This is a genomic window from Streptomyces sp. NPDC047841, assembly GCF_040704085.1.
In the GTDB taxonomy this organism is placed as follows: domain Bacteria; phylum Actinomycetota; class Actinomycetes; order Streptomycetales; family Streptomycetaceae; genus Streptomyces; species Streptomyces argyrophylli.
In genome coordinates this window covers 1-57,671 of the sequence record NZ_JBEYRP010000034.1, presented here as the reverse complement: position 1 = coordinate 57,671, position 57,671 = coordinate 1, and the positions used below count along the sequence as shown (strand labels likewise).

The window sequence follows — 57,671 nt, the reverse complement described above, 5'->3', positions numbered from 1 at the left end:
CCACCGCACCCGGCGGACGAGCACGATCACCCCGGCGGCGAGCGTTCCCGCGTACAGCCAGCCCGCCTGGGTGGCGAGCCCGGTGACCAGCCCCATCAGGCTGCCGAGCAGCCCCCCGCCGCCCTCGGCGACCGGCACCAGCCCGACGGCGAACGCGATCGGTACGACGACGGGCGCCGTCAGCACGTCCCCGCCGCGCACCCACAGCGCGGTCAGCACGCACACCGGCAGGAACAGCACGCCGTAGACCGTCGGGGAGGCGCCGAACAGCAGCTGGTCCAGCCAGCCGAGCAGGAACATGGCCGCGAGGCAGAACAGCCCGCTGCCGAGCCCGGTCAGCCGTGGGCTGGGCAGCCGGCCGCCCGCCGCGGCGGGCCGCGCCTCCCGCACCGGGCGCGCGGCCGGCCCGCCGCCCGGCGCGGCCCGGCGCACACCGTCCCGGGCGGGCCGGCGCAGACCGCCGGGCCCGCGCTCGCCGCCCACAGGGCGCCGTCCCTGTGCCGGCAGCGGGGCCGACGGGGGCGTGCCGCGTCGCGGTCCGTCGTTCGGGGGTCGCGATCCGTATTGCTCCACAGGGACCAACCTAGGTCTGTTTATGTGCCGAATCGGCCGTGAGACACGCCGATGGCCAGAGCTTGGCCGGACGATCACCGCCGTCGTGAGGCGGGCGGGCCGGACGCCGTAAACTGGTGGATCGGCCAGTGTCGGTCTCTGGCCCCTGGCAGCCCCTGGCCCACTCAACTACGGGAAGTCGCAACGTGTCGCTCACGATCGGAATCGTCGGCCTGCCCAATGTCGGCAAGTCGACCCTGTTCAACGCCCTGACCAAGAACGACGTGCTGGCGGCCAACTACCCGTTCGCCACGATCGAGCCGAACGTCGGCGTCGTCGGCGTGCCCGACGGCCGCCTCGCCAAGCTCGCCTCGATCTTCAAGTCCGAGCGCATCCTTCCGGCCACGGTCGACTTCGTCGACATCGCCGGCATCGTGCGCGGTGCCTCGGAGGGCGAGGGCCTGGGCAACAAGTTCCTCGCGAACATCCGCGAGTCCGACGCGATCTGCCAGGTCATCCGCGCCTTCAAGGACGAGAACGTCGTCCACGTCGACGGCAAGGTCTCGCCGAAGGACGACATCGAGACGATCAACACCGAGCTGATCCTCGCCGACCTCCAGACCATCGAGAAGGTCCTGCCCCGGCTCCAGAAGGAGTCCCGGATCAAGAAGGACATCGCGCCCAAGGTCAAGGCCGTCGAGGAGGCCAAGGAGATCCTGGAGAAGGGCGACACGCTCTTCGCGCACGGCATCGTCCAGGGCAGTGAGCGCGCCGAGCTCCTGCACGACCTGCACCTGCTCACCACCAAGCCCTTCCTCTACGTCTTCAACGTGGACGAGGACGAGCTGGTGGACGAGGAGTTCAAGAACGAGCAGCGCGCCCTGGTCGCCCCCGCCGAGGCGATCTTCCTCAACGCCAAGCTGGAGGCCGACCTCGCCGAGCTGGACGAGGAGGAGGCCCTGGAGCTCCTCCAGTCCGTCGGCCAGGACGAGCCCGGCCTCGCCACCCTCGCCCGCGTCGGCTTCGACACCCTCGGCCTGCAGACGTACCTGACCGCGGGCCCCAAGGAGTCCCGCGCCTGGACGATCAAGAAGGGTGCGACGGCCCCCGAGGCGGCCGGTGTCATCCACACCGACTTCCAGAAGGGCTTCATCAAGGCCGAGGTCATCTCCTTCGGCGACCTGGTCGAGGCCGGCTCGGTCGCCGAGGCCCGCGCCAAGGGCAAGGCGCGCATGGAGGGCAAGGACTATGTGATGCAGGACGGGGACGTGGTGGAGTTCCGGTTCAACGTGTGATCGCGCAGCGTGCAGGCCGGAAGGGGCCGGACTCGTCAGAGCCAGGCCCCTTCCGAGTTCCCGTGCTGACTCTTAGTCGCTCCGCCGCGGGATGAGCTTGTCGAGATCCAGGGTGATCTCGAACGGCACGGGGCGCTTCAGGCTGCCCCGGAAGATGCCGGCGGGCGCGTAGGCGCCGGTCGGTTCGTCGAGTTCGTAGACGTGGACGACGGGAGCGCCGCCTTCGTCCTCGATGCACCAGTAGTGCGGGATGCCGGCCTCCGCATACTTACGGAGCTTGACCGTGCGGTCCCGGTGCGCGGACTCAGGTGAGACGACCTCGATGACGAGTCGTACCTCGGCTGGTGCGAACCAGGTGCGGTCGCCGTCGTAATCGGCTGTCGTCAACAGCAGATCCGGTTCCGGCCGGTTTCGCTCGTCGAGCTTTACGGTCATCTCGCGGCCGACCCTGACATCGCCGGGCGCCTGCTCCATGAGGGCGACGGTGAGCATGGTGACGAGGTGGCCGTGCCACCACCTCTGCGGCGACATCATGAAGACGAGGGCTCCGTCGATCAGCTCGGTGTGGCGGGGCGCCTCGGGGAGGCGGTCCAGGTCCTCCGCGAACCAGCCTTCCTCGCGCGGCGGGCGCATCCAGTCGGGCAGTGCGGTCATGGCTCAACCGTAGCGACTCGACGAGGCCCGAGCCACGAGATCGTCAACGGGGCGCAGCGGAGAGGGAGCCGTCCGAATACCGCCCTCGTTCCGAACGTCTGTGCGAGGATCCGTTCGCGCTCGTCACCCGAACCGCCGGCACACGGCTGTGCCGACCACGAAAGGCACCGCGAACCATGACAGTCGACCAGAGCACCAGGGCCAAGGCGCGGCGGCTGCGCGCGCTCGGCTCCGAGTCCGTCCTCGTGCTGCCCAACGCCTGGGACGCGGGCAGCGCCGCCGTGATGGCCGCCGCCGGCGCCCAGGCGATCGCCACCACCAGCGGCGGTGTCGCCTGGTCCCTCGGCAAGGGCGACGGCGAGCGGGCCCACCGCGACGAGATGCTCGCGGCCGCCGCGCGGATCGCCGCCGCGGTCGAGGTCCCGGTGACCGTGGACATCGAGGGCGGCTACGGCGCGGCCCCGGACGAGGTGGCGAAGACGGTCACCGCGGTGGTCGCCGCCGGAGCGGTGGGCGTCAACCTGGAGGACTCCAGGGCCCCCGGCGGCCCGCTGTTCGCCCCCGAGGAGCAGGCCGAGCGGATCGCGGCGGTGCGCGCCGCCGCGACCTCGGCGGGACTGCCCGAGCTGGTGATCAACGCCCGCACGGACGTGTACCTGTTCGGCATCGGGGAGGAGTCCGGCCGGCTGGAGGACGTGCTGGCCCGCGCCGCCGCCTACGAGCGGGCGGGTGCGGACGGCATCTTCGTGCCCGGCCTGCTGGACCTGGCCGTCCTCGGCGAGCTGACCGCCCGCTCCCCGCTGCCGGTGAACGCCATGGCCGGCCCCGGCGGCCCCGGCGTGGCCGAGCTGGCCGAGGCCGGGGTGCGCCGCGTCAGCGTCGGCACCGCGGTCGCCCAGGCCGCGTACACGGCGGCCCGCCGCGCCACCCTGGAACTCCTCGGCTCCGGCACCTACGACGAACTCACCGACGCGCTGGACTTCTCCCGGATGAACGGCCTCTTCGGCGCCTGAGCCCGGCCGGGCGGGGGGCAGGTGCCGGCCACACCGGCCCCCGCGCGCCCGCTCGGCACGTCGAGCGGCAGCGGACCTACCCCGTGCCCAGCCCGAGCGCCACTGCCCCAGCCCGGCCCGTGCGCCGTCGCGCCCCCCGGACGGCCCGGCCTTCCGCAGGCACGTGTCCCGGCGGGAATCCCCGGACCCGGCCCCGTTCACCCCCGCGCCCCCGTGCCGTCCCCGTCCGGGCCCCGCCGGCTTCCCGCTGCCGCCAGGCCGCCAGGACGCCGGAGCCCTGTCAGCCGACGGGGGACGGCACCGGGTACGGTGCCGGTTCCGTCACCCAGCCCGCCGCCAGTACCAGGCGGGACTCGCGGTCGGTGGCCAGGAAGGCGAAGGGGCGGTCGAAGGTCACGCGGACGACCGTCGTCTCGTACCGGTACTGCGGGACCCCGCCGGCCGGCACCGGCATGACCGCCGTCACCGCCGCCGCCCGGAAGCCGAGCGCGCCGAACTGGGCCACGGCCGACTGGCGGGCCTCGCCGACGGCCAGCGGGTGAGGGCTCACCCCCGGGAAGTGAGCGGTCGCGGTGTCCGTCGCCGTGCCGAGGCCGAACAGGCCGGGCAGGGCGAGCAGATCGTGGTCGGCCCGTACCTCGTACGCCACCGTCGTGACGTCCAGCGTCGTCGGCTGCGGCGCGGTCGCCGGCTGCTGCTCCACGTGCAGACCGGGACCCACGTGCCCGTGCGGGAGCGCGCCGCCCCCGGTCAGCGGCAGACCGCGCTCCACGATCCCCACCCCGGCCGCCAGCACCTGACCCGGCGTCATCCGCTCCTCGCCCAGCACCAGATGCACGTCGACGCCGTTGTCCCCGGGCACCGTCAGCGCGGTGACGAAGCCGTCCGGCGTGGCAGCCACCCCCACCCGGTCCGGCCGCACACTGCGCCGGTGCAGTCCGCGCAGGGCGCGGCCCCGCCAGGGGCCGGAGCCGGGCCGCAGCGGCCGCTCCTCGAACGGCTGCCGCCACCGGGTGCGCAGCGCGAGGGCGCCGGCCAGCACCATCCGCGCCTCCCGGGTCAGCGTCACCGGCATGCGCTCGACCAGCCCGCCGGTCCGCTCGGCCGCCCAGGCGTCCAGCCGCTCCTGCGCGGTGACTAGGTCGTCGCCGAAGACCCCGTGGGTCCCGGCGGGCAGCCCGGTCCGCCACTCCTCCCGCAGGGCCAGCCCGTGGTGCGTCCACAGGCCGAGCGCCGCGTCCAGACCGGCGACCCCCGCCAGCCCGGCCAGCAACTCCCGCGCGGCACCGGCCGCCTGCTCGGCGGGCACGCCCAGCGCGCCGGCCAGTTCCGCGCGCGCCGGGCCCGCCGCGCCGTCGGCCAGGAAGGCCAGCAGCGGCCACACACCCGGCGCGGAGAACACCGTGCCCTCGCCGTCCAGGGCCTGCGCCCACCGGGCCGTCAGCCCGTTCACCCGCCCGACGGCCTCCCCGGCCACCGTGCTCGTCCCCACCCGCATTCCGCCCCCGTTCCGGTCACGCTTACCATGCGGCCAGTCGTACGTCAGTCCAGCCGCCGGCCGGCCGCCGGTCCCCTGTGCCGCCGCCGCCCGATCCAGGAGCACGGTACCGGTGTCCCTCCCCCCGCCTCCCGGCCCCCACCAGCCACGGGAGCCGTTCCAGCCACCCCGGCCGCAGCCGCCGGAGCCGTACGGCCCGCCGCCGTACCCCCAACCGCCGCTCGGCTCACCGGGGTTGCCCGCCTACCAGCCGTGGTCGCAGGGCTACCACCCCTACAACCACCCCGCGCCGGTCAACGGCCTCGCCATCGCCTCCCTGGTGTTCGGGGTGCTGTGCTGCCTGCCCGGGGTGGGGCTGGTGCTCGGGCTGGCCGGGCTGCGCCAGATCCGCCGCCGCGGCGAGCGCGGCACGGGGCTGGCCGTGGGCGGCGCGGCGCTGTCCGGGGTGGGGCTCGTGCTGTGGGCGCTGCTGCTCGCGACGGGCGGCGCCTCGGCGCTGTGGCACGGGTTCGAGGACGGCGCACACGGCGGCAGGACCCTCGCGCCGGCCAAGGGCGAGTGCTTCGACACGCCGGGGGGCACGCTCAGCGGTGACACCTACGACGTGGACAGGGTTCCTTGCGCCGGCGCGCACGACGGCGAGGTGTTCGCCACCGTCACGCTCCCCGGCGGCTCCTACCCGGGCGACGACGCGGTCGCCGACACCGCCGACGAGCGCTGCTGGAGCCTGCGGGACGGCTACGCGATGGACGGCTGGGCGGTCCCGCGGGACGTCGACGTGTACTACCTGACGCCGACCGAGGACAGCTGGGCCGCCGGGGACCGCGAGATCACCTGCGTGTTCGGCAACACCGCCGAGGGCGAGGACCTGACCGGGTCGCTGCGCAACGACGAGACCGTCCTCGACGCCGACCAGGTCGCCTATCTGAGGGCCGCTCACGTCCTCAACGCCGCCCTGGACACCGCTCCTGACGAGGAGTACGTCGAGGACGACCTGCCGGGGCACAAGGCCTGGGCGGGCCGGGTGTCGGCCGCGCTGGGCGAACAGGCCCGGATGCTGCGCGCGCACGACTGGCCCGCCGGCGCCCGCGGGCCCGTGACCGCGCTCGCCGCCGGCCTGGACAAGGCGCGCGCGCAGTGGGCCGAGGCCGCGCGGGCCGGGGACGCGGACGCCTTCTACGAGCACTACGACGCCGGCGTCGGCCTCATCGACCCGTCCCGGGGGGTCGCCGCGCGCAGGGCCCTGGGGCTCGCCACCACCGTGCCGGCCGGCGACGACGGATCCGACGCGAGCGTCCAGGTGTGAGGGCGGGCCCGTCCTGGGCAGACAGGGCCTGGGTGAAGCCCTCCCCGGACTTTTGTCATCACATCGAGTGATTCTCTGGCCTTTGCTTGCACGGCTCAACCCACGGTTGCCAGGCTGTTGCTGTCTGTACAACCTGATGGGAGCGGCCAGTGACTTTCGGTGAGCAGCCGGCGTACCTGCGTGTCGCGGGTGATCTCCGCAAGAAGATCGTCGACGGTTCACTGCCGCCCCACACCCGCCTGCCTTCGCAGGCCCGCATCCGCGAGGAGTACGGCGTCTCGGACACGGTCGCGCTGGAGGCCCGCAAGGTGCTGATGGCCGAGGGGCTGGTCGAGGGCCGCTCCGGCTCGGGGACGTACGTGCGCGAGCGGCCCGTGCCCCGGCGGGTCGCCCGCTCCGGATACCGTCCGGCCGGCGGCGCCACCCCGTTCCGCCAGGAGCAGTCCGAAGCCTCGGCGCGCGGTACCTGGGAGTCCAGCAGCGAGCAGACCGAGGCCGGCGTGGCCATCGCCGAGCGGCTCGCGATCCAGGCCGGCGACCGGGTCATGCGCACCAAGTACCTGTTCCGGGAGGGCGGCGAGCCCATGATGCTCTCCACCTCCTGGGAACCCCTCGCCGTCACCGGCCGCACCCCGGTGATGCTCCCCGAGGAGGGGCCGCTCGGCGGGATGGGCGTGGTCGAGCGCATGCGGGCCATCGACGTCATCGTGGACAACGTCACCGAGGAGGTCGGCGCCCGCCCCGGCCTCGCCGAGGAACTGCACCTGCTCGGCGGCGTCCCCGGGCACGTGGTCCTCGTCGTCCAGCGCACCTACTTCGCCTCCGGGCGCCCGGTGGAGACCGCCGACGTGGTCATCCCGGCCGACCGCTACCGGGTCGCCTACCACCTGCCCGTCCGGTGAACGCCCCCGCCCTGACCGTCGTCCGCGCACCCCTCCGCGTGAGGTAGCGCACATTCCGATGCGCCGCCCGGGCCGCCGGCGGTGCCGTACCGCTCCCGACGCCGCCGCGCGAGCCGCAGTGATCCGGCCGTTCTCGCAGGTGGTCCGGGGCGCCTTCGGCATGCCCACGCCCCGGGACAGCCGTGCTGCCGACGGCGCGTTCGGCCTCGTGCGCCCCCGGCGTTCTGGCTCGATGCGTACCTCTTTGTGAAAAGCCGTATTCGCAGCGTGAAGGTTGGGCGTACGCTCGGGCATATGCGGATTGCGGTTTCCTTAGACGGGGCGCGGCGGGGGGCCGGGCCCGGGGGAGGGCGGGGCGGTGCGAGAAGGAGCGCGGGCGGTGGGGGCCATGGGTGAGGGCACGGTGTCCCTGCCCTGGATCGTGATACGGCAGGACGACAACGGCAATCGCTACCGCGTCGGCCGGTACGCGACCCGCGCCGAGGCGCAGCAGATCGCCGACAGCCTCGACGACCGGGGGCACAAGCAGCTCTACTGGGTCGAGCGCATCGGCCATAACGGGGACGGCGCGCAGAACTGACCGGTCGCGCGCTCCCGTAGGCTCCGCCCCATGACGCGTACGACTTCCGGGGCGCAACGGACCGTGGTGGTGGGGGCCGCCCTGCTCGACGGCGGCAGACTGCTGGCCGCGCGCCGCAGCGCACCCGCCGACCTGGCCGGACGCTGGGAGCTGCCCGGTGGCAAGGTCGAGGCGGGGGAGCGGCCCGAGGACGCGCTGGTGCGCGAACTGCGCGAGGAACTGGGCGTCGACGCCGAGCCGGTCGACCGCGTGCCCGGCGAGTGGCCGCTGCGGACGCCGTACGTCCTCCAGGTGTGGACCGTCCGCCTGCTCCCCGGCTCCCCCCTGCCCCGGCCCCTCCAGGACCACGACGAACTGCGCTGGCTGACGCCGGACCGGATCTGGGAGGTCGACTGGCTCGACCAGGACGTCCCCGCGGTCCGCGAGGCGATGGCCGTGATCGGGCACGGGGTGTAGGCGCACGGCCCCCCGGCGGGACGCGCCCGTTCGTGCCACAGTGCGCCCTCTCACGCGGTACTGCCGCCGGGATATCGGGTATGGGCCCATTAACCCCATGAAATCGGACATGGGTGGGCTCGCTGGCCTGGGAAGTGATCGGCGTGATCGACACCGATGGCGACTGCGCCGAGTGGACGTTTCCCGCGGAACCGGGCGCCGTGCGCAGCGCCCGCGCGGCGGTCCGCTCCCAGCTGCACGGCTGGCAGCTGGACTGCGTCGCCGACCTCGCCGCGTTGCTGGTCAGCGAGCTGGTCACCAACTCGCTGCGGCACGCCACCGGTCCCATCGGCGTACGGCTCGTCCGCCCCGCCGGGCTCGACGGCATCCTGCGCGTAGAGGTCTCCGACCCGCTCCCCGACCTGCCGCGCGAGCGCGTCGCCCACCCCGAGGACGAGAGCGGACGCGGCCTTCAGCTGGTCGCCGGCTCCTCCCTCAGCTGGGGCACCCGGCCCGCCGCGAACGGAAAGACCGTCTGGTTCGAACTGGCGGTGCCCGGGTGACGGCTCGGCACGGCACGCGCAGGGGCACGGGGGTGTACAGCCGACGGCGTGCCGTCCATCGTGCGCGCCGGGGGCGCACGTGGTCCCGCGGTGTGTGGTTCGGTGGTGTGTTCCCTGGTTAGAAGAGTGGGAGTGTTGTCACGGACCGGTCCTAAAAGCACCTGGACCGTGCTGTGATCGTGAACACCGTGTTGTGCGGCGCCGTAGTGCTGGATACTGCGGGCAGCCGCCCCCGGTGACCGGTGCCGGACGCGGTGAGCTGGAGGGGACGGTTCGCGTGAGCGAGATACCAGCGAAGGCCACGGAGTCCGAGGACCCGTCGGACGGCGCGAGGAGGCAGGCCGCGGAGGCCGCCGCGGCACCCGGTGACGCCATGTGGCAGAGCAGTCCGCCCGGTTCCATCTACGACTACATCAAGGTCGCGTCCTTCTCCATCAGTCCCGGCGGGCTGGTCGACCAGTGGAGCCTGCGCGCCGAGCAGCTCTTCGGCATCCCCGCCGCACGCGCCGTCGGCATGGACCCCATAGAGGCCTTCATCGACCCCGATCTGCGCGAGCGCGGCCAGCGGAAGATGGCCGAGATCCTCGACGGCCGGGAGTGGACCGGAGTAGTGCCGTTCCGGATGCCCGACCGGCCGGACGGCACGCGCGGTGAAGAGGGCCTGGCCGAGGTGTACGTCATGCCGACGCGCACCGCCGAGGGCGACAAGGCGGCCGTGTGCATCGTCGTGGACGTCCGCACGCTGCGCAGCATCGAGACCGACCTCGCCGCCTCGCAGGCCATCTTCGGTCAATCCCCTTTCGGCTTCCTCCTGATCGACACCGATCTGCGGGTGCGCCGCGCCAACAAGCGGTTCGCCTCCATCTTCGGCGGCACCCCGGACGACCACCGGGGCAAGGGCGTCCACGACTACCTGCCGCGCGGCGAGGCCGAGCGGGTCTCGGCCACGCTGCGACGGGTGCTGGAGAGCGGCGAGTCCATCACCGACATGCACGTCACCGGCTTCGTCCCGGGTTCCGAGGAACGCCGGCACTGGTCGGTCAACCTCTACCGCGTGCAGAGCGGCAGCGGCCGGCCCATCGGCATCGCCTGGCTCGGCACCGACATCACCTCCCGTCGCGCCGCCGCCCGTGAGGCCGCCGCCGCCCGGCGCAACCTCGCCCTGCTCAACGAGGCCGGCGCCCGCATAGGCAACTCCCTCGACCTGGAGACCACGGCCCGCGAACTCCTCGACGTCGTCGTCCCCGGCTTCTGCGACCTCGCCACCGTCGACCTCTACCAGGGCCTGCTGACCGGCGACGAGACCCCGCCCGGCCTCGCCGACGGCAGCGCCGAACTGCGCCGCGTCGCCTACGCCAGCGCCGTCTCCGGTGCGCCCTTCGGCAGTTCCGGCAAGCGCGTCGAGGTCGGCGCGGTCCACCACTTCCCGTTCACCTCGCCCTGCGCGGACGCCCTGCGCACCGCCCGCCCGCAGCACGTGCCCGCCGAGGAGGGCGGTCTCGTGCAGTCCACGCTGGCGGTGCCGATGGTCGCCCACGACACGGTCGTGGGCCTCGCGCAGTTCGCCCGGACGAAGGGCAGCGAGCCGTTCGGCGACCGCGACCGGGACCTCGCGGTCGAACTGGCCGCACGGGCCGCCGTCTGCATCGACAACGCGCGCCTGTACCGCCGGGAGCACGAACGGGCGTTGATACTGCAACGCTCCCTGCTCCCGCCCGGCGACCCCGAGGCGTCCGGCCTGGACATCGCCTGCCGCTACCTTCCCGGCAACGCGGCGACGGAGGTGGGCGGAGACTGGTTCGACGTCATCGAACTCCCCGGTCACCGCACGGCCCTGGTGGTCGGGGACGTCATGGGCCGGGGCCTCAGGGCGGCGGTGGCGATGGGCGAACTCCGCACCGCCGTGCGCACGCTGGCCCTGCTGGACCTGGAACCGGCGGAAGTGCTCTCGGCGTTGGACGAGATCGCGCGGGGCCTCGGCACGCCCGGCGGCATCCAGCAGGCGACCCGGACGGCCCGTCAGCCCCGGGACGCGGACCTCTCCGAGGTGTACCTCGCGACCTGCGTGTACGCCGTGTACGACTCCGTCACCCGACGCTGCACGTTCGCCAACGCCGGGCATCTGCCGCCGGTGCTGGTCGAGCCCGGTGAGGCGGCGCTGATGCTCGACGTGCCGCCCGGCATGCCGCTGGGCGTGGGCGGGGAGCCGTTCGAGGAGGTCGAGGTCGAACTCCCCGAGGGCGCACTCCTCGCGCTCTACACGGACGGCCTGGTCGAATCCCGCGACCACCCGCTGGACGAGGGGCTCCAGGCCTTCGTCGGCGCGCTCACCGACCCCTCCCAGCCCCTGGAGGACGTCTGCGACCACGTCCTCAACACCCTCGACACCCACCACGGCGAGGACGACATCGCCCTGCTGATGGCCCGGGTGCAGGGGCTGCCCGCCGAGTCCGTCGGCGACTGGACGCTGCCGCGCGAGCCGCGCAGTGTGGGCCGGGCCCGGGAGTACGCCCGCGGGCAGCTGCTCTCCTGGGACCTGGAGCCGCTGGTCGACACGACGGAACTGCTGGTCAGCGAGCTGGTGACGAACGCGCTGCGGTACGGCGAGGGGGACATCAGGCTACGGCTGCTGCTGGACCGCACCCTGGTCTGCGAGGTCTGGGACTCCGGCCTGGTCCAGCCCCGGCGCCGCCGCGCCCGGGACACCGACGAGGGCGGACGCGGGCTCCAGCTGGTCGGGCTGCTCAGCGCGGCCTGGGGCTCCCGGCGGACGCCTCGCGGCAAGACGGTGTGGTTCGAGTTGCCGCTGCCCGGCGCGGACGGCGGCCTCACCGACCCGGCGGAGGCCCTGCTGAGCCTGTTCTGACCCCGGACGCCCCCGCGGCCCGCCGGGCTCCGAGGTGCCCCCCAGGCCGCCGCTGACGGTTCGGGGGGCCCGGCCGGACCTACCTGTGCAGCCGGGAGCGGGTGCGGGGGCCGCCGAACGCGGGCGGGGGACCGCCGTCCGGGTCCTCCGCGAGGAGGATCCCGCCCAGGACCGCACCGGCGAGACCGGCCGCGTCCCCCGCCGTTCCGTGGGCCCGGACGTCCCGGCCGGCCAGCCTCCGCGCCTCACCGGCCACGACGTCGGCCCGCCCCGCGTCGCCCGCGCCCTGCTCGCGCGCCGCCTCCGCCAGCCGCGCCCGGGCCTCCGTACCCACCGCCCCCCGGTGCACCCCGACGAACTCCTCCGCCGCGGCGACCGAACTCCGCGCCACGAGCAGCGCCGCCGTGTCCAGCACCCCCGACCGCCCCCCCGTCAGCCGCTCGACGGCCCGGGTGATCCGGCGCAGCGCGTCCAGCGGGTCGTACGGCCCACCGGTCAGCTCCTCGCGGACCGCCGCCAGCACCCCGTCGGCGTACGCCGATCGGGCAGGCGGTTCGTCCGGGGGCGGCGAGGTCTCCCCGGTCTCCCCTCCGACCGCTGCCGGTGCCCCGTCGGCGGGTGCGGGCCGGGCGTCGGGTCCGCCCGGCGCGGGCGACGTGCGTCGGACCGCCGCCACCTGTGCCTCCGCGCCGGTCAGCGCGGCCGGCAGCAGCCCGGCCGCCTCCCGTACCTGGTCCGCGAGCCGCTCCACCCCGCCCACCAGCACCCCCGTCTGGGCCACCGCGCCCTCGGCCGCGCGCAACTGCCACGCGGCCCGCCGTGTCTCGCCCACGTCGGCGGCCTGCCGGGCCTCGTTCAGCCGTGCGCCGGCGAACACCAGCCGGTCCTTGGCCTGTTCGACGTACCCGGTGACGGACCCGGTGGCCGAGGGCGCGTACCGTTCCCGCAGCGCCGCCAGGGTCCGCTGCGCGGCCGTCGTCCGCGCCGCCAGTTCCCGGAACCGCTCCTCGGCCACCCCCAGCGCCGCGCGCATCGCTTCCTCGTCCGCCGTGAGACCGCGCAACCGGTCCAGCGCCTCCGCCTGCGCGTCCAGCCGCCGCCCTGCCTCCGCGCAGCGCCCGATCACCCCGGCCAGCGCCTGACGCCGGGCGCCCGCCTGTCCGGGGACACCCTCCTCGTACCGCCGCCAGAGCGCGAACGCCGCCGACAGCTCCGTCTCGGCGGCGCGCACCGCGTGCGTGAACGGCTCGGTCCGCTGCTCGCCGAAACGTTCCCGCACGAAGGACAGTTCCTCCCGGCTGGTCCGTACGCAGTCGTCGGCCAGCCGCAGTGCCGCCCGGGCCTGGCGCTCGGAGTCGGCCGGGGCGGCCACGGGCGGACGCTTCGGGACGATGCCCGGGGTCGTCCGGGTCCGCGCCCGGCGGGTGCGCCGCACCCAGCCGTATCCGGCCAGGGCCACGGCCGCGACCCCGGCGACGAGCGGCAGCACGAGATCGGCGGTCGACGCGCCGGCCGGCCGCGGCGCGGCGGCGCTCGCCACCGCGCCGGCGGGAGCCACGGGAACCGGATCAGGGGCATCGGCCGTCATCACCGGCAACACCAGCCACCCCGCTCCCACCAGGGCGCCCAGCACGGCATGCGCCACCCGCACCCGTAGGTGCGCGGTGGCCCGCCGGGTCCGGCCCCGGAACTGGGAGGAGGTCACGTTCCGGAGCGTATGGGCAGGTAGACGACTCCGCGAGCGGGATGGACACGGGTGGGGGAGCAGGCGGACAGGGGGACGGAATGGACGAGAACCGGACGCACGGCATCCCGGCGGACGGGCACCGGACCGACCGGCACCCCCCGGCGCCGGACCCCGTCCGGCAGGAGCAGTCCCGGCCGGACGGCCACGACGACCCGGACGGCCTCGACGACCCCGCCGCCCCCGGAACCCAGCCCCCGCCCCCCGTCCGATCCCGCCCCCGCTCCCGCACGCGCCGGCTCCTCCGGGTCGCCGCCGGACTCCTCGCCCTCCTCCTGCTCCCCCTGCTCGCCGCCGAGACGGCCCTCCGGCTCGAGTACACCGGCGATCCGGCCCCCGGCACCCGCACCCGGCACCGGGACGCCCTCTGGCTCGGGCACGCCTGGGTGGACGGGCGGAAGACCGACCGGGACGTCGAGGTCCTCGCCCGCCGCCTGCGGAGCACCGGGATCAGCGATCTGTACGTCCACGCGGGACCCCTGGAACACGACGGGACCCTGCCGGCGTCGGCGTACCCGAAGGCCCGCCGGCTGATCGCGGCCGTCCACCGGGAACTGCCCGGCGTCCGCGTCCAGGCCTGGCTCGGCGACAAGCTGGCCACGGAGAGCCCGGACGGCCTGCGCCTGGAGCGCGCCGCGACCCGGGCGGCGGTCGTCGCCTCGGCCCGGCAGATCCTCGCCGCCGGCTTCCAGGGCACCCACGTCGACCTGGAGCCGCTCCACTCCGGCGACCGCGACTTCCTGTCCCTCCTGGACGACCTGCGCGGCCTCACCCACGCCCGGGGCGCCGTCCTGTCCGTCGCCGCCCACCAGATCGACCCGCTGCCCGCCTTCCACTCCTTCTGGGGAACGGCCACCGGCCACCCCAAGTGGTGGTCGCAGGCGTACTTCGGGCAGGTGGCCCGCCGGGTGGACCAGATCGCCGTCATGTCGTACGACACCATGCAGCCGCTGCCGAGCCTGTACGGCGGCTATGTGGCCCAGCAGACCAGCCTGGCCCTGGAGGTCACCCCCGAGAGCACCGACCTGCTGATGGGCCTGCCCTTCTACCACGAGAACCGGTTCGGTCACCTGGCGCGCGCCGAGACCGTCCCGGCCGCCGTGCGCGGGGTCCGCCTCGGACTGAGCCGCACGGACTCCGGCCGCGCCCGCTTCGGTGTCGCCCTCTACGTGGACTTCGCGGCCACCGAGGCGGACTGGCGGGCGTACCGGGAGGACTGGGCGGCTACGCCCCCGACCGCCTCCTGATCTTCGAACCCAGCCAGACCAGCGGGTCGTACTTGCGGTCCACCGCGCGTTCCTTCAGCGGGATCAGGGCGTTGTCGGTGATCTTGATGTCCTCGGGGCAGACCTCGGTGCAGCACTTGGTGATGTTGCAGTAGCCGAGGCCGTGGTCGTCCTGGGCGGTGCGGCTGCGGTCCAGGCCGGCCCCGGCGGCCGCGTCCAGCGGGTGCATGTCGAGTTCGGCGACGCGCATCAGGTAGCGCGGGCCGGCGAACGCCTCCTTGTTCTCCTCGTGGTCGCGCACCACGTGGCAGGTGTTCTGGCACAGGAAGCACTCGATGCACTTGCGGAACTCCTGCGGGCGGTCCACGTCCTCCTGGAACATGCGGTACTCGCCGGGGCCGAGACCGGGGGGCGGGACGAAGGCGGGGACCTCGCGCGCCTTCCGGTAGTTGAAGCCGACGTCGGTCACCAGGTCCCGGATCACCGGGAAGGCGCGCAGTGGGGTGATCGTGATCGTCTCCGCGCGGTCGAAGACCGACATGCGGGTCATGCACAGCAGCCGGGGGCGGCCGTTGACCTCCGCCGAGCACGAGCCGCACTTGCCGGCCTTGCAGTTCCAGCGCACGGCGAGGTCGGGTGCCTGGGTCGCCTGGAGGCGGTGGACGATGTCCAGGACGACCTCGCCGTCGTTCACCTCGACCGTGAAGTCCTCAAGGCCCCCGCCCCGTTCGTCGCCCCGCCACACCTGGAAGCGGGCTTCGTAGCTGCTCACTCGTACAGCTCCTCTTCGGCGAGGTACTTGACCAGCTCCTCCTTCTCGAAGAGGGCGAGCAGGTCCGGGCGGATGGGGTCGGTGGTCTCGCGGGTCAGGCGGATCTGGCCGCGGGCCGGGTCGGTCGCCGCGAGGCCGCCGGCGGGGTCGGCGAGGGCGCACAGCAGGTTCACGTTGCGCCAGGCCCGGTCCATCCGGGGGTGGTCCTCGCGGGTGTGCCCGCCGCGCGACTCGGTGCGCTCCAGCGCGGCCCGCGCCACGCACTCGCTGACCAGCAGCATGTTCCTGAGGTCCAGGGCGAGGTGCCAGCCGGGGTTGAACTGGCGGTGGCCCTCGACGCCGGCCCGCCGGGCCCGGGTCCGCAGCTCGGCCAGCCTGTGCAGGGCCTGCTCCATCTCGCCCTCGCGGCGGATGATGCCGACCAGGTCGTTCATCGTCTGCTGGAGTTCCTGGTGCAGGGTGTACGGGTTCTCCGGCGGCCCCGCCTCGCCCTCCGCCCCGGCGGAGAACGGCCGCAGCGCCTCCGCCGACGCCGTGCCGACCTGGGCGTCGTCCACGGGCGGGCGCCGGTCCGCCAGCGCCCGCGCGTACTCGGCCGCGTGCCAGCCGGCCCGGCGCCCGAACACCAGCAGGTCGGAGAGGGAGTTGCCGCCGAGCCGGTTGGAGCCGTGCATGCCGCCGGCCACCTCGCCGGCCGCGTACAGTCCGGGCACCCCGCGCGCCGCCGCCGTGTCGGAGTCGACCGCGACGCCGCCCATCACGTAGTGGCAGGTCGGCCCGACCTCCATCGCCTCAGCGGTGATGTCGACGTCCGCCAGCTCCTTGAACTGGTGGTACATGGACGGCAGCCGGCGCCGGATCACCTCGGCGGGCATCCGGGTCGACACGTCCAGGAAGACCCCGCCGTGCGGGGAGCCCCGGCCCGCCTTCACCTCGGCGTTGATCGCGCGGGCCACCTCGTCGCGGGGGAGGAGTTCGGGCGGCCGGCGGTTGTCGTCCGGGTCCTCGTACCACCGGTCGGCCTCCTCCTCCGACTCGGCGTACTTCTCCTTGAAGACGTCCGGGACGTAGTCGAACATGAACCGCTTGCCCTCGGAGTTCCGCAGCACCCCGCCGTCTCCGCGCACCGACTCGGTGACGAGGATGCCCTTCACCGACGGCGGCCAGACCATGCCGGTCGGATGGAACTGCACGAACTCCATGTTCAGCAGCGGGGCGCCGGCCAGCAGCGCCAGCGCGTGCCCGTCGCCCGTGTACTCCCACGAGTTGGACGTGACCTTGAAGGACTTGCCGATGCCGCCGGTCGCGAGGACCACGGCCGGCGCCTGGAGGACGAAGAAGCGCCCGGTCTCACGGTCGTAGGCGAACACGCCCGAGACGCGGTCGCCGTCCTTGAGGATTCTCGTGACCGTGCACTCCTGGAAGACCTTCAGCCGGGACTCGTAGTCCCCGGTCCGGCGGAAGTCCTCCTGCTGGAGCGCGACGGTCTTCTGCTGGAGCGTGCGGATCAGCTCCAGGCCCGTACGGTCGCCCACGTGGGCGAGGCGCGGGTACTCGTGCCCGCCGAAGTTCCGCTGCGAGATGCGGCCGTCCTTCGTGCGGTCGAACAGCGCGCCCCAGGTCTCCAGCTCCCAGACCCGGTCCGGGGCCTCCTGCGCGTGCAGTTCGGCCATCCGCCACTGGTTCAGGAACTTGCCGCCGCGCATGGTGTCGCGGAAGTGGACCTGCCAGGTGTCGTGCTCGTTGGCGTTGGCCATCGCCGCCGCGATGCCGCCCTCGGCCATCACGGTGTGCGCCTTGCCGAACAGCGACTTGCAGATCACGGCCGTGCGGGCGCCCCGCTCGCGCGCCTCGACGGCCGCGCGCAGGCCCGCGCCCCCGGCGCCGATCACGACGACGTCCCACTCCTGCCGGTCGACCACGGACATCGGTTCAGTCCCTCACTGGATCTCTAGAAGAAGCGTGGATCGTCGAAAGCCCCGGACGCGACCAGGTAGACGTAGAAGTCGGCGAGCGCCACGCTCAGCAGCGAGGCCCAGGCCAGCTGCATGTGACGGGCGTTGAGCCGGCCGACGAACCGCCAGGCGCGGTAGCGCACGGGGTGCCGGGAGAAGTGCTTGAGCTTGCCGCCGACGATGTGCCGGCAGGAGTGGCACGAGAGGGTGTACGCCCAGATCAGCGCGATGTTGGCGAGGAAGACCAGGGTGCCGAGGCCCATGTGCCCCCACCGGTAGTGCTGGTCCCGGAAGGACAGCGCGGTGTCGTACGTCAGCACGCCGGCCACCAGCAGGGCGGCGTAGAAGAAGTAGCGGTGGACGTTCTGCAGGACCAGCGGGAAGCGGGTCTCGCCGGTGTACGTCCGGTGCGGCTCGGCCACCGCGCAGGCGGGCGGGGACGCCCAGAAGGCGCGGTAGTACGCCTTGCGGTAGTAGTAGCAGGTCAGCCGGAAGCCGAGCGGGAAGATCAGGATGATGACGGCGGGGGAGATCCCCCACCAGCTCCCGAAGAGGTGGGCGTTGGGCCCGGCGCGCATGGTCCGGCAGTTCTCCGCCAGGCACGGCGAGTAGAACGGCGAGACGTACGGGGCCGCGTAGTAGTGGGCGTTCGCGAAGGCCCGCCACGTCGAGTACACGACGAAGGCCAGCAGGCCGGCCGCGGTGGCGGCGGGCGCCAGCCACCAGCGGTCGGTCCGCAGGTGCGGGGCGGCGATCGCGGCGCGCGTACGGGTGCGTACGCCACCGCCGTTCTGCTGGGGTTCCGTACCAGTGGCCAAGGGGGACTCCGGTCGGTTCGGGGGAGTGTCAGGGGGCGCGGCGGTCGCGGGCGCCCAGGCCCTCGTCGTCCGAGTCCGTCCACAGGCTGATGTCGTAGGGCGCGTCGGAGATGGTGACGAGGTCGGGCCGGCGTGGCGTGGCCGGGGCCGCGGCGGCCTCCCGCAGCAGTGCCACGCTCTCGCGCAGGTGGTCGGCGTCCAGGCGGACGCGGCGTATCTCCAGAGCGCCGCCGAGCTGGTTCTCCAGGCGGCTCACGGACCGGTTGAGGTCGTCGAGACAGCGCTGGACGGCGTTGATGTCGTCGTGCACGGACATGACTTGCCCTCGCTTCCGCGGGTCCGGCGGTCATGGGCGGCAACGTTCATGCGCCTTGGAGTCTCGCGCCTCCCGACCGCCGGTGTGAAGGGATGTGCAGCGATTGGCCGGGGCGTACGGACGCACCGCCCGGTGTGTTGCGCCGCACGGGTGGGCTTACGGGCCGTCGCCGTCGTGTCGCCCACCGTGTCCGGATCCTTTCCTCTTCAGTGGCCGCATAGATCTGATCAGCTCCATATACCGCCAAACGTGATCAGCTCCATATACCGACAAATGTGAGCATAAGGCCCGTGGCTTCCTGGAGGTAGCAGAGATGTCCTACGACGGCGTTGGACAGCGCCCCGAAGCGGCGCGAGGCTCCACCGACGGGCGGCTCCGCCGCGGGGCGCGACCGGCCACGACGCCCCTGCGCACGGCCGGCGGCCGGTCCCGGCACGTGCGGCGCGTCCTGGTCTTCCTCGGCGCGGGCGCCCTCGCCGTCCCGCTGCTCGCCGGCTGCGGCGAGGACGACGAGGCCGGCACCCCCCTCGCACCGCAGGACATCGCTCTGGTCACCCGCGACAAGGTCGCCGACGGCGGCACCCTGAAGTGGGCCGTGGACGCCGTACCGGAGACCCTGAACACCTTCCAGGCCGACGCCGACGCCGGCACCAGCCGGGTCGCCCAGGCCGTGCTGCCGTCCATGTTCCGGCTGGACGCCGCCGGGCGGCCGGTGGCCAACCCGGCCTACCTGGAGTCGGCCGAGGTCATCGAGACCGAGCCGCGCCAGGTCGTGCTGTACAAGCTGAACCAGCAGGCCGTGTGGACCGACGGCCGGGAGATCGGCGCCGCCGACTTCGTCGCCCAGTGGCGCGCCCTGTCCGGCAGGAACAGCGCCTTCTGGACCGCCCGCAACGCCGGCTACGACCGCATCGCCAAGATCGAGCGCGGCGCCAGCGACCTCCAGGTGCGGGTCACCTTCTCCCGCCCCTACGCCGACTGGAAGTCGCTGTTCTCCCCGCTGTACCCGAAGGACGTCATGGGCACCCCGGACGCCTTCAACGACGGCGCCCGGCGCAAGCTGAAGGTCACCGCCGGGCCGTTCAAGGTCGCGAAGGTCGACACCGCCAAGAAGGACGTGGTCCTCACCCGCAATCCGCGCTGGTGGGGCAAGCCCGCCAAGCTCAACGAGATCGTGCTGCACGCCGTGACGCGCGACAAGCGGGCCGCCGCCCTCGCCGACGGCAGCGCGGACCTCGCCGAGGTCGACTCCGCCGACGCCCAGCGCATCGGCCTCGCCCACCGCGAGAAGGGCACCGGCACCCCGCTCCAGGGCGCCGGGGGCAGGACCTCGGCGAAGAAGCTGCGCGACTGGGCGCTCGCGCACGGCTTCGACTCCGACCAGGTGCACGCCGGCAAGGAGAAGCTGCGCAAGGCCGTCACCCGGTACCTGGAGCAGCAGCAGGCGCTGCGGGACGTCGAGGTCCGCAAGTCCCTGGAGCCCGCCTACACCCAGCTCGCCCTCAACGGCTCCACCGGCCCCCTCGCCGACGAACGGGTCCGCCGGGCCGTCGCCCGCGCCCTGGACCGCGGGGAGCTGGCCCGGCTGGTGCTCACCCCGCTGGGGCTGCCCGCCCTACCCGTCGGCAGCCACCTCGCCCTGTCCGGGCAGGCCGCCTACGCCGACGGCAGCGGCGCGATCGGCGGCCAGGACGCCAAGGAGGCGCAGGCGCTGCTCGCCGACGCCGGCTGGGTGCGTGGCGGCCCGCTCAAGGAGCCGAAGAAGCCCGAGAAGGCGGCCGGCCCCCAGCGTCCCACCGAGGACGTGTCGAACGGCGGCAAGGACGGCGAGTACATCGTCGGGGAGGACGACGACGAGAAGGGCCGCGACGACGGGCCCGGCGGCGGGAGCCACGGCGGCACGGACGGCGACGGCAAGAACGAGCGCAAGGAGTCCGCCGGCGACCAGCACGAGCACCCCGACCAGCGTGTCCCGGGAGAGGGCAAACACGGCGGCGCGCCCGGCGCGTACGCCCCGAAGGGCACGGCCGCCCCGGCCGCCGCGCCCGCCGGACCGCTCGCCAAGGACGGCAAGCCGCTCGCGCTGCGCTTCGTCCTGCCCTCCGGGTCCGGCTCGCAGACGCTGAACTCGGTCGGCGAGCGGATCTCCGCGATGCTGGAGCAGGTCGGCATCCGCACGACGATCACCAAGGTCTCGGACGAGAGCTACTTCAAGGACCACATCGCCGCCGGCGACTACGACCTCGCCCTGTACTCCTGGCCGTCCTCCGCGTTCCCGGCGACGGACGCCCGGCCCATCTACGCCAAGCCCGTCGCGGCGGCGGACGGCTCGGTGAACGTCGAGCAGAACTACACTCGGGTCGGCACGGACCAGGTCGACCAGCTCTTCGACCAGGCCGCGACCACGCTGGACGAGGACGAGGCGCGCTCCCTGATCCGCAAGGCCGACGCCCGCATCTGGGCCGCCGCCGGCTCGATCCCGCTCTACCAGCGGCCCCAGCTGGTGGGCGTCCGCAAGAACGTGGTCAACGCGGGGGCCTTCGGCTTCGCGACGCCGGTCTACGAGGACATGGGCTTCTTGAAGAAGGGCGCGAAGGTCTCGCCGAGCCCGGCCAAATAGCCGGCGCCGGGTGCGCCGGAGGCGGCCTGAGCTGCACCGACGTATCCCGGCGAGCTCTGGCGGCGGCGGCCACGTACCATGGGGTGAGGCCGTGGCGTGTCCAGCCCGGCAGGCCCGCGCGGCACGGACGTACGCGCAGGGCAGTCCGCACACTCCGGGAGTACGCCACAATATGGCCACGCGCCACGACATCCGCAACGTCGCCATCGTCGCCCACGTCGACCACGGCAAGACCACCATCGTCGACGGCATGCTGAAGCAGGCCGGTGCCTTCGCCGCCCACCAGCTCGAGCAGGTCGACGACCGCGTCATGGACTCGAACGACCTGGAGCGTGAGAAGGGCATCACGATCCTCGCCAAGAACACGGCGGTGAAGTACCACCCCAAGGACGGCGGGGAGCCCATCACCATCAACATCATCGACACCCCCGGCCACGCCGACTTCGGCGGCGAGGTCGAGCGCGGTCTGTCGATGGTCGACGGTGTCGTGCTGCTGGTGGACGCCTCCGAGGGCCCGCTGCCGCAGACCCGCTTCGTGCTGCGCAAGGCGCTCCAGGCCCGGCTCCCCGTCATCCTGTGCATCAACAAGACGGACCGCCCCGACGCCCGCATCGACGAGGTCGTCAACGAGACCTACGACCTCTTCCTCGACCTGGACGCGGACGAGGAGCAGATCGAGTTCCCGATCGTCTACGCCTGCGGCCGTGACGGCATCGCCTCGCTGACCAAGCCGGACAACGGCACGGTCCCGGCCGACAGCGACAGCCTGGAGCCGTTCTTCTCCACCATCCTGGAGCACATCCCCGCCCCGACCTACGACGAGGACGCCCCGCTCCAGGCGCACGTCACCAACCTGGACGCCGACAACTTCCTCGGCCGTATCGCGCTGCTCCGCGTCGAGCAGGGCGAACTGCGCAAGGGCCAGACGGTCGCCTGGATCAAGCGGGACGGCTCCGTCAGCAACGTCCGCATCTCCGAGCTGATGATGACGGAGGCGCTCACCCGCAAGCCGGCCGAGAAGGCGGGCCCGGGTGACATCTGCGCGGTCGCCGGCATCCCGGACATCATGATCGGCGAGACGCTGGCCGACACCGAGAACCCGGTTGCGCTGCCGCTGATCACGGTGGACGAGCCGGCGATCTCCATGGTGATCGGTACGAACACCTCGCCGCTGGTCGGCCGGGGCGGCACCGGCAAGGGCGCGGACGCCAAGGCGGCCGTGAAGGACCGCAAGGTCACCGCCCGCCAGGTCAAGGACCGCCTGGACCGCGAGCTGATCGGCAACGTCTCGCTGCGCGTGCTGGAGACCGAGCGCCCGGACGCCTGGGAGGTGCAGGGCCGCGGTGAGCTGGCGCTCGCCATCCTGGTCGAGACCATGCGCCGGGAGGGCTACGAACTGACCGTCGGCAAGCCCCGGGTGGTCACCAAGGACGTCGAGGGCAAGGTCTACGAGCCGGTCGAGCGGATGACGATCGACGTGCCCGAGGAGCACATGGGCGCGGTCACGCAGCTCATGGGCGTCCGCAAGGGCCGCATGGACAACATGTCCAACCACGGCTCCGGCTGGGTCCGCATGGAGTTCGTCGTGCCGTCCCGTGGCCTGATCGGTTTCCGTACCGAGTTCCTGACCCAGACCCGCGGCACGGGCATCGCCCACTCCATCCACGAGGGTCACGAGCCCTGGTTCGGTCCGCTGCAGACCCGCAACAACGGCTCCCTGGTCGCCGACCGCGCCGGTGCCGTCACCGCGTTCGCGATGACGAACCTCCAGGAGCGCGGCGTGCTCTTCGTGGAGCCGGGCACCGAGGTGTACGAGGGCATGATCGTGGGCGAGAACTCGCGCGCCGACGACATGGACGTCAACATCACCAAGGAGAAGAAGCTCACCAACATGCGGTCCTCGACGGCCGATGTGACCGAGTCGATCGTGCCCCCGCGCAAGCTGTCGCTGGAGCAGTCGCTGGAGTTCTGCCGTGACGACGAGTGCGTCGAGGTGACCCCGGAGGCCGTTCGCATCCGCAAGGTCGTGCTCGACCAGAGGGAGCGGGCGCGCGCCGCGAGCCGCGCCAAGCACAGCTGATTCCCGGCCACCTTCCCGGCTGTCCGAGCCCGGGTTCCCCCATCGTGGGGGAACCCGGGCTTTTTGCAACCGGTTTTCGGGCGGCCCATGTCCGACATGCGGAGATCGCTGCCCGATAGCCATGTAACAAGTCCGTTTCGCGCCTTCTTCTGACGAACAGTTTGTCCAGATTTTGGAAGGTGTAGGCGTGAGCTGTGACTGAATTGAGATCTACGGGCAGTGGTCGGTGGTCGACCCATGGCAGATAGTTAGCCGCGTAGCGCTCGGGTCAATGGGTCTCGCGCTGTGGGGACAGCGCCGACTCACGAGCACCACTGGGTTTCTGACCCTCCGTCAGGGGTGTCGGAGGGAAGACGGAAACCCTTGCCGGTTGGTGAACACGTGAAGTCATGAGGAGGGAACCCCGGTAACTACGCGCGTCCGACTGCGGTCACGCGCGTTCTCGGAGTACGCGGACACCTCTCACGCTCATACCTGTGAAACGGACGAACCGTGACAAGTCCTATCGATATAGAGGGCGGCGGGGCTTCGATCGTCGTCGACGGCGCACCAGGGCCGGAGACGAAGAGCGAACCCGTGCAGCTCGCGGGCCGGTCCCCCGGCCAGCTGATGTGGCTGCGCTTCAAGCGCGACCGCACGGGCGTCATCTGCGCCGTGGTGGTGATCGGCTACTTCGTCGTCGCCCTGCTGGCACCGCTGCTGGCGAAGCTGCCGGGCACTGATCCGTACACCCTGTACGGACAGGACCCCACCTACGCCGACAAGCCCGTCCTCGACGAATTCGGGCTTCCGCTGGGGTACTTGGGGGGCGTCTCCGGCGACCACTGGTTCGGCGTCGAACCGCAGTACGGCCGCGACCTCTACGCCATGCTGCTGTACGGCATGCGCACCTCGCTGTACATGGCGCTGGGCATCACCGTCCTCATCATGGTCACCGGCATCCTGATCGGCCTGATCGGCGGCTACTTCGGCGGCCGCACGGACTACTGGATCGGCCGGGGCACCGACTTCTTCCTCTCCTTCCCGCAACAGCTGTTCTTCATCGCCTTTATGCCCGTCGTCACGTCGTTCTTCGTGAATCCCCGCGAGGAGACGCCGACCTACTTCCGCGCCCTGGCCATGCTGATCGTGCTGTGGCTGCTGGGCTGGATGGGCATGGCCCGACTGGTCCGCTCGACCGTACTGTCCCTGCGCGAACGGGAGTTCGTGGAGGCGGCCAAGGTGTCGGGCGCCTCGCCGTGGCGGATCGTGCGCAAGGAGATCCTGCCCAACGTCGTCACCCCGATCCTGGTGCAGTTCACGTACCAACTGCCCAGCACCATCCTCAGCATCGCCTTCCTGTCCTTCGCGGGCGTCGGGTTCGTCGAGCCGACGCCCGACTGGGGACGCCTCTTCGCCGCCGGCGCCCGGTACGCCGAGCAGGACCCGGCGTTCATGTTCTTCCCCGGGGTGGCGCTGGTGATCTTCGTCCTGTGCTTCAACCTCCTCGGGGACTCCGTACGGGACGCGTTCGACCCCAAGTCCGGGCGGTAGGTCGTCCGTTGGGTGGGGGGTGGCTGCCGCCCCCGCCGGCCCGCACCCGGCCGGCGCCCGGCAGATCTCACGGATAACAACCGACAGGTAGGTGGATTCGCCACATGATGTCTCATCGCGCCCGCGGAGCGCGTGCCGTAGTGATCGCCATCGCGGCCGGCTCCCTGGCTCTCACGGGCTGCTCCAAGAACGAGGGCGGCAAATCCGGCAGGGACTCCAAGAAGGACCAGAAGGAAGCGGCGGTCCAGTCCAAGGCGGTCACCTACGTCGACGCCGCGGGCTCGACCGGACCCGCGAAGGACGTGCCCGGCGCCAAACCCGGCGGCACGATCACGGTGTACCAGGAGGCGGGCCTGTCCCACCTGGACCCCGCCCAGATCTACGTCTCCGACGCCGGCCAGGTCGCCAACCTGCTCTTCCGCCGCCTGACCCAGTTCCAGGAGGACGACAAGGGCAACGTGTCCGTCGTCGGTGACCTCGCCACCGACTCCGGCAAGTCCTCCGACGGCGGCAAGACCTGGACCTTCACGCTGAAGGACGGCATCAAGGACGAGAACGGCAACCCGATCACGTCGGCCGACGTCCGGCACACCGTCGAGCGCCAGTACGCGAAGTTCATCTTCGACGGCCCGACCTACCTCCAGACCTGGCTGAGCGGTGCGGACTACCGCAAGGCCCTGCCCGGCGGCGGCTTCGACGGCAAGCACCTGCCGGCCTCGGTGCTCGACACCCCGGACGACAAGACGGTGGTCTTCCACTTCGACCAGTCGCGCCCGGACCTGCCGCAGACGCTCGCCATGACCGGCTACGCCGTCGTCCCGGCGAAGGGCGACACCAAGGAGGGCTACGAGAAGAAGCCGGTCTCCACCGGCCCGTACAAGATCGCCGAGAACAAGCCCGGCAAGACCCTGAAGATGGTCAGGAACACCAACTGGGACCCGAAGACCGACTCCGTGCGCCACCAGTACGTGGACGGCTTCACCATCCAGTTCGGCGTCACCGAGTCCACCCAGACCAAGCGTCTGATCGCGGACAAGGGCGAGAACAGGAACGCCATCCAGCTCACCAACGGCGTCGAGGCCACGCAGATCCAGGACGTCATCAACAACCCGGAGGCCAGCAAGCGCACGGTCAAGGGTTATCAGCCCTACGTGATGACGCTGGCCTTCAACCTCGACCGGGTCAAGGACAAGAAGGTCCGCGAGGCCATCACCTACGCGGTCAACTCCAAGTCCCTCATCGCCGGAGAGGGCGGTGCCTACGGCGGTGACGTCGCGCCGAACTACTTCGCGCCGACGCTGCCCGGCTACGAGGCGAGCTACGACCCCTACGGCCGTCTGAAGACCCCGCAGGGCAACATCGCCAAGGCCAAGGAGATCCTCAGCGGCGTCCCGGCCGGCGAGAAGAAGATCGTGTTCGCCTACCCCAACAGCGAGGCCGGCCAGAAGCGCAAGGTCGCCATCGAGGACGCCCTGACCAAGGTCGGGATCGACGTCGTCGCCAAGGAGGTCGACTCGGCGAGCTACTACGAGCAGATCGGCAAGCTCGACAACCCGTACGACGCCTACATCACCGGCTGGGGCCAGGACTGGCCGTCCCCGGGCACCGTCGTCACCCCGATCTACGACGGCACGCAGGTCTTCGACGGCTCCGCGAACTACTCGCACGTCAAGGACCCGAAGGTCGACGCCCTCATCAAGAAGGCCGTGACGCAGAACCCGACCGACGCCGCCAAGACCTGGAAGGAAGCGCACCACTACCTGCTGGAGAACGTCATCCCGGCGGCCCCGCTGTGGTACACGAAGCAGTTCCAGATCTCCGGCTCCAACGTGGGCGGTGCCCGCTACGGCTCGGTGTCCAGCCTCATCGACATCACCCGGCTGTACCTGAAGTCGTGACCCGCGGCTGACCCAGGGGGCGCGCTCGGCAGCGAGCGCGCCCCCTGTCCGAGGGCCCCCTACCCACCGTCTCCGCAGAGAGCCAGCCCGCCATGCTTCAGTTCATCATCCGGCGCACGGTCGGCGCCTTCGTCACGCTCTTCCTCATCGGGGCGGCGACGTTCTTCCTCTTCGTGGCCGCACCCTCCGACTACGCCTCCCTGGCCTGCGGCAAGGACTGTTCGCCCCAGCGGCTGGCGGACATCCGGGAGGCCCTCGGGCTCAACCTGCCCCTGGCCCAGCAGTTCTGGGACTTCATGTCCGGCATCGTGACGGGCCGCGACTTCCCGACCGGGCACTGCTCGGCCCCCTGCCTGGGCGTGTCGTTCTACTCGGGGGACATGGTCTGGAGCACCATCATGGACCGGTTCCCGCTGACCCTCACCCTGACCGCCGGCGGCGCGATCGTCTTCCTCGTCATCGGCATCGGCGCGGGCATGATCGCCGCCTACCGGCGCGGGACCCTGGTCGACAAGGTCGCCACCGGCGCGTCCATGGTGCTCAGCTCGTTCCAGATCTACTTCCTCGGCCCGATCGTGCTGACGGTCCTCGTCTACAGCACCGGCTGGATGGAGGACCCCAGGTACGTGCCCCTCACCCAGGACCCGGTCGGCTGGTTCGTCGGGATGTCGATCCCGGTCTGCGTGATGGCCACGATCTTCACCGCGCAGTACACCCGTATGGCGCGCTCCTCGATGATCGAACAGCTCGCCGAGGACCATGTGCGCACCGCCCGGGCCAAGGGCATGTCACGCAAGTACGTCTTCCTGCGCTACGCCTGGCGCGGCTCGCTCATCCCGATCGTCACGGTGCTCGGCATCGATGTCAGCTCCATGCTGGGCGGTGCCGTCGTCACCGAACTGACCTTCTCCCTCCAGGGGATCGGCCGGCTGGCCGTGGACGGCGCGGTCAACAAGGACCTGCCGCTGACGATGGGGGTCATGCTGTTCGGCGCCTTCTTCATCCTGGTCATCAACATCCTGACCGACATCACCTACGCGTGGATCGACCCCCGCATCCGGCTCTCCTAGGAAGAACCAGCCATCGTGACCACAGTGACCAAGGCCGAGGGGGCGCCGGCCCCGGCCGGGCCGGACGGATTCCTCTCGGTACGCGATCTCCAGGTGACGTTCTCCACCGAGGACGGCCCGGTCAAGGCCGTCGACGGCCTCTCCTTCGACCTGCACCGCGGCAGGACCCTCGGCATCGTGGGCGAGTCGGGCTCGGGGAAGTCGGTCACCAACCTGACGGTCCTCGGGCTGCACGACCCGATGTACACGACGATCGACGGGGAGATCCTCCTCGAAGGCAAGGAACTGATCACCGCCACCGAGAAGGAGATGGAGAAGCTCCGCGGCAACCGGATGGCGATGATCTTCCAGGACCCGCTCACCGCGCTGTCGCCCTTCTACACCATCGGCCGGCAGATCGCCGAGCCGTACATGAAGCACACGGGCGCCTCCAAGCGGGCCGCCTGGGAGCGGGCCGTGGAGATGCTCGCCAAGGTCGGCATCCCCAACCCCAAGGAGCGCGCGCGGGACTACCCGCACCAGTTCTCCGGCGGCATGCGCCAGCGCGCGATGATCGCCATGGCGCTGGTCTGCGACCCGGACCTGCTGATCGCCGACGAGCCGACCACGGCGCTGGACGTGACCGTGCAGGCCCAGATCCTGGACCTGCTCAAGGATCTCCAGCGGGAGTTCGGCACGGCGATCGTCTTCATCACCCACGACCTCGGGGTCATCGCCGACACGGCCGACGACATCATGGTCATGTACGCCGGGCGCGCGGTGGAGCGCGGCACCGTCGACGAGGTGCTCAGCGCGCCGCTGCACCCGTACACCTGGGGTCTGCTGAACTCCATGCCCCGGCTGGACTCCGACCTCGGCACCCCGCTCTCGCCGATCCCCGGCACCCCGCCGAGCCTGCTCAACCCGCCGACCGGCTGCCGCTTCCACCCCCGGTGCACCTTCCGGGACCGGGTCGAGGGTGACCGGTGTGTCACCGAGCGCCCGCTGCTGGGACCGGACCGTTCCTCGGCGTGCCATCTGAGCGCGGAGCGGAAGCGCACCATCTTCAACGAAGAGATCAGGCCCCGTCTGGGCTAGGAGGACAACCGTCATGACAGAGGACCTGGTCCTCCCCACCCCCCGCGAGGCCGGTGACGACACGGCGTCGCAGCCGCTGCTGAAGGTCTCCGGGCTGGTCAAGCACTTCCCCGTCAAGGGCGGCTTCCCGATCCGGCGGACGGTCGGCGCGGTGCAGGCCGTCGACGGCCTGGACTTCCAGGTCGGCGAGGGCGAGAGCTTCGGCCTGGTCGGCGAGTCGGGCTGCGGCAAGTCGACCACCGGCCGGCTCATCACGCGCCTGCTGGAGCCGACCCGCGGCACGATCACCTACCGCGGCCGGGACATCAGCCACGCCAACCGCAGGCAGCTGGCGCCGATCCGCTCCGAGATCCAGATGATCTTCCAGGACCCGTACTCGTCGCTGAACCCGCGGCAGACGGTCGGCAAGATCATCTCGGGGCCGATGGAGATCAACGGCATCCATCCTGAGGGCGGCCGGGAGAGGCGGGTCCGTGAGCTCCTGGAGATCGTCGGTCTCAACCCCGAGCACTACAACCGGTTCCCGCACGAGTTCTCCGGCGGCCAGCGCCAGCGCATCGGCGTCGCCCGCGCGCTTGCCCTGGAACCCAAGCTGATCGTCGCGGACGAGCCGGTGTCCGCGCTGGACGTGTCGATCCAGGCCCAGGTCGTCAACCTGCTCCAGAAGGTGCAGCGGGAACTGGGCATCGCGTTCGTGTTCATCGCCCACGACCTGGCCGTCGTGCGCCACTTCTCCCAGCGTGTCGCGGTGATGTACCTCGGCAAGATCATCGAGGTGGGCGACCGGGACTCCATCTACACCCGGCCGCGGCACCCCTACACCCACGCCCTGCTGTCCGCCGTCCCCGAGGTGACCCTGACGGAAGGGGAGGGGCGGCACCGTGAGCGCATCCGCCTCGCCGGTGACGTGCCGTCCCCCATCTCCCCGCCGTCGGGCTGCCGCTTCCGCACCCGCTGCTGGAAGGCACAGGACAAGTGCGCGGCCGAGGAGCCTCCGCTGCTCCGGCTCTCCGGCAACCGCGACGGCCACCTGACGGCCTGCCACTTCCCGGAGGAGCCGACCATCGGGGCCCGTGAGGAGGACATCGTCCTGGACCCGGCACTGGCGGCACTGGAGGAGGACCAGACGGGCTGAGGGCCCTTCGTCTGGATCCGGCCCGATCCAGACGGAAGACCCTAGGCTCCCGTGCCGGCCCGGCGGGCCACCGTGATGATCTCCGGGGAGGCGTCCGTCAGCGGGCCCCGGTTCCAGTCGCCGTACTGTTCGGTGACGGCCAGGCCCGCCTCGGCGAGGAACGTCTCCAGCGTGCCGGCGTCCAGGAAGCGCAGGACGCTGTGGTTGACCCGGGGAGCGGGCCAGCCGGGGCCGGCGTAGGTCTCGGTGAAGCGGATGCGGCCCCGGTCGGGGCCGTCGCCCCGCACCTCGTGCCAGACCCGCACCGCGGTGCCGTCGGCGGCGCTGATCTCGTGCACCCGGTCCGGCGTCCACCGCTCCCAGGCGCGGGCACCCGGATTGCGGGTCTCGAAGACGAACCGTCCCCCGTCCCGCAGGGCCGCGCGGGCAGCGCGCAGGCAGACCCGGATCTCCTCGTCCGTCACGAGCTCCTGGAAGGCGTGCCCGGTCATGACGACGAGGTCGAACTCCTCCTGCCACCGCCGCACTCGCACGTCGCCGAGCACCCACTCGACGTCCGGCCGCGCCCGCCGGGCCTGCACGAGCATGGCGGCGGCCGGGTCGAGGCCCATCAGCCGTCCTCGGTGCCCCTCGGCCCGGGCCCGCCGCAGCAGCCGGCCGGTGCCGCACCCGATGTCCAGCACGCGGCCGGCGTCCCGCAGCAGACCGAGGTAGAAGTCGTCACCCGGTCCCCAGGGATTGAGGCTGTCGTACAGCGCGGCGAGCGAGAGATCGGCAAAGACGTGATCCACCACCGCGGCAGTCTGACACACCGTCTTGAACGGTGGGTCAGGAAACCGGCGGTTCACGAACACCTCATACCTACGCGGGGGTTGAGGCCGGCCGCACGGAAGGCGGGCCGGCCCAAGGCGTGGGGGCCCGGAACGCGGAGGAGGGCCCGTGCCTGGGGAGGCGCGGGCCCTCGTCCCCTGGAGCGGACGATCAAGGGCTCGGGTCAATGGGCCGTGACAGTCCGATCCGCAAGGTGGCGGCTGACGGAAAGGGGTGTGTCAGGCCGCCGCCTCGGGGTCCTTGGAGAGACGGGGGGCCGGGATCGTGGGCTCCGTCTCCGGGTAGTGGCACGCCGTCAGGTGGCCCGGCTTGTTGCCCTCCACCTGCACCAGCGGCGGAGCCTCCGTGGCGCACTTCTCGGTCGCCTTCCAGCAGCGGGTGCGGAAGCGGCAGCCGGAGGGCGGGTTGATCGGGGACGGCACGTCACCGGCCAGGCGGATGCGCTCGCGCGGCTCCTCGTCCACCGTGGCCTCGGGCACGGCGGAGAGCAGGGCCCGGGTGTAGGGGTGGCGCGGGTTGTCGTACAGGTCCTCGCGGTCGCCGATCTCGACGATCTTGCCGAGGTACATGACCGCCACGCGCTGGGAGAAGTGCCGCACGATCGCGAGGTCGTGGGCGATGAACACGAACGCGATGCCGAGTTCGCGCTGCACCTTCTGGAGCAGGTTGACGACCTGGGCCTGGATGGAGACGTCCAGGGCGGAGACCGGTTCGTCCGCGACGATCAGCTTGGGTTCCAGGGCGAGCGCGCGGGCGACGCCGATGCGCTGGCGCTGGCCGCCGGAGAACTCGTGCGGGAACCGGTTGTAGTGCTCGGGGTTCAGGCCGACGATCTCCAGGAGCTCACGGACCCGCTTCTCCCGGCCGCCGGGCGGGTCGACCTCGTTGATCTCCATCGGACCGGAGATGATCTTGCCGACCGTCTGCCGCGGGTTCAGCGAGGCGTACGGGTCCTGGAAGATCATCTGGATCTCGGAGCGGATCGGCGCCAGCTGCCTGCGGTTGGCGTGCGTGATGTCCTGACCGCGGTAGGTGATCTTGCCACTGGTGGGCTCCAGCAGGCGCGTGATGAGCCGGCCGGTGGTCGACTTGCCGCAGCCCGACTCGCCGACCAGGCCCAGGCTCTCGCCCTCGCCGACCTGGAAGTCCAGGCCGTCGACGGCCTGCACCGCGCCGACCGTCCGCCGGATCGGGAAGCCGCCCTTGATCGGGAAGTGCTTCGTCAGCCCGGAGACGTCCAGGAGGGGGTTCGTGTTGCTCATGATCGTGAAATCCGCTCTCGTGTCCGTCAGTTGTGCCGGGTTCCGGCGAAGTCAGCGAAGAGTTCCCGCTTCTGCTCCGGGGTGAGGTGGCAGGCGGCGCCGCGGCCGTCGACGACCTCGAGCAGCGGGCTCTCCTTGGAGCACAGCCCGCCCGCCACCTTCTCGGCGAAGGCGCACCGGGGGTGGAAACGGCAGCCCGACGGCGGGTTGAGCAGCGAGGGCGGCGAACCGGGGATCGGCGTCAGCGGCACGTCCACCGACCCCTGCAGGCTCGGCATCGAGCCCAGCAGACCCAGGGTGTAGGGGTGCTGCGGGTCGCGCAGCACCTCCTGCTTGGTGCCGCGCTCCACGCACCGGCCGCCGTACATCACCAGCACGTCGTCGGCGATGTCGGCGATGACGCCGAGGTCGTGGGTGATGAAGATGATCGCGGTGCCGAACTCCTGCTGGAGGTCCTTGAGCAGGTCCATGATCTGCGCCTGGACCGTCACGTCCAGGGCGGTCGTCGGCTCGTCCGCGATCAGCAGCTCGGGGTCGCACACCAGCGCCATGGCGATCATCGCGCGCTGGCGCATACCGCCCGAGAACTGGTGCGGGTAGTCGTCCACCCGCATGTCCGGCTGCGGGATGCCGACCCGGCGCAGCATCTCGATCGCGCGCTTGCGCGCCTCGGACTTGGAGCAGCCCGTGTGCTTGCGGTAGGTCTCGCCGATCTGCGTGCCGATCGTGTGGTACGGCGACAGCGACGCCAGCGCGTCCTGGAAGATCATCGACATCTTGTTGCCGCGCAGCCGCTCCAGCTCCTTCTCGGAGGCGGTGAGCAGCTCCTTGCCGTCCAGCACGATCTCGCCCTCGATCGCCGTGCGGTCGCGGTCGTGCAGGCCCAGGATCGTCAGGTTGGTGACGGACTTGCCGGAGCCCGACTCGCCGACGATCCCGAGAGTCTGGCCCTTGACGAGGTCGAAGCTGAGTCCGTCGACGGCCTTGACGATGCCGTCCTCGGTGGAGAAGTGGACCCTGAGGTCCTTGACGGAGAGGAACGGCTGCTGATCGGTGCTCGTCACGGGGACGCTCCTGGGGGGTGATGCGAGGTGTCGCCGGGTGGGGCGGGTGGGAAGGGACGGCGAGGCGGAGGTCAGGCGAGCCGGATCCGCGGGTCGATGAGGGCGTAGACGGCGTCGACGACGATGTTGAAGATCACGATGGCGCCGGCGGACAGGAGGGTGACGCCGAGCACCATGGGCAGGTCGCTCTTGTTCACGGCGTCGAGCGCGAGCCGGCCCACGCCCTGGAGGCTGAAGACGGACTCGGTGATGATCGCGCCGCCGATCAGGGTGCCCAGGTCGACACCGAAGATCGTGACGATCGGGCCCATCGCACCGCGCCAGGCGAAGCGGAGGAAGACGTTGCGGCGGGAGAGTCCCTTGGCCCGGGCCGTGCGGACGTAGTCCTCGCTGAGCTGCTCCACGAGCTGCGAGCGGGCCATGCGCGTGTAGTTGGCGGTGAAGATGATGGCGAGCACCAGCCACGGCAGCAGCAGGCCGGAGACCCACTTGACCGGGTTCTCGGTGATCGGCGTGTACGACGGGTTGTCCAGGACGCCCAGCTTGAAGACCAGGAAGTACATCGCGATGTACCCGACGAAGTAGATCTGCAGCGAGGAGCCGAGCAGCGAGGCCGAGCTGGCGACCTTGTCCTGCCACTTGCCCTGCTTGAGGGCGGCGATCATGCCCGCGCCCACACCGATGACGAGGAAGACCACGGCCGCGCCGAAGGCGAGGGAGAGCGTCAGCGGGAGCCTGTCCATGATCGTGCCCAGGACCGGCTCACGGTTGGCGAAGGAGTAGCCCAGGCACGGAGCGCTGCAGTTGCCGAAGTCGCCGTAGCTGCGTCCGACGAAGATGCCCTTGAGCCAGTACCAGTACTGGACCGGGATCGGGTGGTCGATGCCCAGGTTGTGCCGCACCTGCTTCAGCATGTCGGGCGTGCAGTTCTTGCCGCAGGACATCATGGCAGGGTCACGCGGGATGGCGTAGAACAGCCAGAACGTGACCGCGCTGATGATCAACAGGATGACCAGCGCGCCGAGGAGTCGGCGGACGAGGAAGCGGAACATGGGGCGTGACTTTCCGGACGGGGCGCCGTCGCCGGGGTGAGGGGTGGGCCGGAGGGGGCGGCCAGGTCCTGGCCGCCCCCGAGGGGTCGTGCGCCTTACTTCTTGGCGTACAGCTTGCAGAGCGCGATGCAGGTGTTGCCGGCGTCGAACACGACGTTGCCGACCTTGGACCCGTGCATCCAGTTGCGGATGGAGTGGTAGTCCGGGACGACCGCCGCCAGCTCCATGATCTGGCGGTCGACGTTGCCCCAGGCCTTGTTGGCCTCCGCCGGGTCGGCGATCTTCGCCGCGGCGTCGATCGCCTTGTTGACGCTCGGGTCGTTCAGCTGGGCGTAGTTGCTGCGGCCGTCGCCGATGTTCTTGCCGCTCCAGCAGGGGTAGAAGACCGAGTAACCGTTCGGCCAGTCCGGGCTCCAGCCGGCCGCGAACAGGTCGTACTCGTTGTCGATCTTGCCGATCTGGGTGTAGAACGTCGACTTGTCGACCTGCTTGTTGACGACCTGGAAGCCGGCCGCCTCCAGCGCGTTCTTGATCGCGACGGCGGACTTCACCGCGTTGTCGGAGTGCTGGTACGCGATGACCAGCTTCTGGCCGAGCTTGCCGGCCTCCTTCAGCAGGGCCTTGGCCTTGGCCGGGTCGCCACCGGGCTTCTTGTCCGTGCCGTAGAGGTCGAACTTCTGGTAACCGGGGGTCACCGGGCTGAGGATCGTGGTGGCCAGCTCGCTGGAGGCCTTGCCGCCGCGGATGGTCTGGAGCTGCAGGTGCGGCCACGCCCAGTTGATGGCCTGGCGGACCTTGACGTCCTTGATGCGGGTCGTGTTGATCGGCCAGTAGTAGGTGACCGTGTCGACCTGGGTGAGGACGCGCTGCTTGAGCTTCGCGTTGGTGAGGACCTGGGCGATGCGCTCCGGGGCGACCTCGTTGAAGATCGACATCGTGTACTGGTCGTTCCCCTTGTCCGCGATGTAGCGGTCGGTGGAGGCGATCAGCTCGAAGCCGAACTGGAAGAGGAACTTGTCCGGGTAGGCGTTGCGGATCGGGTCCGTCTTCGCGTCCCAGTGCTCGTTGCGCACGTAGGTCAGCGACTTGCCGATCTTGCGGTCACCGATCTTGTAGGGACCGCAGGAGAACGGGCGCTTGTCGTACTTCTCCTTGGTGTCGTGCTTCTTCGGCACCAGGGAGTAGCCGCGCATGGCGAGCGTGTAGTTGAAGTCCGTGCGGGGCTCGGTGAGGTGGAAGGTGACCGTCTTGCCGGAGATCTCGATCGACTCGAGCTGCTTGCCGTCGTACGGGCCCTTGTACTTGTCGCCGCCGACCAGCCACTGCTGGACGTAGCGCGGACCCTCGGTGATGAAGCTCGCGAAGAGGCGCTCGAAGGTGTGACGGACGTCGTCCATGGAGACGTCGGAGCCGTCCTCCCACTTGATGCCGTCCTTGAGGGTGAACGACCAGGTCTTGCCGCCGTTCTTCATGGTGCCGGCGTCGGTGGCCACGTCGCCGACGAGGGTGCAGCCGCCCTTGTCGTCGATCTTGTAGCCGGTCAGGCCACGCATGATCGGGATGGTGATGGCGCCCTCGGTGGAGACGTAGATCTGCGCCGGGTCCATGTGGTCCATGTCGAACTGGTCCAGCGAGTAGATCGTGCCGCCCTTGACGGCGCCCGCGACCTCGGGAGCCGGACCGACCGAGTCGGCCTTCGTGCCGACCGGGATGTTGACCGTCTTGGACTTGCTCACCGACGGCACGTCGTCGCGACCGGAGCCCTTGGAGTCATCGCTGCTGCAGGCGCTCAGCACCGAGGTGGAGGCTGCCGCCACACCGGTGGCGATCAGGAAGTTTCTACGAGAAAAGGACATGCTGAGCCTGCCTAGAAGGTTGGTCGGAACAGACGGGACCAGCCGGGTGTCTCCGCCCCGGGCCGGGTGGAACTGCGTTGCTACCGCTTCGACTTCGGGTCGAGCGCGTCGCGTACGGAGTCGCCGAGCAGATTGAAGGCGAGGACGAAGATCACCATGGCGAGGCCCGGGAAGAGCAGGAAGGTGATGTCCTCGGTGTAGAACGTGGCGCCGCGGCCGATCATCACGCCCCAGTCGGGAGTGGGGTCGGTGACGCCGACGCCGAGGAAGGCCAGTCCCGCCTCGGCGGTCACGTACGCCGGCAGCATGAGCGTGGACTGGATGATGATCGGGGTCCACAGGTTGGGCAGCAGCTCCTTGAACACGATGCGCATCGGGGACGCGCCCGTGACCTTCGCCGCCTCGACGAACTCGCGCTCACGCAGGCCGAGCACCTGGCCGCGCAGCAGACGCGCGATGGACGCCCAGCCGAAGGCGGACAGCACGACGATCAGGGAGAAGACGACCAGCCCGGTCGGGATGTTGTCGTCCGGCTTGACGAAGATGCCGTAGACGACCGGCATGAAGGCGATGAAGAAGAGCGTGGACGGGAACGACAGCAGGATGTCGATGACCCGGCCGACGAGGTAGTCCGTCTTGCCGCCCAGGTAGCCGGCCGTGACGCCCACCACGACACCGACGATGGTGGTCAGCAGGGTGGCGGCGGTGGCGATGCCCAGGGAGTTGCGGATCGCGTAGAGCAGGAAGGTGAACACGTCCCGGCCGAGCTGGGGCTCGATGCCGAACCAGAACTCGGAGCTCATGCCGCCGTTGGGGCCCGCGGGGTACGAGAAGGCGTCGAGCAGGCTCGGGTCCTGGCTCGCGTAGGTGGTGTACGGGTCCTTGCCGTACACCTTGGCTATGAGCGGCGCCGCGACGCCGATCACGAAGAAGAAGATCACGATGCAGGCCGATATGACGCCTGTCCGGTCGCGCTTGAAGCGCTTCCAGGCCAGTCGTCCCGGGGAACGCCCCTCGCCGCCCTTCGGGTCGCCGGAAGGAGTCACCTTCTCGACGGACTCGTCGGTCACCTCGAGGGGGACAGCCGCAGATGGAGTTGGGAGGGTCATGGTGCTCCTGGCCCAAGGGAGGGTCTGATGACTCCGCAGGGCACTCCCCTACGGGCTACGCCGGACTTTTTCAACGCAATTCATTCAAGGTCAATAAATTCTCGGTCGCCTTGGTTTTCTCTTTACCTTCTTTACCTTTACTTGATCGTTCCGTAGCTACGCGGGTAGCGCGCCGTAATCAATCCGTGCTTCACATCGGGCCAATCCGACTAAACGGGCAAGGCGTTCGATATGCGGACGGTGGAGTGTCGACATGCGTACATCGGCCCGTCGCAATCCAACGTTTCGGCATCGTTACGCGAAGATCTATTGCGCTCTCCACGCAAGATCATCAAGCCCCCCGAGGGGGTGGTGCGTGCATTCGGATGACGTCTCCCCCCAAAGGCCGCTCAATCGGGCGGCGGGCATGCGATACATGCCTTATATGACGATATTGACCAGTAGTGGATCAACGTCGCGGAGGAGGCACGCCATGCGGGGAGTCACCCGGGCCCGAGGGGCCGTGTGCGCGGCGGCGCTGGCCCTCGCCGCCACCGGCTGCGGGGGCGGCGGCTCGGGCGGCGGCACCGCCGGCGCGGTGCTCAGCTCCTCCTGGGGCGACCCGCAGAACCCGCTGGAGCCCGCCAACACCAACGAGGTGCAGGGCGGCAAGGTCCTCGACATGATCTTCCGGGGCCTGAAGAAGTACGACCCGAGGACCGGCAAGGCCACCGACATGCTCGCCCGGTCCATCGACACCGACGACTCGCGGAACTTCACCATCAGGCTGAAGCCCGGCTGGACCTTCTCCAACGGCGAGAAGGTCACCGCCCGCTCCTTCGTGGACGCCTGGAACTACGGCGCCGGCCTGAGGAACAACCAGAAGAACGCCCTCTTCTTCGGCTACATCGACGGCTACGACAAGGTCCACCCCAGCAGCGGCCGGCAGACCGCCGACACCCTGTCCGGGCTGAAGGTGGTGGACGACCACACCTTCACCGTCCGGCTCAGCCAGAAGTTCTCCAGCTTCCCGGACACCCTCGGCTACGCGGCCTTCGCCCCGCTGCCGCGCGCCTTCTTCACGGACCACGCGGCCTGGCTGCGGAAACCGGTCGGCAACGGCCCGTACACGGTGGCCTCCTATATGAAGGGCGCTCAGATGTCCCTGCGGAAGTGGGACGGCTACCCGGGCCCGGACAAGGCGCGCAACGGCGGGGTCGACCTGAAGGTCTACACCGACGGCAACACCGCCTACACCGACCTGATGTCCGGCAACCTCGACCTGGTGGACGACGTGCCCGCCGCCCAGCTGAAGAACGTCAGGACCGACCTGGGCGACCGCTACATCAACACCCCGGCCGGCATCCTCCAGACCTTCGCCTTCCCCTACTACGACAAGGCGTGGGACAAGCCGGGCTCGGAGAAGGTCCGCACGGGCCTGTCCATGGCGATCAACCGGAAGCAGATCACCGAGACGATCTTCCACGGCACCCGCACCCCGGCCACCGACTGGACCTCGCCCGTCCTCGGCGTGGCCGGCGGCTTCAAGGAGGGCCTGTGCGGCAAGCCCTGCGAGTACCACCCGGACCAGGCGAAGAAGCTGGTCCAGGAGGGCGGCGGGATCCCCGGCGGCCAGGTGAGGATCACGTACAACGCGGACACGGGCTCGCACAAGGAGTGGGTGGACGCCGTGTGCAACTCCATCAACAACGCCCTCGGCAACGACAAGGCGTGCGTCGGCAACCCGGTCGGCACCTTCGCCGACTTCCGCAACCGCATCGGGCAGCACAAGATGACCGGACCGTTCCGCGCGGGCTGGCAGATGGACTACCCGCTCATCCAGAACTTCCTCCAGCCGCTGTACTACACGAACGCCTCCTCCAACGACGGCAAGTGGTCCGACAAGGAGTTCGACACACTGGTCGACCGGGCCAACGCCGAGAGCGACCGGGCCAAGGCCGTGCGGCTGTTCCAGCAGGCCGAGGGCGTCGTCCGGGACAACATGGCCGCCATCCCGCTCTGGTACCAGAACGGCAGCGCCGGCTACTCCGAGCGGCTGTCCGACGTGGCACTCGATCCGTTCAGCGTGCCCGTCTACAACGAGATCAAGGTCAGCTGAGCCGCGATGGGGCGCTATGTCGTCCGGCGACTGCTCCAGATGGTCCCCGTCTTCGTCGGGTCCACGCTGCTGATCTTCCTCATGGTCAACGTGATGGGCGATCCGGTGGCGGGCCTGTGCGGGGAGCGGGCGTGCGACCCGGCGACGGCGGCCCAGCTGAAGCGGGAGTTCGGCTTGGACAAGCCGGTCTGGCAGCAGTACCTCACCTACATGGGGCACCTGTTCACCGGCGACTTCGGCACGGCGTTCAACGGGCAGAAGGTCACCGAGCTGATGGGCACCGCGTTCCCGGTCACCATCCGGCTGACCGTCGTGGCGATCCTGTTCGAGACCGTCATCGGCATCGCGCTGGGCGTCGTCACGGGCCTGAAGCGCGGCCGGCCCGTCGACACCACCGTGCTGCTGCTCACCCTGGTGGTGATCTCCGTCCCCACCTTCGTCACCGGTCTGCTGCTCCAGTTGCTGCTCGGCGTGAAGTGGGCCTGGGTCAGACCCTCCGTCTCCCCGGACGCGGCCTTCGGCGAGCTGATCGTGCCGGGGCTGGTCCTCGCCTCGGTCTCCCTGGCCTACGTCACCCGGCTGACCCGCACCTCCCTCGCGGAGAACAAGCGCGCGGACTACGTCCGCACGGCCGTCGCGAAGGGCCTGCCCCGGCGGCGGGTCATCACCCGCCACTTGCTGCGCAACTCGCTCATCCCCGTGGTCACGTTCATCGGCACGGACATCGGGGCGCTGATGGGCGGGGCGATCGTCACCGAGCGCATCTTCAACATCCACGGCGTCGGCTACCAGCTTTACCAGGGCATCCTGCGCCAGAACACCCAGACGGTCGTCGGCTTCGTCACCGTACTCGTCCTCGTCTTCCTGGCGGCCAACCTGCTCGTCGACCTCCTGTACGCCGTACTCGACCCGAGGATCCGCTATGCCTGAGCAGCAGCCGTACGAGGCCGGGCGTGCCGTCGCCGGTACCGGGATGGGCGGCGCGATGGACCTCGCGGCGAGCGAGGCGACCACGCTGGAGCGGACCCCGGGCGGACCGGAGGGCCCCGGGGCCGGGGGAGCCGGGCCGGGAGGCGTGGGGCCGGCCGGCAAGCCGCGCTCCCTGTGGTCGGACGCCTGGCGGGACCTGCGCCGCAACCCGGTCTTCCTGCTCTCCGCCCTGGTCATCCTCTTCCTGGTGTTCATCTCGCTCCGGCCGTCGGCGATCGCTTCCGGGAACCCGCTCACCTGCGACCTGGCCAAGGCGCAGGACGGCTCGGCTCCCGGGCACCCCTTCGGCTACGACGGCCAGGGCTGCGACGTCTACACGCGCACGGTGTACGGCGCCCGTGCGTCGGTGACGGTCGGGGTGCTGGCCACCCTCGGGGTGTCGGTGTTCGGGTCGGTGCTGGGCGGGCTGGCGGGCTACTTCGGGGGCCTGTGGGACGCGGTGCTGTCCCGGATCACGGACGTCTTCTTCGCCATCCCGGTCGTCCTCGGCGGACTCGTCCTCCTCTCGGTCGTGACCTCCAATACGGTCTGGCCGGTCATCGGGTTCATGGTGCTGCTCGGCTGGCCGCAGATCTCCCGCATCGCGCGCGGCTCGGTCATCACCGCCCGGCAGAACGACTACGTCCAGGCCGCCCGCGCGCTGGGCGCCTCCGACGCACGGATCCTGCTGCGGCACATCGCGCCGAACGCGGTGGCCCCGGTGATCGTCGTGTCGACCATCGCGCTGGGCACCTACATCGCCCTGGAGGCGACGCTGTCCTACCTCGGCGTGGGCCTGAAGCCCCCCAGCGTCTCCTGGGGCATCGACATCTCCGCCGCCTCCCCCTACATCCGCAACGCGCCCCACGCCCTGCTGTGGCCCTCGGGTGCCCTGGCGGTGACGGTGCTGGCGTTCATCATGCTCGGCGACGCGGTCCGCGACGCCCTCGACCCGAAGCTGAGGTGACGCACGCCGTGCTGCTCGACGTCCGCGACCTGCACGTGGAGTTCCACACCCGGGACGGCGTCGCCCACGCCGTCAACGGCGTCGGTTACGCCGTCGACGCGGGTCAGACGCTGGCGGTGCTGGGGGAGTCGGGATCGGGGAAGTCGGTCACCGCGCAGGCCGTGATGGGCATCCTCGACACGCCGCCCGGGCGGATCACCCGGGGGCGGATCCTGTTCCAGGGCCGGGATCTGCTGACGCTCAAGGGCGAGGAGCGCAGGAGGATCCGGGGCACCGGAATGGCGATGATCTTCCAGGACGCCCTGTCCGCCCTCAATCCGGTGATGACGGTGGGGGATCAGCTCGGGGAGATGTTCGTCGTCCACCGGGGCGCGTCACGCAAGGACGCGCGGGCGAGGGCCGTGGAGCTGATGGAGCGGGTACGCATCCCGGCCGCCGCCCAGCGTGTGCGCGACTACCCCCACCAGTTCTCCGGCGGGATGCGCCAGCGCATCATGATCGCCATGGCGCTGGCCCTGGAACCGGCGCTCATCATCGCCGACGAACCCACCACCGCCCTCGACGTCACCGTCCAGGCGCAGGTCATGGACCTCCTCGCGGACCTGCGGCGCGAGTACCGCATGGGGCTGATCCTCATCACCCACGACCTGGGCGTCGTCGCCGACGTGGCGGACAGGATCGCGGTGATGTACGCGGGCCGGATCGTGGAGTCCGCGCCCGTGCACGACCTCTACAAAGCCCCCGCCCACCCCTACACCCGGGGCCTGCTGGACTCCATCCCCCGCCTCGGCCACAAGGGCCGGCAGCTCTACGCCATCAAGGGCCTGCCGCCCAACCTGACGCACATCCCGCCCGGCTGCTCCTTCCACCCCCGCTGCCCCCTGGCCAGGGACGTCTGCCGTACCGAGGAACCCCCGCTGTACGAGGTGTCCGGCGAGCGGGGCAGCGCCTGCCACTTCTGGAGGGAGTGCCTCGATGGCCTCGGACACTGAGCCCCTGCTCGAAGTGACCGGCCTGGTCAAGCACTACCCGCTCACCCGGGGCGTGCTGTTCAGGAAGCAGATCGGCGCGGTCCGGGCCGTCGACGGCGTCGACTTCACCCTCGCCCAGGGCGAAACGCTCGGCATCGTCGGCGAATCGGGCTGCGGCAAGTCCACCGTCGCCAGGCTCCTGTGCGGCCTCGAACGGCCCACCGCCGGCACCGTCACGTTCAGGGGAGAGGACATCACCCGGCTGTCCGGCAAGGCCCTCAAAGCCGTGCGCCGCGACATCCAGATGGTCTTCCAGGACCCCTACACCTCCCTCAACCCCCGCATGACGGTCGGCGACATCATCGGCGAGCCCTACGACATCCACCCCGAGGCGGCCCCCAGGGGCGACCGCCGCCGCAGGGTGCGGGAACTCCTCGACGTCGTCGGCCTCGACCCCGAGTACGCCAACCGCTACCCCCACCAGTTCTCCGGCGGCCAGCGCCAGCGCATCGGCATCGCGCGCGCACTGGCGCTGCGCCCCGAGATCATCGTGGCCGACGAACCCGTCTCCGCCCTCGACGTCTCCGTCCAGGCCCAGGTCGTCAACCTCCTCGCCCGCCTCCAGGCGGACTTCGGCCTCTCCTACGTCTTCATCGCCCACGACCTGTCCATCGTCCGCCACATCTCCGACCGCGTCGCCGTCATGTACCTCGGCCGCATCGTGGAGACCGGACGCGACACCGAGATCTACGACCACCCCACGCACCCCTACACCCAGGCGCTGCTCTCGGCCGTCCCGGTACCCGATCCCGACGCCCGCGAACACCGCGAACGCATCATCCTCACCGGTGACGTGCCCTCCCCGGCCGACATCCCCTCCGGCTGCCGCTTCCGCACCCGCTGCTGGAAGGCGCGCGAACGCTGCGCCGTGGAGGTGCCCGCGCTCGCCGTGCCGGCCGCCTTCCGTGACGCGGCCGGACCCGCCGCGCACGCCTCGGCCTGCCACTTCGCGGAGGAGAAACACGTGGTGCCGCCGGAGGAGTCCCGGCTGAACGGCAACGGGCCGGGGTGACATGGCGCACCCCGGCCCGTTCACGGCACCCGCACGGCCGTACGTCCTTCAGGATGCCGTGTCCGTATAGCGGCACGGCTTCGGTGAAGTTGCCTGTGTGTTAACGCGGTTCACCGGTCTCCGCGGGCCGGGGCAGGGAGCGGCGGAGGAAGTCCAGCTGGAGCAGGAGCAGGTTCTCGGCGACCGTCTCCTGCGGGGTCATGTGGGTCACCCCCGACAGGGGCAGCACCTCGTGCGGGCGGCCGGCGGCCAGCAGCGCGGAGGACAGGCGCAGGGAGTGCGCCACGACCACGTTGTCGTCCGCCAGCCCGTGGATGACCAGCATCGGGCGGTGCGGCTCGGCGGGGTCGACCAGGCCCGCGTCGTCGATCACCGAGTTGCGCCGGTAGACCTCCGGCCGCTCGTCCGGGTCGCCGAGATACCGCTCCTGGTAGTGGGTGTCGTACAGCCTGAGGTCGGTGACCGGCGCGCCGACCACCGCCGCGTGGAAGACGTCCGGGCGGCGCAGCACCGCCAGCGCCGCCAGGTAGCCGCCGAAGGACCAGCCCCGGATCGCCACCCGGGAGAGGTCCAGCGGGTACCGCTCGGCGAGCGCGTGCAGGGCGTCGACCTGGTCCTCGAGGACGACCGCCGCCACGTCGTCCCGGATCGCCTTCTCCCAGGCGGGCGAGCGGCCCGGGGTGCCCCGGCCGTCGGCGACGACCACCGCGAAGCCCTGGTCGGCGAACCACTGGGAGGTGAGGTGGACGTTGTGCGCGGCGGCCACGCGCTGGCCGTGCGGACCGCCGTAGGGGTCCAGGAGGACCGGCAGGGGAGTGTCACCGGGGTAGTCCCGTGGCATAAGCACGGCGCACGGAATCCGGCGTGCGCCCCCTTGGGTGAGAGTCACCCGGGGGGACAAACCGGGATCTTCGGCGTACGACCGTACAGTTGCCGCTGGTTTTCCGTCACACAGCACCTGGACCCGGGTGCCCGGCCGGTCCAGCGCCGCGGACAGGAGGACGGTCACGTTCCCCGAGCGCACCGCCGAGTGCACACCGGGTTCCCGCGACAGCCGCTCCACGCCCAGTTCGTTCACCCGGTACACATGGACTTCGCCAATCTCGGGCGCCTCGGCCTCCGGGCCGGAAGAGGCGGAAACCAGTACGTCGTCCGCACCCACGTCCAGGACCGCCCGCAGATGCAACTGACCGCTGGTCAAGGGACGTTCGCCGACCGCCAGCACCCGCGCGCCGCCCTCGTCCGCGATGCGGACAAGCTGCCCGGAGGGGTTCCAGCAGGGCACACCGGCGAAAAGTTCAAGCCAAGTTGGATCTTCATCGGCGTGCACCATCCGGGTGGCCCCGGAATCCGGGTCCACCGCCAGGTAGAGCTGGCCCCGCTGATCCCGCGCCTGGACGAGCAGCAGCGGCGCACCCGCCTCTGACCAGTGCGCACGCGCCAGATACGGGTAGCGCGCACGGTCCCAGACCACCTCCGTGCGCGTCCCGTCCAGCCCGCACACGAACAGGCGGACGTCCGCGTTCGGGGTGCCGGCGGCCGGGTACCGGATGGCGGCCGGCTCACGGTCCGGGTGCGCCGGATCGGAGATCCACCACCGCCGTACCGGCGTGTCGTCCACGCGCGCCACGAGCAGCCGGTCCGACCCCGGCGCCCACCAGAAGCCCCGCGAACGCGCCATCTCCTCGGCCGCGATGAACTCCGCGAGGCCGTAGGAGACGTCCGCCGACTCCGGCTCGGCCAGCGCCCGGTCGCCGTCGCCCCCGGCGCCGACCACCCGCAGCGCACCCCCGGCGACGTACGCGATGTGCCGGCCGTCGGGGGACGGACGCGGGTCGACCACCGGTCCGGGAACGGTGAGTTCACGGGCCGTCCCGGCGCGCAGCTCCGCCGTGAAAAGCCGCCCTGACAAGGCGAAAGACGCCAACTCCAGGGCGCCGTCGGTGGCATAGCCGACGATCCCGGCGCCGCCCTCGCGGCTGCGCTCGCGGCGCGCCCGCTCCTCGGCCGACAGCTCCTCGGCGGCACCCTTCAGGAGCGCGCGCGGATCGGCCGCCAGGCGTTCCGCACCCCCCGGAAGATCCATCACCCACAGGGAGTTGGCCCGGTCGGTGCCCGAGCCGGAACGCAGGAACGCGACACGCGAACCGTCGGGTGCCACGGCGAACGCACGCGGCGCGCCGAGCGTGAACCGCTGGGTCCGGGCGTGCCGTCGGGGGAAGGAGTCAGCCTCGGTCGTCATACCCCGACCATATTGGCCATGCGCCCCCTTGTGCGGCTGTGCGCCGATCGATGCGCGAGTACGGATAGTTATGATCACTACCGCAGAGTGGGTAGGAACCTGCTGGCGTCTGCATGGATTTGCTCAACTGATCTGGAACCCGCGTCCCTGGGATCTTTGGAGGTGAGCCGCCGTGGCACTCTCGATTTCGGCGGTGGTGCTGCTGGCGATCATCGTCTTCCTGCTGATCAAGAAGTCAGGGCTGAAGGGCGGCCACGCGGTCGTCTGCATCCTGCTCGGCTTCTATCTCTCCTCCTCGACCGTGGCTCCCACGATCAGCGAGCTGACGACCAACGTCGCGAGCATGATCGGCAGCATCAAGTTCTGACGGGCGGTGTCGCGGGGCCGGGTGCGGGGACCTCGTAGGCTGGTCCCCATGACGGAACTGCCCTCCCGGCGTCTCCTCCTGGTGCACGCGCACCCGGACGACGAGTCGATCAACAACGGCGCGACCATGGCCCGGTACGCGGCCGAGGGCGCCCACGTGACCCTGGTCACCTGCACGCTGGGGGAGCGGGGCGAGGTCATCCCGCCCGGGCTGCGGCACCTGACGGGCGCCGCGCTGGGCGCGTACCGGCGCGGCGAGCTGGCCGCTGCCGTGTCCGCGCTCGGCGTCACGGACTCCCGGCTGCTCGGCGGCGCCGGGCGGTACGGCGACTCCGGGATGATGGGCCTCGCCGACAACGACGACCCCGGCTGCTTCTGGCAGGCCGACGTCGACAAGGCCGCCGGGACGCTCGCCGAGGTGATCCTGGAGGTCCGCCCCCAGGTCCTCGTGACGTACGACGACGACGGCGGCTACGGCCACCCGGACCACATCCAGGCCCACCGCGTCGCCATGCGCGCGGTCGACCTCGCGGCCGGACGCGGCCACCGGATCGCCAAGGTGTACTGGAACCGCGTCCCGCGCTCCGTCGCCGAAGCCGCCTTCGCCCGCCTCCAGGACGAGCTGTCCGTACTGCCGTTCGACAAGGGTGCCACCGTGGACGACGTACCCGGCGTGGTGGCCGACGAGCGGATCACCACCACGATCGACGGCAGCGCGTACGCCGCCGCCAAGGCCGCCGCCATGCGCGCCCACGCCACCCAGATCGAGGTCGCCGAGCCGTACTTCGCGCTCTCCAACGCACTCGCCCAGCCGCTGTTCACCACCGAGTACTACGAGTTGGCGCACGGGGTGGGAGAGCGCGGGGAGACCGACCTCTTCGCCGGCCTCGGCCCCGGGGAGACGTCATGAGCGGCGGCGGGAACGGATCCCCGCTCGCCCAGCCGCTGCGTCCGCCCTCCGCGGGACGGGCCGCCGCCCTCGTCGGCCTGTTCCTGCTCGGGGCCGTCACGGGCCTCGCCGGGGCCCTGCTCCAGGCCGCCTGGTTCCCCGGCGGGCTGCTGCTCTCCCTCGCGGGCGCCGCCGGACTCTTCCTCGGCGGGGCGTACGCCACCCGGGGCCGGGGCGGGGCGGTCGCGCCGGCGGCGGGCTGGGTCGTCGCCGTCATCCTGCTCACCACCACGCGCCCGGAGGGCGACTACCTCTTCGGCGCGGGCGGCAGTTCCTACCTGTACCTGCTCGGCGGCATGGCCGTCGCTGTGATCTGCGCCACCGTCGGCGCGGGACGGCAACCGCGCGGCGGCTCCGCCCGACTTGCCAAGTGACGTACCACTTCGCCGTGCGGTGCCCGTGCGAGTCCGATGTGGGTTTCCTCGGCGGTCATGGGATACGCGCCAGAAGTGGCCAGTATGGTGGTGCGCGCCGCCGAGCCTCCCCCAAGTTGTCGACTGCGCTCGAACAGGGGGTGCCCCCAGCTGAGGTCGAAACGGGCGGCGGAGCCAACCGGGAGAACCTGCCTTGAGTCGTGAAACTGACACTCCGTCCTCCGGGCCCAACGGGCGCGGCGGAGCCGCATACCCCTCCGGCACGCCGCCGTACGGGACCCCCATGGCTTCCGACGACGGTACGGGCGCGGGCCGTTCGGGCACGCGGCCCGAGGAGAAGAAGACCGAGACCACGCTGACGACCCGGATCCGGATCAACATCCCCGGGTCCCGGCCCATCCCGCCGGTCGTCGTGCGCAAGCCCGTCGGGGACGGCGAGGGCGCCGGGGAGGAGGCACCGGCCGCCGAGCCGCGGCCCGTGGCCGACGGCCCGTCCGCCGGCGCCGCCGAGGCCCCGGCCGGGCCCGACGGCCAGCCGGGGGAGAAGACCAGCGACTGGTTCGCGCCGCGCAAGTCGGGCGCGCCCAAGGGCGGTCCGGGCGGCGGCGGCGCGAACGGCGCCGGGACGTCCGGCGGTTCCGCCGCCACCACCGCCCCCTCCGGCGTGTCGGGCACCCGTTCGAGTGGTCCGGGAGCTTCGGGTGCGGCCGGTACCACCGGCGCACGCTCCGGCGGCGGGCGTCCCGGTGGGGTGGTCGGCTCCATGAGCGTCCCGGGCGGACCGCGCACCGGCGGTACGAACGGCAGGGGATTGCCCGGCGCCACCGGTGGCCCGGTCGCCCCGGGGCACGGCGGCGGCACCGGCTCCTTCGACGTGACCGAGGCCCTGACCGCGGGCCCCCTCGGCGGCTCCCGCCCCGGCTCCTCCACCGGCTCCGACGAGCCCCGCCGTGACGACCTGCCGTACTTCTCGGAGCACGGCGGCCAGGACGACTACGGCACGGGCACCGGCGGGCACGACGGCTTCGGCGGCCAGGACGGCTTCGGCGGCGGTGCCGCGGGCGTCGGCGGCCAGGACGGCTTCGGCGGTGCCGCGGGCGGTGCCCGTGGGAACGGCGGTCCCGGGGGCGCCAGCGGCTTCGACGGACCCGGTGGCCACGGCGGCCCCGGCGGTCCGCAGGGCGGCCCGGCCGGTCCCACCAGCGGCCCGGTGACCGGCGACGGCACCCTCGTCCCGCCGGCCGCCGGCTTCGGCGGCCAGGGCTCCTCGCCGGCGCGCAGCGCCCTCACCGACATCGCCGCTCTCGACGCGCCCGGCGCCGCGGGCGGCCCCGGCGGCTTCGACGGACCCGGCGGTCCCGGCGCTCCGGGAGTCACTCCCGGCGGCCCGGCCGGCCGTGCTCCCGGTGGCGGGCTCAGCGACGACACCGCGATCCTCACCCCGCAGAAGCATGTCCCCGAGCCGGGCACGCCCGGATACCGCCCCCCGTCCGCCGACAACGTCTCCGGACACACCGTCACCAGCGGCGTCCCAGTCGGCCCGGACACCGGCAAGCCCGCGTTCGGCAGCCCGCCCGGCGGCCCGGCGACGCCCGCGGCGCCCAAGCCGGAGCCGGCCGCCGCGCCCAAGGCGGCGGGCAAGAAGAAGAAGGGCCGCAGCAAGCTGATGCTGCTCGTCGTCGGCGTGTTCGTCGTGGCGGGCGGTGCCTACGGCGCCGGACTGCTGATGAACCACACCGACGTGCCCAAGGGCACCACCGTGCTCGGCGTCGACATCGGCGGCGGCACCCGCGACGACGCCGTCAAGAAGCTGGACGACGCCTTCGGCAGCCGGGTGAACAAGCCGCTGAAGCTGGCCGTGGGCGGCAGGACGGTCACCCTCACGCCGGAGAACGCCGGTCTCCAGTTCGACTACCAGGCCACGGTGAGCGGGGCCGCGAAGAGCGACTACAACCCGGTCCACGTCGTCGGCTCCCTCTTCGGGCAGAAGCGCGTGGTCGAGCCGGTCATGCCGGTGGACGAGGAGAAGCTCCAGGCCGCGCTCCAGCAGGCCGGCGGAGGTTCGGGCTCGGCCACGGACGGCACCATCAAGTTCGAGCCGGGCGGCAAGGCCGTGGCGGTCTACGGCAAGGCGGGCAAGGCCATCGACGCGGCCCGCTCGACCACGGCGGTCGAGCAGGCGTACCGCACGCTGGTGGAGACGGGCAGCACGCCCCCGGTCACCGTGCCGACCGCCATCAAGCAGCCGACGGTGTCGAACGCCGAGGTGGACCGGGTCTTGAACGACTTCGCGAAGCCCGCGATGTCCGGCATCGTCAAGGTGCAGACCGACGCGGCGCACGTCATCCGGTTCGGTCCGGTGTCGCTGCCGAAGATCCTCGGCTTCAAGGCCGTGGACGGCAAGCTCGTGGACACGTACGACCTCAACGCGCTCAAGGAGGCGTACGGCAGCACCTTCGACGGCGTACAGATCCAGACCGCGACCGGAAAGCGCGGTGTGCTGCCGCAGGACGTGGTCGGCGCGCTGCGCCAGGCCCTGCGGGGCAAGACGGAGGCGCAGCGGGTCGGGGTCATCGACACCAACCCGAAGTAGCCCGGCCGTTTCCAGGGGCGCTCCCGCCGAGGGGGCGCCCCTCGCCGTGTCCGCGGCCCGGTCCGCGTGACATCTGTCATGCGGCGCTCAGGACGCCCGGCACTGCCCGGCCGGGGGCCCCCGCCGTCAGCATGGACGGCATGACGACGACAGCGGCACCGGCCACCACCACCCCGGTGGTCGGGTTCGACCAGGTGACCAAGACGTACGGGAGCGTACGGGCCGTCGAGGGCCTCTCGCTCCGGTTGTACCCGGGCGAGACCGTCGCCCTCCTCGGCCCGAACGGGGCCGGCAAGTCCACCACCCTGGACCTGCTGCTCGGGCTCAAGCAGGCCGACACCGGCACGGTGAGCCTGTTCGGCGGCAGCCCGCGCGAGGCGATCGTCGCCGGCCGGGTCGGGGCGATGCTGCAGAGCGGCGGCCTGATGGACGGGGTCACCGTCGCCGAACTGGTGAAGCTGGCGTGCTCCCTGCACCCGCGGCCGTACCCGGTCTCCGACGTGCTGGCCCGCGCGGGCATCGCCCAGATCGCCGACCGCAAGGTGGACAAGCTCTCCGGCGGCCAGGCGCAGCGGGTCCGCTTCGCCCTCGCCACCGCCGGCGACAGCGACCTGATCCTCCTGGACGAGCCGACCACCGGCATGGACGTCGCCGCGCGCCAGGCCTTCTGGGCCACCATGCGCGAACAGGCCGACCAGGGCCGTACGGTCCTCTTCGCCACGCACTACCTGGAGGAGGCCGACGCCATCGCGGACCGGGTCCTGGTGCTGCACCGGGGCCGGCTCCTCGCCGACGGCACGGCCGCCGAGATCAAGGCCAGGGCGGGCGCGCGGCGGATCTCCTTCGACCTGGCCGGCGAGATCGACGAGGGCGCCCTGCGCGGGCTGCCGTTCCTCACCTCGGTCGACGTCTCGGGCCAGACCGTCCGCATCCAGTCCGCCGACGCCGACGCGACCGTGCACGCCCTCTACGGCCTCGGCGTCTACCCCCGCAATCTCGAAGTCGCCGGGCTCGGTCTGGAGCAGGCCTTCGTCGCCATCACGGAGGCCGAGGAGGCCAAGCAGTCGTGAACGCCCTCATCAAGCTCGAACTGGCCCGCGCCCTGCGAAACAGGAAGTTCCTGTTCTTCTCGGTGCTCTACCCCTCGATCATCTACCTGATCTTCTCCAGCAGCGCCGGCGCGAACGAGCGGGTCGACGGCACCGGCCTGACCGTCGCCACCTACCTGATGGTCTCCATGGCCTCCTTCGGCGCCCTGACCGCCGTCCTGATGGGCAACAGCGAGCGCATCGCCAAGGAACGCGAGAGCGGCTGGGTACGGCAGCTGCGGCTGACCCCGCTGCCGGGCCGCGGCTACGTCCTCGCCAAGACCGCGAGCGCCGCCGTGGTGAGCCTGCCGGCCATCGTCGTCGTGTTCGCCGTCGCCGCCGGTGTGAAGCAGGTGCGCCTGGACGCCTGGCAGTGGCTCGCCCTCACCGGGGTCATCTGGGCCGGCAGCCTGGTCTTCGCCGCGCTCGGCGTCGCCCTCGGCTACCTCGCCTCCGGGGACGCGGTCCGCCCGATCACGATGATCGTCTACTTCGGTCTGTCGATCCTCGGCGGCCTGTGGATGCCGTCCACGACCTTCCCGCAGGTCCTCCAGGACATCGCCAGGTGGCTCCCCACGCACGCGTACGCTGCCCTGGGACGGGCGATCGAGCAGAGCCAGGCGCCCCACGGGGCGGACATCGCCGTCCTCGCCGTCTACTTCGTCCTGTTCGCGGGCGGCGCGGCCTGGCTGTACCGGAAGGACACGCTGAAGGCGTGAGCGCGATGACGGAAGACCCCCTGACCGGCGAGAAGCGGCCGGAACACCAGGTGCGGCCGGGCCAGCCCCCCCGCACCCGGCGGGACGTGCTGACCAAGGTGCTGTGGATCGGCGTGTGGCTGGTCTTCCTGAGCTCCCCGGTCGACGACCTGGTCAACGGCGGCCACACCGCGCGCGCCACCCTGGCCGGCTCCCTCGGCCTGGCCGCGTTCGTCGGGACCTACCTGGCGCTGGTCTTCCGCAACATGGGCCGGTCCTTCGCGCCCCGGACCGTCGTCGGCCTCCTCGCGGTCCTGGCCGTCCTGGCCCCCGTCCTCGCCTGCACCCTCGGCAGCGCCTGGCTCGGCCTCTTCGTCTACCTGGCGGTGGCCTGCGGGGCCACCCTGCCGGTCCGGGCGTCGTACTGGGCGATCCCGGCGACGGCCGCGCTGATGTACCTGGTCGGGCTGCACTCGAACGAGAAGGAGGCCCGTGGCCTGCTGCTCCTCGTCGTGCTCATCGGTTTCGCGATGGTCGGCGTCGGGCAACTGGTGCGCACCACGATCGAGTTGCGCAAGGCGCGGGCCACCGTCGCCCAGCTCGCCGCCAACGAGGAGCGGCTCCGCCTCGCCCGCGACCTGCACGACCTGCTCGGCCATTCCCTGTCACTGATCACGCTCAAGAGCGAGCTGGCCGGCCGGATGCTGCCCGGCCACCCCGACAAGGCGGCCCAGCAGGTCGCCGACATCGAGCAGGTCAGCCGGCAGGCCCTGGTGGACGTCCGGGAGGCCGTCACCGGCTACCGGCGGCCCCGGCTCGCCGCCGAACTCGCCGGCGCCCAGGTCGCCCTGACGGCCGCCGGGGTGATCGCCGAGGTGCCCGCCGAACCCGACCTCGCCGGCGTGCCCGAGGAGGCCGAGTCCGCGCTGGCCTGGGCGCTGCGCGAGGCGGTCACCAACGTGGTCCGGCACAGCGGCGCCGACCGCTGCGCCGTACGGCTGCTGCGCCGCCAGACCCTGGACGGACCGGTGCTCGAACTCTCCGTCGAGGACAGCGGGAGCGGGGGCTCCGGGAAGGGGCCCGGCAACGGGCTGACCGGGCTGACCGAGCGCCTGGAGAAGGCCGGCGGCGCTCTGGAGGCGGGGCGGGTCGGGCACGGGTTCCGGCTCGTCGCGCGCGTGCCCGCGGCCGCCGGGGCGGACGTAGGATCCGGGGCATGACGAGCATGATCAAGGTCCTCCTCGCCGAGGACCAGTCGATGGTCCGCGAGGCGCTGGCCGCGCTGCTCGGCCTGGAGGACGACATCGAGGTCGTCGCCCAGGTGGCGCGCGGTGACGAGGTGCTCGCGGCCGTCGGCGCGCACGACGTGGACGTCGCGCTGCTCGACATCGAGATGCCCGGCTGCACCGGCATCGAGGCCGCGGCCCAGGTGCGCCGGGAGCATCCGCGGGTCAGGCTGGTCGTCCTCACCACCTTCGGGCGCCCCGGCTACCTGCGCAGCGCCATGGAGGCGGGCGCCGACGCCTTCCTCGTCAAGGACGCCCCGGCCGCGCAGCTCGCCGAGGCGATCCGCAAGGTGCTGGCCGGGGAGCGGGTCATCGACCCCACCCTGGCCGCCGCCGCGCTCGCCGAGGGCGCCAACCCGCTCACCGAACGCGAACGCGAGGTGCTCCGCGCGGCGGCCGACGGCTCCACCAACGCCGAACTCGCCCGGGCCCTCCACCTGTCCCAGGGGACGGTCCGCAACTACCTGTCGACCGCCATCCAGAAACTGGCCGCGCGCAACAGGGCGGAGGCGGTACGGATAGCCAGGGACAAGGGATGGCTCTGAGCGACCGGCTCAGTTGAGCTTGGCCCTCGCCGTGCGCGCCTCCTGCCGGACCTTGCGGGCCGCGGACTCGTCCACCACCTCGATCAGGTCGGCGTAGTGCTGCAACTCCTCGGCGCCCGCGACGAACTCGCCGCGCTGCACCAGCAGTTGCCCGCGCTCGTAGCGCAGCCGCGCCGGGTGCGAGGGGATGAGCAGCGCCAGCTCGACGGCCCGCAGCGCGACGTCCGACCGCTCCGGCCGGGCCGCCGCCCACGCCCGGATGTTGTTCAGGACGCGCTGGACGACCTCCAGGGGCGGCGCCGGTCGCAGCATCGAGGGGTCCGGCGGCGTGCCCGTGGCACCCACGACCAGCAGCTCGGCGTCCGTCCCGGTGAGCAGCCGGCCACCGTCGAACGGATCGGCCAGCACCTGTTCCGCCGCCGCCCCGAACCCGACCACGAAGTGCCCCGGCAGCGCGACCCCGTACACCGGGGCGCCCGCCCGGCGCGCGACCTCCAGCCACACCACCGACAGCAGGATCGGCAGCCCGCGCCGCCGCCGCAGCACCTCGTGCAGCAGCGAGGACTCCAGCCGCTGGTAGTCGCCCGGCGTCCCGTGGAACCCGTGGCGGGTGCCGAGCAGCCCCCGTACGGCCTCCGCCCACGCCCGCGGCCCGCCCGGCCGGTACGGCAGCTCGCCCGCCAGCCGGTCCAGCTCCGCCTGCGCGGCGTCCAGGCCGGCCTCGTCCAGCGAGCCGTCCGTCTCCGCGCCGATCAGCAGGCACAGCGCCGACAGGTCCGGCCGCTCGGACCGGGCCTCCTCGGCGAAGCGCCGCCGCAGCTCGGCGGAGCGGTCCTCGGGGGGCGGATACGGGGGCGGCAGATACGGATGGCTCATGGCAGCCTCATGCCCTTCCACGAGGAGTTCTACGGCCGCCCGGACCGGGACGCCCGCGACGCCCGGGACACCGGGTGGCCACGGGGCCGGATCCGGCGGCCGCGGTGGCCTCTCGGCCGAGTCGGACCCCTGCGCACGTCGCCCCGCCGACGACGGACACCGGCCGCGTCACCTGCCCGGACCCGGGGTCACGGGGGCGTTCTGGGGCAGGGGTCGGGTGGCGGGGGCGTCCTTGGGCAGGGAGCCGGTGCCTTGCGGCAGGGGTCCGGTTTGGGGGGCGCGCTGTGGCACGGACTCGGTTTCGGGGGCGCCGTGAGGCGGGGGGCCGATCTGGGAGGCGCCCTGTGGCAGGGGTCCGGTCTCGGGGGTGTCCTGAGCTGGGGACCCGGTCTCGGCGGTGCCGTGAGGCAGGGGTCCGGTCTGGGAGGCGCCCTGTGGCAGGGGTCCGGTCTGGGAGGCGCCCTGTGGCAGGGGTCCGGTCTGGGAGGCGCCCTGTGGCAGGGGTCCGGTCTCGGCGGTGCCGTGGGGCAGGGGTCCGGTCTGGGAGGCGCCCTGAGCCAGGGACCCGGTCTCGGGGGCACCCTGCGGCAGAGGCCCCGTCCCTGAGACGCCCTGCGGCAGAGGCCCGGCCCCGGAGGCGCCCTGCGGCAGGGACCGCCTCCCCGGGGCGTCCCCCGGGGACAGCCGGTCGGCGGTGGTGGGGGGCTGCTGCGGCGGGCTCTGTTCCTCGGGGGCCCGGTAGTGGTGGTAGGCGTGGTGGGGGGTGAAGCCGAGGCCGCGGTAGAGGGCTCGGGCGGAGTCGTTGTCCGTCTCCACCTGGAGCCAGGCCGCCGAGGCGCCCTCCTCCAGCGCGCGCCGGGCCAGCGCGGCCATGACCTCGGTGGCCAGCCCCTGCCGCCGCCGGCCGGGGTCCACCTCGACGGCGGCGAACCCGGCCCACCGCCCGTCCACGACACACCGCCCGATCGCCGCCGGGGGCTCGCCCTCCCCGGCGCCGGGCACGGAGGCGAACCACACCGACGGGCCGGAACCGAGCACCCGCAGGGCCACCTCGCCCACCCCCTTGCGTTGGTACCGCGCGAGCCACGCCTCGTCCGCCGCCCGGGACAGCACCACCCCCGCGCCCCCGGCCCGGTCCGCCACCGGCGCCAGGGCCCCGGTCCACAGCTCGGCCGTCACCTCCCGCACCCAGCCGCGCCGCTCCAGCTCCGCGCACAGCATCTCCTGCGCGCCCTCGGCGCCGGTCGCGGTCTGCACGTACGCGGGCAGGCCCCGCGCGCCGTACCAGCGCCGTACGGCCGTCAGGGCCGCGTCGAGCGGGAGCCCGGGGTCCCCGATCGGCAGCACGCTGTTGGCGCGCCGCGTGAACCCGCCGGCCGCCCGCAGCTCCCACTCGCCCAGCCGCTCGCTCTCCACCGGCCGCCACGCCCGGGAGGAGATCCGCGCGAGTTCCGGATACGTGGCGGCGGGCCCCCTGCGCCGCGCCGGGGCGGCGGGCACGACCTTCCCGGCGACCAGCGCGGATTGCGGAATCCGGACCCGTTCGCCGTTCCGGCGTGTGATCATGAGCACGCCACCGTCCCATGATGTGAGAACACCCACCGTGTCAGTGAACTTCTCCGGCCCGCCGCCGGGTTCGCCCAACTGCCGTACAGAGACCCGTTTCCCCACGTCAGCAGGGGTGATTCGGACCTCCAGGCGTCCTTTCGCCGAGATTTCCACCGGTGAGTTCACCCCTCCTGTTCGGATCGTGCTCCGGAACGGAGATACTAGGGGCGGGCATCGACGACGCCGCGCTCCCGCGCGCCAGGCGGCGGAGCCTGAGGAGGCCCGCCAGCGCCCTATCGAGGAGGAACGACAGCGTGACCTACGTCATCGCGCAGCCTTGTGTCGACGTCAAGGACAAGGCGTGCATCGAGGAGTGCCCGGTCGACTGCATCTACGAGGGCCAGCGGTCCTTGTACATCCACCCGGACGAATGCGTCGACTGTGGTGCCTGTGAGCCGGTCTGCCCGGTCGAGGCGATCTTCTACGAGGACGACGTCCCCGAGGAGTGGAAGGACTACTACAAGGCGAACGTCGAGTTCTTCGACGAGCTCGGCTCGCCCGGCGGCGCCAGCAAGCTGGGGCTGATCGAGCGCGACCACCCCTTCGTCGCCGCACTGCCGCCGCAGGGCGAGTGACCGTCTGAGCGCCAAGCGGCCGCCATACCGCGCCGCCTCGGTCCCGTACGGCCCGATCACCCCGATCACCGCCGCACGGGACCGAGGCGTTTGCCGCACCGTACGAAAGTGAGCCTGATTCCCGTGTCCGCAGTCTCCGACCGGCTCCCCACCTTCCCCTGGGACAAGCTGGAGCCGTACAAGAAGACGGCCGCGGCCCATCCGGACGGCATCGTCGACCTCTCCGTCGGCACCCCGGTCGACCCGGTCCCCGAGCTGGTCCAGAAGGCCCTGATCGACGCGGCCGACTCCCCGGGCTACCCGACCGTCTGGGGCACCCCCGCCCTGCGCGACGCGATCACCGGCTGGCTGGAGCGCCGCCTGGGCGCCCGGGGGATCACCCACCGGCACGTCCTGCCGGTCGTCGGCTCCAAGGAGCTGGTGGCCTGGCTGCCGACCCAGCTCGGCCTCGGCCCCGGCGACAGGGTCGCCTACCCGCGCCTGGCCTACCCCACGTACGAGGTCGGCGCCCGCCTGGCCCGCGCCGCGTACGAGGTCTACGACGACCCGCGCGACCTGGACCCGGCCGGCCTGAAGCTGCTCTGGCTGAACTCGCCGTCCAACCCCACGGGCAAGGTCCTCTCCCGGCAGGAGCTGACGGACATCGTCGCCTGGGCCCGCGCCCACGGCGTCCTCGTCTTCTCCGACGAGTGCTACCTGGAGCTTGGCTGGGAGGCCGACCCGGTCTCGGTCCTGCACCCGGACGTCAACGGCGGCTCCTACGACGGCATCGTCGCCGTCCACTCCCTCTCCAAGCGCTCCAACCTGGCGGGCTACCGCGCGGCCTTCGCCGCCGGCGACCCGGCCGTCCTGGGCCCGCTGCTGGAGATCCGCAAGCACGGCGGCATGATGACCTCCGCGCCGACGCAGGCGGCGGTCGTGGCCGCGCTCGGCGACGACGTCCACGTGCACGAGCAGCGCGAGCGCTACGCCGCCCGCCGCGAGGCCCTCCGGGAGGCGCTCCTCGCCGACGGCTTCCGCATCGAACACAGCGAGGCGAGCCTCTACCTCTGGGCCACCCGCGACGAGTCCTGCTGGACCACGGTCGCCCGCCTGGCCGACCGGGGCATCCTGGTGGCCCCGGGCGACTTCTACGGCGAGGCGGGCCGCGATCACGTCCGCGTGGCCTTCACCGCGACGGACGAACGCGTGCGGGCGGCGGTGGCCCGCCTGACCGCCTAGGGCCTGTCTGACAATTCGCGTCGTCGCCCGGAGGGCGGCCGCGCGGCGTCAGGTGCGTGCTCTCGGGGCGCCGGCCCCAGGCCCTCGTACT

47 protein-coding genes and 1 pseudogene (1 of these 48 running past the window's edge) are annotated in these 57,671 nt (G+C 71.7%); 31 read left to right on the top strand and 17 right to left on the bottom strand.

Features of this window, described 5'->3' with window-relative positions:
* On the bottom strand, positions 1-573 hold the 5' portion of the coding sequence (locus AB0947_RS37115; protein WP_366754790.1) for a DUF6542 domain-containing protein. The gene continues 39 nt to the left of window position 1, outside the view; the window shows 573 of its 612 coding nt (coding positions 1-573); it begins with the start codon at positions 571-573; its stop codon lies off the left edge, out of view.
* 185 nt (positions 574-758) lie between these two features.
* Between AB0947_RS37115 and ychF the strand changes: the two genes are divergently transcribed.
* Entirely contained in the window at positions 759-1,847 is a 1,089-nt protein-coding gene (ychF, locus tag AB0947_RS37110; RefSeq protein WP_366754789.1) for a redox-regulated ATPase YchF, read from the top strand.
* Positions 1,848-1,919: 72 nt separating this feature from the next.
* Here ychF and AB0947_RS37105 read toward each other — a convergent pair whose 3' ends face one another.
* Complete coding sequence (locus AB0947_RS37105; protein ID WP_366754788.1) at positions 1,920-2,501, bottom strand: Uma2 family endonuclease; 582 nt, start codon at positions 2,499-2,501, stop codon at positions 1,920-1,922.
* A 176-nt stretch (positions 2,502-2,677) separates the two neighbouring features.
* On the opposite strand from AB0947_RS37105, the gene AB0947_RS37100 reads away from it, so the two are divergent.
* Entirely contained in the window at positions 2,678-3,514 is an 837-nt protein-coding gene (locus AB0947_RS37100) for an isocitrate lyase/phosphoenolpyruvate mutase family protein (protein WP_366754787.1), read from the top strand.
* 280 nt (positions 3,515-3,794) lie between these two features.
* On the opposite strand, the gene AB0947_RS37095 is transcribed toward AB0947_RS37100, so the two are convergent.
* The gene (locus AB0947_RS37095) at positions 3,795-5,012 is read right to left on the bottom strand and encodes a serpin family protein (RefSeq protein WP_366754786.1); all 1,218 of its coding nucleotides are present in this window, start codon (positions 5,010-5,012) and stop codon (positions 3,795-3,797) included.
* A 235-nt stretch (positions 5,013-5,247) separates the two neighbouring features.
* Here AB0947_RS37095 and AB0947_RS37090 point away from each other — a divergent pair, with 235 nt between their 5' ends.
* The 6 genes from AB0947_RS37090 to AB0947_RS37065 all read left to right on the top strand — a co-directional run bounded on the left by AB0947_RS37090 (position 5,248) and on the right by AB0947_RS37065 (position 11,664).
* A complete protein-coding gene (locus tag AB0947_RS37090) occupies positions 5,248-6,318 on the top strand; it encodes a DUF4190 domain-containing protein (RefSeq protein WP_366754808.1) in 1,071 nt (356 codons plus the stop codon).
* 149 nt (positions 6,319-6,467) lie between these two features.
* Entirely contained in the window at positions 6,468-7,220 is a 753-nt protein-coding gene (locus AB0947_RS37085) for a GntR family transcriptional regulator (RefSeq protein ID WP_366754785.1), read from the top strand.
* A 388-nt stretch (positions 7,221-7,608) separates the two neighbouring features.
* On the top strand, positions 7,609-7,800 hold the full coding sequence (locus AB0947_RS37080; protein WP_366754784.1) for an SPOR domain-containing protein: 192 nt from the start codon (positions 7,609-7,611) through the stop codon (positions 7,798-7,800).
* Positions 7,801-7,830: 30 nt separating this feature from the next.
* Positions 7,831-8,256 carry a (deoxy)nucleoside triphosphate pyrophosphohydrolase gene (locus tag AB0947_RS37075; protein ID WP_366754783.1) on the top strand — a complete coding sequence of 142 codons (426 nt, stop codon included), beginning with the start codon at positions 7,831-7,833 and terminating at the stop codon, positions 8,254-8,256.
* A 113-nt stretch (positions 8,257-8,369) separates the two neighbouring features.
* Positions 8,370-8,798 carry an ATP-binding protein gene (locus tag AB0947_RS37070; RefSeq protein WP_366754782.1) on the top strand — a complete coding sequence of 143 codons (429 nt, stop codon included), beginning with the start codon at positions 8,370-8,372 and terminating at the stop codon, positions 8,796-8,798.
* Between the two features lie 277 nt (positions 8,799-9,075).
* The gene (locus AB0947_RS37065) at positions 9,076-11,664 is read left to right on the top strand and encodes a SpoIIE family protein phosphatase (protein ID WP_366754781.1); all 2,589 of its coding nucleotides are present in this window, start codon (positions 9,076-9,078) and stop codon (positions 11,662-11,664) included.
* A 79-nt stretch (positions 11,665-11,743) separates the two neighbouring features.
* Here the strand turns inward: AB0947_RS37065 and AB0947_RS37060 are convergent, their stop codons facing one another.
* On the bottom strand, positions 11,744-13,369 hold the full coding sequence (locus tag AB0947_RS37060; RefSeq protein WP_366754780.1) for a hypothetical protein: 1,626 nt from the start codon (positions 13,367-13,369) through the stop codon (positions 11,744-11,746).
* A gap of 80 nt (positions 13,370-13,449) precedes the next feature.
* Between AB0947_RS37060 and AB0947_RS37055 the strand changes: the two genes are divergently transcribed.
* Entirely contained in the window at positions 13,450-14,655 is a 1,206-nt protein-coding gene (locus AB0947_RS37055) for a hypothetical protein (protein WP_366754779.1), read from the top strand.
* Here AB0947_RS37055 and AB0947_RS37050 read toward each other — a convergent pair.
* The 4 genes from AB0947_RS37050 to AB0947_RS37035 are packed head-to-tail and all read right to left on the bottom strand — an operon-like array spanning position 14,633 to position 18,495.
* The gene (locus AB0947_RS37050; RefSeq protein ID WP_366754778.1) at positions 14,633-15,406 is read right to left on the bottom strand and encodes a succinate dehydrogenase/fumarate reductase iron-sulfur subunit; all 774 of its coding nucleotides are present in this window, start codon (positions 15,404-15,406) and stop codon (positions 14,633-14,635) included. The two genes, AB0947_RS37055 and AB0947_RS37050, sit on opposite strands and share 23 nt — an antisense overlap.
* Positions 15,403-17,334, bottom strand: coding sequence for a fumarate reductase/succinate dehydrogenase flavoprotein subunit (locus tag AB0947_RS37045; protein WP_366754777.1), 1,932 nt, complete (start codon positions 17,332-17,334; stop codon positions 15,403-15,405). The genes AB0947_RS37050 and AB0947_RS37045 overlap by 4 nt, the downstream gene beginning before the upstream one ends.
* 23 nt (positions 17,335-17,357) lie before the next feature.
* Positions 17,358-18,179 carry a hypothetical protein gene (locus tag AB0947_RS37040; protein WP_366754776.1) on the bottom strand — a complete coding sequence of 274 codons (822 nt, stop codon included), beginning with the start codon at positions 18,177-18,179 and terminating at the stop codon, positions 17,358-17,360.
* Positions 18,180-18,207: 28 nt separating this feature from the next.
* A complete protein-coding gene (locus AB0947_RS37035; protein WP_366754775.1) occupies positions 18,208-18,495 on the bottom strand; it encodes a hypothetical protein in 288 nt (95 codons plus the stop codon).
* A 313-nt stretch (positions 18,496-18,808) separates the two neighbouring features.
* Between AB0947_RS37035 and AB0947_RS37030 the strand changes: the two genes are divergently transcribed.
* From AB0947_RS37030 to AB0947_RS37000, 7 genes are all read left to right on the top strand, one after another.
* The gene (locus AB0947_RS37030) at positions 18,809-21,115 is read left to right on the top strand and encodes an ABC transporter family substrate-binding protein (RefSeq protein ID WP_366754774.1); all 2,307 of its coding nucleotides are present in this window, start codon (positions 18,809-18,811) and stop codon (positions 21,113-21,115) included.
* A 172-nt stretch (positions 21,116-21,287) separates the two neighbouring features.
* On the top strand, positions 21,288-23,195 hold the full coding sequence (gene typA / locus AB0947_RS37025; RefSeq protein ID WP_366754773.1) for a translational GTPase TypA: 1,908 nt from the start codon (positions 21,288-21,290) through the stop codon (positions 23,193-23,195).
* A 492-nt stretch (positions 23,196-23,687) separates the two neighbouring features.
* Positions 23,688-24,728, top strand: a complete 1,041-nt coding sequence (locus tag AB0947_RS37020) for an ABC transporter permease (protein ID WP_366754772.1) — start codon at positions 23,688-23,690, stop codon at positions 24,726-24,728.
* 104 nt (positions 24,729-24,832) lie between these two features.
* Entirely contained in the window at positions 24,833-26,626 is a 1,794-nt protein-coding gene (locus AB0947_RS37015; RefSeq protein ID WP_366754771.1) for an ABC transporter substrate-binding protein, read from the top strand.
* Positions 26,627-26,718: 92 nt separating this feature from the next.
* Entirely contained in the window at positions 26,719-27,696 is a 978-nt protein-coding gene (locus AB0947_RS37010; protein WP_366754770.1) for an ABC transporter permease, read from the top strand.
* A 15-nt stretch (positions 27,697-27,711) separates the two neighbouring features.
* Positions 27,712-28,773 (top strand): ABC transporter ATP-binding protein, encoded by a 1,062-nt coding sequence (locus AB0947_RS37005; RefSeq protein ID WP_366754769.1) that lies wholly within the window; start codon positions 27,712-27,714, stop codon positions 28,771-28,773.
* Between the two features lie 13 nt (positions 28,774-28,786).
* On the top strand, positions 28,787-29,908 hold the full coding sequence (locus tag AB0947_RS37000) for a dipeptide ABC transporter ATP-binding protein (RefSeq protein WP_366754768.1): 1,122 nt from the start codon (positions 28,787-28,789) through the stop codon (positions 29,906-29,908).
* Positions 29,909-29,949: 41 nt separating this feature from the next.
* On the opposite strand, the gene AB0947_RS36995 is transcribed toward AB0947_RS37000, so the two are convergent.
* From AB0947_RS36995 to AB0947_RS36970, 6 genes are all read right to left on the bottom strand, one after another.
* A complete protein-coding gene (locus tag AB0947_RS36995; protein WP_366754767.1) occupies positions 29,950-30,702 on the bottom strand; it encodes a class I SAM-dependent methyltransferase in 753 nt (250 codons plus the stop codon).
* Positions 30,703-30,957: 255 nt separating this feature from the next.
* A complete protein-coding gene (locus AB0947_RS36990) occupies positions 30,958-32,001 on the bottom strand; it encodes a dipeptide ABC transporter ATP-binding protein (protein WP_366754766.1) in 1,044 nt (347 codons plus the stop codon).
* Between the two features lie 26 nt (positions 32,002-32,027).
* Positions 32,028-33,065, bottom strand: coding sequence for an ABC transporter ATP-binding protein (locus AB0947_RS36985; RefSeq protein ID WP_366754765.1), 1,038 nt, complete (start codon positions 33,063-33,065; stop codon positions 32,028-32,030).
* Between the two features lie 71 nt (positions 33,066-33,136).
* Positions 33,137-34,117, bottom strand: a complete 981-nt coding sequence (locus AB0947_RS36980; RefSeq protein WP_366754764.1) for an ABC transporter permease — start codon at positions 34,115-34,117, stop codon at positions 33,137-33,139.
* Between the two features lie 95 nt (positions 34,118-34,212).
* A complete protein-coding gene (locus AB0947_RS36975; RefSeq protein ID WP_366754763.1) occupies positions 34,213-35,973 on the bottom strand; it encodes an ABC transporter substrate-binding protein in 1,761 nt (586 codons plus the stop codon).
* Between the two features lie 80 nt (positions 35,974-36,053).
* Positions 36,054-37,082, bottom strand: coding sequence for an ABC transporter permease (locus AB0947_RS36970; RefSeq protein WP_366754762.1), 1,029 nt, complete (start codon positions 37,080-37,082; stop codon positions 36,054-36,056).
* Positions 37,083-37,554: 472 nt separating this feature from the next.
* On the opposite strand from AB0947_RS36970, the gene AB0947_RS36965 reads away from it, so the two are divergent.
* Genes AB0947_RS36965 through AB0947_RS36945 form a run of 5 tightly spaced genes read left to right on the top strand, consistent with a single transcriptional unit; the run spans position 37,555 to position 43,159 of the window.
* Positions 37,555-39,180 (top strand): ABC transporter substrate-binding protein, encoded by a 1,626-nt coding sequence (locus AB0947_RS36965; protein ID WP_366754761.1) that lies wholly within the window; start codon positions 37,555-37,557, stop codon positions 39,178-39,180.
* A 6-nt stretch (positions 39,181-39,186) separates the two neighbouring features.
* Complete coding sequence (locus tag AB0947_RS36960) at positions 39,187-40,110, top strand: ABC transporter permease (RefSeq protein ID WP_366754760.1); 924 nt, start codon at positions 39,187-39,189, stop codon at positions 40,108-40,110.
* Positions 40,103-41,116, top strand: coding sequence for an ABC transporter permease (locus AB0947_RS36955; RefSeq protein ID WP_366754759.1), 1,014 nt, complete (start codon positions 40,103-40,105; stop codon positions 41,114-41,116). The genes AB0947_RS36960 and AB0947_RS36955 overlap by 8 nt, the downstream gene beginning before the upstream one ends.
* A gap of 8 nt (positions 41,117-41,124) precedes the next feature.
* Entirely contained in the window at positions 41,125-42,108 is a 984-nt protein-coding gene (locus AB0947_RS36950; protein ID WP_366754758.1) for an ABC transporter ATP-binding protein, read from the top strand.
* On the top strand, positions 42,092-43,159 hold the full coding sequence (locus AB0947_RS36945) for a dipeptide ABC transporter ATP-binding protein (RefSeq protein WP_366754757.1): 1,068 nt from the start codon (positions 42,092-42,094) through the stop codon (positions 43,157-43,159). The genes AB0947_RS36950 and AB0947_RS36945 overlap by 17 nt, the downstream gene beginning before the upstream one ends.
* A gap of 100 nt (positions 43,160-43,259) precedes the next feature.
* On the opposite strand, the gene AB0947_RS36940 is transcribed toward AB0947_RS36945, so the two are convergent.
* Positions 43,260-45,401, bottom strand: a complete 2,142-nt coding sequence (locus tag AB0947_RS36940) for a prolyl oligopeptidase family serine peptidase (protein WP_366754756.1) — start codon at positions 45,399-45,401, stop codon at positions 43,260-43,262.
* A gap of 172 nt (positions 45,402-45,573) precedes the next feature.
* On the opposite strand from AB0947_RS36940, the gene AB0947_RS36935 reads away from it, so the two are divergent.
* The 8 genes from AB0947_RS36935 (at position 45,574) to AB0947_RS36900 (ending at position 53,300) form a co-directional block, all read left to right on the top strand.
* Positions 45,574-45,768 carry a hypothetical protein gene (locus AB0947_RS36935; protein ID WP_014674786.1) on the top strand — a complete coding sequence of 65 codons (195 nt, stop codon included), beginning with the start codon at positions 45,574-45,576 and terminating at the stop codon, positions 45,766-45,768.
* A 48-nt stretch (positions 45,769-45,816) separates the two neighbouring features.
* Positions 45,817-46,677, top strand: coding sequence for an N-acetyl-1-D-myo-inositol-2-amino-2-deoxy-alpha-D-glucopyranoside deacetylase (gene mshB, locus AB0947_RS36930; protein WP_366754755.1), 861 nt, complete (start codon positions 45,817-45,819; stop codon positions 46,675-46,677).
* Positions 46,674-47,090 carry a DUF6113 family protein gene (locus AB0947_RS36925; RefSeq protein WP_366754754.1) on the top strand — a complete coding sequence of 139 codons (417 nt, stop codon included), beginning with the start codon at positions 46,674-46,676 and terminating at the stop codon, positions 47,088-47,090. Before mshB ends, AB0947_RS36925 begins: the two co-directional genes overlap by 4 nt.
* Before the next feature lie 193 nt (positions 47,091-47,283).
* On the top strand, positions 47,284-49,683 hold the full coding sequence (locus AB0947_RS36920) for a hypothetical protein (protein ID WP_366754753.1): 2,400 nt from the start codon (positions 47,284-47,286) through the stop codon (positions 49,681-49,683).
* Positions 49,684-49,823: 140 nt separating this feature from the next.
* Positions 49,824-50,753, top strand: a complete 930-nt coding sequence (locus AB0947_RS36915; protein WP_366754752.1) for an ABC transporter ATP-binding protein — start codon at positions 49,824-49,826, stop codon at positions 50,751-50,753.
* Positions 50,750-51,490, top strand: a complete 741-nt coding sequence (locus tag AB0947_RS36910) for an ABC transporter permease (RefSeq protein WP_366754751.1) — start codon at positions 50,750-50,752, stop codon at positions 51,488-51,490. The genes AB0947_RS36915 and AB0947_RS36910 overlap by 4 nt, the downstream gene beginning before the upstream one ends.
* Before the next feature lie 5 nt (positions 51,491-51,495).
* Complete coding sequence (locus AB0947_RS36905; protein WP_366754750.1) at positions 51,496-52,689, top strand: histidine kinase; 1,194 nt, start codon at positions 51,496-51,498, stop codon at positions 52,687-52,689.
* Complete coding sequence (locus tag AB0947_RS36900; RefSeq protein WP_366754749.1) at positions 52,686-53,300, top strand: response regulator transcription factor; 615 nt, start codon at positions 52,686-52,688, stop codon at positions 53,298-53,300. The genes AB0947_RS36905 and AB0947_RS36900 overlap by 4 nt, the downstream gene beginning before the upstream one ends.
* 9 nt (positions 53,301-53,309) lie before the next feature.
* Here the strand turns inward: AB0947_RS36900 and AB0947_RS36895 are convergent, their stop codons facing one another.
* Complete coding sequence (locus AB0947_RS36895) at positions 53,310-54,176, bottom strand: transglutaminase-like domain-containing protein (protein ID WP_366754748.1); 867 nt, start codon at positions 54,174-54,176, stop codon at positions 53,310-53,312.
* Positions 54,177-54,905: 729 nt separating this feature from the next.
* A pseudogene (locus AB0947_RS36890) lies at positions 54,906-55,898 on the bottom strand (GNAT family N-acetyltransferase); the annotation flags it as partial.
* A gap of 140 nt (positions 55,899-56,038) precedes the next feature.
* Between AB0947_RS36890 and fdxA the strand changes: the two are divergent.
* Complete coding sequence (gene fdxA, locus AB0947_RS36885; RefSeq protein ID WP_014674796.1) at positions 56,039-56,359, top strand: ferredoxin; 321 nt, start codon at positions 56,039-56,041, stop codon at positions 56,357-56,359.
* A 123-nt stretch (positions 56,360-56,482) separates the two neighbouring features.
* Positions 56,483-57,580 carry a bifunctional succinyldiaminopimelate transaminase/glutamate-prephenate aminotransferase gene (locus AB0947_RS36880; RefSeq protein ID WP_366754747.1) on the top strand — a complete coding sequence of 366 codons (1,098 nt, stop codon included), beginning with the start codon at positions 56,483-56,485 and terminating at the stop codon, positions 57,578-57,580.
* Positions 57,581-57,671: the final 91 nt, after the last annotated feature.

Coding starts and splice junctions, on each gene's coding strand:
- AB0947_RS37105 (WP_366754788.1), bottom strand. CDS start 2,501: ATGACCGCACTGCCCGACTGGATGCGCCCGCCGCGCGAGGAAGGCTGG.
- AB0947_RS37100 (WP_366754787.1), top strand. CDS start 2,678: ATGACAGTCGACCAGAGCACCAGGGCCAAGGCGCGGCGGCTGCGCGCG.
- AB0947_RS37095 (WP_366754786.1), bottom strand. CDS start 5,012: ATGCGGGTGGGGACGAGCACGGTGGCCGGGGAGGCCGTCGGGCGGGTG.
- AB0947_RS37080 (WP_366754784.1), top strand. CDS start 7,609: ATGGGTGAGGGCACGGTGTCCCTGCCCTGGATCGTGATACGGCAGGAC.
- AB0947_RS37075 (WP_366754783.1), top strand. CDS start 7,831: ATGACGCGTACGACTTCCGGGGCGCAACGGACCGTGGTGGTGGGGGCC.
- AB0947_RS37055 (WP_366754779.1), top strand. CDS start 13,450: ATGGACGAGAACCGGACGCACGGCATCCCGGCGGACGGGCACCGGACC.
- AB0947_RS37045 (WP_366754777.1), bottom strand. CDS start 17,334: ATGTCCGTGGTCGACCGGCAGGAGTGGGACGTCGTCGTGATCGGCGCC.
- AB0947_RS37035 (WP_366754775.1), bottom strand. CDS start 18,495: ATGTCCGTGCACGACGACATCAACGCCGTCCAGCGCTGTCTCGACGAC.
- AB0947_RS37030 (WP_366754774.1), top strand. CDS start 18,809: ATGTCCTACGACGGCGTTGGACAGCGCCCCGAAGCGGCGCGAGGCTCC.
- typA (WP_366754773.1), top strand. CDS start 21,288: ATGGCCACGCGCCACGACATCCGCAACGTCGCCATCGTCGCCCACGTC.
- AB0947_RS37015 (WP_366754771.1), top strand. CDS start 24,833: ATGATGTCTCATCGCGCCCGCGGAGCGCGTGCCGTAGTGATCGCCATC.
- AB0947_RS37010 (WP_366754770.1), top strand. CDS start 26,719: ATGCTTCAGTTCATCATCCGGCGCACGGTCGGCGCCTTCGTCACGCTC.
- AB0947_RS37000 (WP_366754768.1), top strand. CDS start 28,787: ATGACAGAGGACCTGGTCCTCCCCACCCCCCGCGAGGCCGGTGACGAC.
- AB0947_RS36990 (WP_366754766.1), bottom strand. CDS start 32,001: ATGAGCAACACGAACCCCCTCCTGGACGTCTCCGGGCTGACGAAGCAC.
- AB0947_RS36980 (WP_366754764.1), bottom strand. CDS start 34,117: ATGTTCCGCTTCCTCGTCCGCCGACTCCTCGGCGCGCTGGTCATCCTG.
- AB0947_RS36975 (WP_366754763.1), bottom strand. CDS start 35,973: ATGTCCTTTTCTCGTAGAAACTTCCTGATCGCCACCGGTGTGGCGGCA.
- AB0947_RS36970 (WP_366754762.1), bottom strand. CDS start 37,082: ATGACCCTCCCAACTCCATCTGCGGCTGTCCCCCTCGAGGTGACCGAC.
- AB0947_RS36965 (WP_366754761.1), top strand. CDS start 37,555: ATGCGGGGAGTCACCCGGGCCCGAGGGGCCGTGTGCGCGGCGGCGCTG.
- AB0947_RS36960 (WP_366754760.1), top strand. CDS start 39,187: ATGGGGCGCTATGTCGTCCGGCGACTGCTCCAGATGGTCCCCGTCTTC.
- AB0947_RS36955 (WP_366754759.1), top strand. CDS start 40,103: ATGCCTGAGCAGCAGCCGTACGAGGCCGGGCGTGCCGTCGCCGGTACC.
- AB0947_RS36945 (WP_366754757.1), top strand. CDS start 42,092: ATGGCCTCGGACACTGAGCCCCTGCTCGAAGTGACCGGCCTGGTCAAG.
- AB0947_RS36940 (WP_366754756.1), bottom strand. CDS start 45,401: ATGACGACCGAGGCTGACTCCTTCCCCCGACGGCACGCCCGGACCCAG.
- mshB (WP_366754755.1), top strand. CDS start 45,817: ATGACGGAACTGCCCTCCCGGCGTCTCCTCCTGGTGCACGCGCACCCG.
- AB0947_RS36925 (WP_366754754.1), top strand. CDS start 46,674: ATGAGCGGCGGCGGGAACGGATCCCCGCTCGCCCAGCCGCTGCGTCCG.
- AB0947_RS36915 (WP_366754752.1), top strand. CDS start 49,824: ATGACGACGACAGCGGCACCGGCCACCACCACCCCGGTGGTCGGGTTC.
- AB0947_RS36905 (WP_366754750.1), top strand. CDS start 51,496: ATGACGGAAGACCCCCTGACCGGCGAGAAGCGGCCGGAACACCAGGTG.
- AB0947_RS36900 (WP_366754749.1), top strand. CDS start 52,686: ATGACGAGCATGATCAAGGTCCTCCTCGCCGAGGACCAGTCGATGGTC.
- AB0947_RS36895 (WP_366754748.1), bottom strand. CDS start 54,176: ATGAGCCATCCGTATCTGCCGCCCCCGTATCCGCCCCCCGAGGACCGC.